The sequence below is a fragment of the Litorisediminivivens sp. KMU-197 genome (genome assembly GCF_056858395.1).
This window is the reverse complement of record NZ_JBXEQG010000001.1, coordinates 225,811-282,752: the sequence shown is the minus strand read 5'-3', so window position 1 is coordinate 282,752 and position 56,942 is coordinate 225,811. Positions and strand designations below refer to the sequence as shown.

The 56,942-nt window shown below is 65.7% G+C and carries 52 protein-coding genes and 1 tRNA gene (2 of these 53 only partly in view); 25 read left to right on the top strand and 28 right to left on the bottom strand.

The window, feature by feature from the left end; all coding sequences use genetic code 11:
• Positions 1-517, top strand: partial view of a DUF1045 domain-containing protein gene (locus tag AC04PT_RS01345; protein ID WP_482871689.1) — the 3' portion only. Its footprint begins 203 nt before the window's first position; 517 of the gene's 720 nt are visible here — the last part of the coding sequence; its start codon lies beyond the left edge, outside the window; it ends in the stop codon at positions 515-517.
• Positions 518-639: 122 nt separating this feature from the next.
• Positions 640-1,644: a hypothetical protein gene (locus AC04PT_RS01340; protein ID WP_482871688.1), complete on the top strand. Its 1,005-nt coding sequence runs from the start codon at positions 640-642 to the stop codon at positions 1,642-1,644.
• Positions 1,645-1,740: 96 nt separating this feature from the next.
• Here AC04PT_RS01340 and AC04PT_RS01335 read toward each other — a convergent pair whose 3' ends face one another.
• Positions 1,741-2,157: a VOC family protein gene (locus AC04PT_RS01335; protein WP_482871687.1), complete on the bottom strand. Its 417-nt coding sequence runs from the start codon at positions 2,155-2,157 to the stop codon at positions 1,741-1,743.
• Positions 2,158-2,377: 220 nt separating this feature from the next.
• Here AC04PT_RS01335 and AC04PT_RS01330 point away from each other — a divergent pair, with 220 nt between their 5' ends.
• Both AC04PT_RS01330 and AC04PT_RS01325 read left to right on the top strand, forming a co-directional pair.
• Positions 2,378-3,670, top strand: coding sequence for an O-acetylhomoserine aminocarboxypropyltransferase/cysteine synthase family protein (locus AC04PT_RS01330; RefSeq protein WP_482871686.1), 1,293 nt, complete (start codon positions 2,378-2,380; stop codon positions 3,668-3,670).
• Positions 3,671-3,771: 101 nt separating this feature from the next.
• On the top strand, positions 3,772-4,521 hold the full coding sequence (locus AC04PT_RS01325; protein WP_482871685.1) for an FkbM family methyltransferase: 750 nt from the start codon (positions 3,772-3,774) through the stop codon (positions 4,519-4,521).
• Between the two features lie 38 nt (positions 4,522-4,559).
• Here the strand turns inward: AC04PT_RS01325 and AC04PT_RS01320 are convergent, their stop codons facing one another.
• The gene (locus AC04PT_RS01320) at positions 4,560-5,270 is read right to left on the bottom strand and encodes an SIMPL domain-containing protein (protein WP_482871684.1); all 711 of its coding nucleotides are present in this window, start codon (positions 5,268-5,270) and stop codon (positions 4,560-4,562) included.
• A 186-nt stretch (positions 5,271-5,456) separates the two neighbouring features.
• Between AC04PT_RS01320 and AC04PT_RS01315 the strand changes: the two genes are divergently transcribed.
• The 5 genes from AC04PT_RS01315 to AC04PT_RS01295 all read left to right on the top strand — a co-directional run bounded on the left by AC04PT_RS01315 (position 5,457) and on the right by AC04PT_RS01295 (position 10,815).
• On the top strand, positions 5,457-8,756 hold the full coding sequence (locus AC04PT_RS01315) for a hypothetical protein (RefSeq protein WP_482871683.1): 3,300 nt from the start codon (positions 5,457-5,459) through the stop codon (positions 8,754-8,756).
• A 301-nt stretch (positions 8,757-9,057) separates the two neighbouring features.
• Positions 9,058-9,414, top strand: coding sequence for a 30S ribosomal protein S6 (gene rpsF / locus AC04PT_RS01310; RefSeq protein ID WP_482871682.1), 357 nt, complete (start codon positions 9,058-9,060; stop codon positions 9,412-9,414).
• A gap of 19 nt (positions 9,415-9,433) precedes the next feature.
• A complete protein-coding gene (gene rpsR / locus AC04PT_RS01305; RefSeq protein ID WP_005982441.1) occupies positions 9,434-9,661 on the top strand; it encodes a 30S ribosomal protein S18 in 228 nt (75 codons plus the stop codon).
• 12 nt (positions 9,662-9,673) lie between these two features.
• Positions 9,674-10,309, top strand: a complete 636-nt coding sequence (gene rplI / locus AC04PT_RS01300; RefSeq protein WP_482871681.1) for a 50S ribosomal protein L9 — start codon at positions 9,674-9,676, stop codon at positions 10,307-10,309.
• A 356-nt stretch (positions 10,310-10,665) separates the two neighbouring features.
• A complete protein-coding gene (locus AC04PT_RS01295) occupies positions 10,666-10,815 on the top strand; it encodes a hypothetical protein (protein ID WP_482871680.1) in 150 nt (49 codons plus the stop codon).
• A gap of 137 nt (positions 10,816-10,952) precedes the next feature.
• Here the strand turns inward: AC04PT_RS01295 and tig are convergent, their stop codons facing one another.
• From tig to AC04PT_RS01280, 3 genes are all read right to left on the bottom strand, one after another.
• Entirely contained in the window at positions 10,953-12,281 is a 1,329-nt protein-coding gene (gene tig / locus AC04PT_RS01290; protein WP_482872426.1) for a trigger factor, read from the bottom strand.
• Between the two features lie 114 nt (positions 12,282-12,395).
• Positions 12,396-14,027, bottom strand: a complete 1,632-nt coding sequence (locus tag AC04PT_RS01285) for an acyl-CoA synthetase (protein WP_482871679.1) — start codon at positions 14,025-14,027, stop codon at positions 12,396-12,398.
• Positions 14,012-14,812 carry an enoyl-CoA hydratase gene (locus tag AC04PT_RS01280; RefSeq protein WP_482871678.1) on the bottom strand — a complete coding sequence of 267 codons (801 nt, stop codon included), beginning with the start codon at positions 14,810-14,812 and terminating at the stop codon, positions 14,012-14,014. Before AC04PT_RS01280 ends, AC04PT_RS01285 begins: the two co-directional genes overlap by 16 nt.
• 377 nt (positions 14,813-15,189) lie before the next feature.
• Here AC04PT_RS01280 and AC04PT_RS01275 point away from each other — a divergent pair, with 377 nt between their 5' ends.
• Positions 15,190-17,748, top strand: coding sequence for a GAF domain-containing protein (locus tag AC04PT_RS01275; RefSeq protein WP_482871677.1), 2,559 nt, complete (start codon positions 15,190-15,192; stop codon positions 17,746-17,748).
• 3 nt (positions 17,749-17,751) lie between these two features.
• Positions 17,752-18,123 carry a response regulator gene (locus AC04PT_RS01270; protein ID WP_482871676.1) on the top strand — a complete coding sequence of 124 codons (372 nt, stop codon included), beginning with the start codon at positions 17,752-17,754 and terminating at the stop codon, positions 18,121-18,123.
• 4 nt (positions 18,124-18,127) lie between these two features.
• Here AC04PT_RS01270 and AC04PT_RS01265 read toward each other — a convergent pair whose 3' ends face one another.
• From AC04PT_RS01265 to AC04PT_RS01200, 14 genes are all read right to left on the bottom strand, one after another.
• Positions 18,128-18,535 (bottom strand): RidA family protein, encoded by a 408-nt coding sequence (locus AC04PT_RS01265; protein WP_482871675.1) that lies wholly within the window; start codon positions 18,533-18,535, stop codon positions 18,128-18,130.
• Positions 18,525-18,941 carry an acyl-CoA thioesterase gene (locus AC04PT_RS01260; RefSeq protein ID WP_482871674.1) on the bottom strand — a complete coding sequence of 139 codons (417 nt, stop codon included), beginning with the start codon at positions 18,939-18,941 and terminating at the stop codon, positions 18,525-18,527. Before AC04PT_RS01260 ends, AC04PT_RS01265 begins: the two co-directional genes overlap by 11 nt.
• 2 nt (positions 18,942-18,943) lie before the next feature.
• The gene (locus tag AC04PT_RS01255) at positions 18,944-19,633 is read right to left on the bottom strand and encodes an ABC transporter ATP-binding protein (RefSeq protein WP_482871673.1); all 690 of its coding nucleotides are present in this window, start codon (positions 19,631-19,633) and stop codon (positions 18,944-18,946) included.
• Positions 19,630-20,385 (bottom strand): ABC transporter ATP-binding protein, encoded by a 756-nt coding sequence (locus tag AC04PT_RS01250; protein ID WP_482871672.1) that lies wholly within the window; start codon positions 20,383-20,385, stop codon positions 19,630-19,632. Before AC04PT_RS01250 ends, AC04PT_RS01255 begins: the two co-directional genes overlap by 4 nt.
• Positions 20,378-21,361 carry a branched-chain amino acid ABC transporter permease gene (locus AC04PT_RS01245; protein WP_482871671.1) on the bottom strand — a complete coding sequence of 328 codons (984 nt, stop codon included), beginning with the start codon at positions 21,359-21,361 and terminating at the stop codon, positions 20,378-20,380. The genes AC04PT_RS01250 and AC04PT_RS01245 overlap by 8 nt, the downstream gene beginning before the upstream one ends.
• A 3-nt stretch (positions 21,362-21,364) precedes the next feature.
• Positions 21,365-22,279: a branched-chain amino acid ABC transporter permease gene (locus tag AC04PT_RS01240; protein WP_482871669.1), complete on the bottom strand. Its 915-nt coding sequence runs from the start codon at positions 22,277-22,279 to the stop codon at positions 21,365-21,367.
• Positions 22,280-22,332: 53 nt separating this feature from the next.
• Positions 22,333-23,469: an ABC transporter substrate-binding protein gene (locus tag AC04PT_RS01235; protein ID WP_482871668.1), complete on the bottom strand. Its 1,137-nt coding sequence runs from the start codon at positions 23,467-23,469 to the stop codon at positions 22,333-22,335.
• Positions 23,470-23,632: 163 nt separating this feature from the next.
• Entirely contained in the window at positions 23,633-25,255 is a 1,623-nt protein-coding gene (locus AC04PT_RS01230; RefSeq protein ID WP_482871666.1) for an AMP-binding protein, read from the bottom strand.
• 5 nt (positions 25,256-25,260) lie between these two features.
• Positions 25,261-26,418 carry an acyl-CoA dehydrogenase family protein gene (locus AC04PT_RS01225; RefSeq protein WP_482871665.1) on the bottom strand — a complete coding sequence of 386 codons (1,158 nt, stop codon included), beginning with the start codon at positions 26,416-26,418 and terminating at the stop codon, positions 25,261-25,263.
• On the bottom strand, positions 26,418-27,230 hold the full coding sequence (locus tag AC04PT_RS01220) for an enoyl-CoA hydratase family protein (RefSeq protein WP_482871664.1): 813 nt from the start codon (positions 27,228-27,230) through the stop codon (positions 26,418-26,420). The genes AC04PT_RS01225 and AC04PT_RS01220 overlap by 1 nt, the downstream gene beginning before the upstream one ends.
• Positions 27,214-27,669, bottom strand: coding sequence for a MarR family winged helix-turn-helix transcriptional regulator (locus AC04PT_RS01215; protein ID WP_482871663.1), 456 nt, complete (start codon positions 27,667-27,669; stop codon positions 27,214-27,216). The genes AC04PT_RS01220 and AC04PT_RS01215 overlap by 17 nt, the downstream gene beginning before the upstream one ends.
• Positions 27,669-28,409 (bottom strand): SDR family NAD(P)-dependent oxidoreductase, encoded by a 741-nt coding sequence (locus tag AC04PT_RS01210; protein ID WP_482871662.1) that lies wholly within the window; start codon positions 28,407-28,409, stop codon positions 27,669-27,671. The genes AC04PT_RS01215 and AC04PT_RS01210 overlap by 1 nt, the downstream gene beginning before the upstream one ends.
• A complete protein-coding gene (locus tag AC04PT_RS01205) occupies positions 28,406-30,700 on the bottom strand; it encodes a bifunctional salicylyl-CoA 5-hydroxylase/oxidoreductase (protein ID WP_482871661.1) in 2,295 nt (764 codons plus the stop codon). The genes AC04PT_RS01210 and AC04PT_RS01205 overlap by 4 nt, the downstream gene beginning before the upstream one ends.
• Positions 30,701-30,942: 242 nt before the next feature.
• A tRNA-Leu gene (locus AC04PT_RS01200) sits at positions 30,943-31,029 on the bottom strand.
• A gap of 167 nt (positions 31,030-31,196) precedes the next feature.
• On the opposite strand from AC04PT_RS01200, the gene lipB reads away from it, so the two are divergent.
• The 5 genes from lipB (at position 31,197) to AC04PT_RS01175 (ending at position 35,883) form a co-directional block, all read left to right on the top strand.
• The gene (lipB, locus tag AC04PT_RS01195; RefSeq protein ID WP_482871660.1) at positions 31,197-31,862 is read left to right on the top strand and encodes a lipoyl(octanoyl) transferase LipB; all 666 of its coding nucleotides are present in this window, start codon (positions 31,197-31,199) and stop codon (positions 31,860-31,862) included.
• Positions 31,863-32,359: 497 nt separating this feature from the next.
• On the top strand, positions 32,360-34,033 hold the full coding sequence (ctaD, locus tag AC04PT_RS01190) for a cytochrome c oxidase subunit I (protein ID WP_482871659.1): 1,674 nt from the start codon (positions 32,360-32,362) through the stop codon (positions 34,031-34,033).
• Between the two features lie 191 nt (positions 34,034-34,224).
• Positions 34,225-34,398 carry a hypothetical protein gene (locus tag AC04PT_RS01185; protein ID WP_482871658.1) on the top strand — a complete coding sequence of 58 codons (174 nt, stop codon included), beginning with the start codon at positions 34,225-34,227 and terminating at the stop codon, positions 34,396-34,398.
• Positions 34,399-34,444: 46 nt separating this feature from the next.
• A complete protein-coding gene (locus tag AC04PT_RS01180; RefSeq protein WP_482871657.1) occupies positions 34,445-34,981 on the top strand; it encodes a DUF2244 domain-containing protein in 537 nt (178 codons plus the stop codon).
• Positions 34,982-34,986: 5 nt separating this feature from the next.
• Complete coding sequence (locus tag AC04PT_RS01175; protein WP_482871656.1) at positions 34,987-35,883, top strand: hypothetical protein; 897 nt, start codon at positions 34,987-34,989, stop codon at positions 35,881-35,883.
• Positions 35,884-35,946: 63 nt separating this feature from the next.
• Here the strand turns inward: AC04PT_RS01175 and AC04PT_RS01170 are convergent, their stop codons facing one another.
• Positions 35,947-36,414, bottom strand: a complete 468-nt coding sequence (locus tag AC04PT_RS01170) for a GatB/YqeY domain-containing protein (RefSeq protein WP_482871655.1) — start codon at positions 36,412-36,414, stop codon at positions 35,947-35,949.
• A gap of 206 nt (positions 36,415-36,620) precedes the next feature.
• Between AC04PT_RS01170 and carA the strand changes: the two genes are divergently transcribed.
• From carA to AC04PT_RS01155, 3 genes are all read left to right on the top strand, one after another.
• Positions 36,621-37,775: a glutamine-hydrolyzing carbamoyl-phosphate synthase small subunit gene (carA, locus tag AC04PT_RS01165; protein WP_482871654.1), complete on the top strand. Its 1,155-nt coding sequence runs from the start codon at positions 36,621-36,623 to the stop codon at positions 37,773-37,775.
• Between the two features lie 107 nt (positions 37,776-37,882).
• Positions 37,883-39,793, top strand: a complete 1,911-nt coding sequence (locus AC04PT_RS01160) for a glycosyltransferase (protein WP_482871653.1) — start codon at positions 37,883-37,885, stop codon at positions 39,791-39,793.
• A 177-nt stretch (positions 39,794-39,970) separates the two neighbouring features.
• The gene (locus AC04PT_RS01155; RefSeq protein WP_482871652.1) at positions 39,971-41,992 is read left to right on the top strand and encodes a protein-disulfide reductase DsbD family protein; all 2,022 of its coding nucleotides are present in this window, start codon (positions 39,971-39,973) and stop codon (positions 41,990-41,992) included.
• Between the two features lie 275 nt (positions 41,993-42,267).
• Here AC04PT_RS01155 and ccmI read toward each other — a convergent pair whose 3' ends face one another.
• The 5 genes from ccmI to bhcR all read right to left on the bottom strand — a co-directional run bounded on the left by ccmI (position 42,268) and on the right by bhcR (position 47,536).
• A complete protein-coding gene (gene ccmI, locus AC04PT_RS01150) occupies positions 42,268-43,413 on the bottom strand; it encodes a c-type cytochrome biogenesis protein CcmI (RefSeq protein ID WP_482871651.1) in 1,146 nt (381 codons plus the stop codon).
• Positions 43,413-43,862, bottom strand: a complete 450-nt coding sequence (locus tag AC04PT_RS01145; protein ID WP_482872425.1) for a cytochrome c-type biogenesis protein — start codon at positions 43,860-43,862, stop codon at positions 43,413-43,415. Before AC04PT_RS01145 ends, ccmI begins: the two co-directional genes overlap by 1 nt.
• Positions 43,863-43,885: 23 nt before the next feature.
• Complete coding sequence (locus AC04PT_RS01140; RefSeq protein ID WP_482871650.1) at positions 43,886-44,440, bottom strand: DsbE family thiol:disulfide interchange protein; 555 nt, start codon at positions 44,438-44,440, stop codon at positions 43,886-43,888.
• 4 nt (positions 44,441-44,444) lie between these two features.
• Positions 44,445-46,436 carry a heme lyase CcmF/NrfE family subunit gene (locus AC04PT_RS01135; RefSeq protein ID WP_482871649.1) on the bottom strand — a complete coding sequence of 664 codons (1,992 nt, stop codon included), beginning with the start codon at positions 46,434-46,436 and terminating at the stop codon, positions 44,445-44,447.
• Between the two features lie 278 nt (positions 46,437-46,714).
• Positions 46,715-47,536, bottom strand: a complete 822-nt coding sequence (gene bhcR, locus AC04PT_RS01130) for an HTH-type transcriptional regulator BhcR (protein ID WP_482871647.1) — start codon at positions 47,534-47,536, stop codon at positions 46,715-46,717.
• Between the two features lie 168 nt (positions 47,537-47,704).
• Here bhcR and bhcA point away from each other — a divergent pair, with 168 nt between their 5' ends.
• From bhcA to AC04PT_RS01100, 6 genes are all read left to right on the top strand, one after another.
• Entirely contained in the window at positions 47,705-48,895 is a 1,191-nt protein-coding gene (bhcA, locus tag AC04PT_RS01125) for an L-aspartate--glyoxylate aminotransferase BhcA (RefSeq protein WP_482871646.1), read from the top strand.
• Positions 48,895-49,863, top strand: a complete 969-nt coding sequence (gene bhcB / locus AC04PT_RS01120) for a beta-hydroxyaspartate dehydratase BhcB (RefSeq protein ID WP_482871645.1) — start codon at positions 48,895-48,897, stop codon at positions 49,861-49,863. The genes bhcA and bhcB overlap by 1 nt, the downstream gene beginning before the upstream one ends.
• A gap of 67 nt (positions 49,864-49,930) precedes the next feature.
• Positions 49,931-51,094, top strand: coding sequence for a 3-hydroxy-D-aspartate aldolase BhcC (bhcC, locus tag AC04PT_RS01115; protein ID WP_482871644.1), 1,164 nt, complete (start codon positions 49,931-49,933; stop codon positions 51,092-51,094).
• 96 nt (positions 51,095-51,190) lie between these two features.
• Positions 51,191-52,174, top strand: coding sequence for an iminosuccinate reductase BhcD (gene bhcD, locus AC04PT_RS01110; RefSeq protein WP_482871643.1), 984 nt, complete (start codon positions 51,191-51,193; stop codon positions 52,172-52,174).
• 85 nt (positions 52,175-52,259) lie between these two features.
• Positions 52,260-52,724, top strand: a complete 465-nt coding sequence (locus tag AC04PT_RS01105) for a hypothetical protein (protein ID WP_482871641.1) — start codon at positions 52,260-52,262, stop codon at positions 52,722-52,724.
• Between the two features lie 142 nt (positions 52,725-52,866).
• Positions 52,867-53,841 (top strand): type I glyceraldehyde-3-phosphate dehydrogenase, encoded by a 975-nt coding sequence (locus AC04PT_RS01100; protein ID WP_482871639.1) that lies wholly within the window; start codon positions 52,867-52,869, stop codon positions 53,839-53,841.
• Between the two features lie 227 nt (positions 53,842-54,068).
• Here AC04PT_RS01100 and AC04PT_RS01095 read toward each other — a convergent pair whose 3' ends face one another.
• The 3 genes from AC04PT_RS01095 to puuE all read right to left on the bottom strand — a co-directional run.
• Positions 54,069-55,484, bottom strand: coding sequence for a uracil-xanthine permease family protein (locus tag AC04PT_RS01095; RefSeq protein ID WP_482871638.1), 1,416 nt, complete (start codon positions 55,482-55,484; stop codon positions 54,069-54,071).
• A 61-nt stretch (positions 55,485-55,545) separates the two neighbouring features.
• Positions 55,546-56,034 (bottom strand): ureidoglycolate lyase, encoded by a 489-nt coding sequence (locus AC04PT_RS01090; RefSeq protein ID WP_482871637.1) that lies wholly within the window; start codon positions 56,032-56,034, stop codon positions 55,546-55,548.
• A protein-coding gene (puuE, locus tag AC04PT_RS01085) for an allantoinase PuuE (RefSeq protein ID WP_482871636.1) crosses the window boundary here: on the bottom strand, positions 56,031-56,942 show its 3' portion. Its footprint extends 504 nt past the window's final position; the window shows 912 of its 1,416 coding nt (coding positions 505-1,416); its start codon lies off the right edge, out of view; the stop codon is at positions 56,031-56,033. The genes AC04PT_RS01090 and puuE overlap by 4 nt, the downstream gene beginning before the upstream one ends.

Below are 56,942 nucleotides of genomic sequence, written 5' to 3'. Positions count from 1 at the left end.
CCACCTTGCCGAAACGCGCACTGCCGCGGCGCTGGACCGCGCCGTTCAGGATTTCGCCGCCACACGACCTCCGGTCGCGCTGGAGGGCCTCGACCTCGCTCGTATCGGCGGCTTCCTCGCCCTTGTCCCGCGCGGAAACACCGACGCCCTTTCCGCCCGCGCGGCCGAAATCGTCCGGTATTTCGATGCCTTCCGCGCGCCACCCGGCCAAGCCGAGATCTACCGCCGGCGCAAATCGACCCTGAGCCCGCGACAGGAGCAGAACCTTGCCCGCTGGGGATATCCCTACGTGTTCGAGGATTTCCGCTTTCACATCACCCTCACCGACCCCTTGCGCCGTGACGAGCTTCCCGTAATGAAAGACAGCCTCGCGGCCCATCTCGCACCGCATCTCTCCGGCCCCTTCACGCTCGACGCGCTGTCTCTGCTGCGCTCCGACCCCGCGACGGGGCGCTTCCACCTGTTGCGTCGCTCGGCATTCGCGGTGCCGGCCGGCGACACGTTCGTCTCACGTTGAGCATGCAGACACGGGCCCTGCGGCACTGCCCGAAAAAGACCACCGAAATGCTTTAGGCACGGACTTTTCCGGCCTATAGTCGGCGAAAAAGACGTCATTACAACACCGGGGGCAGCCAGCCAATGACGGCAGAACCGATAGGCGACACGCCGTTCAACATCCTGATCATCGGCCAGTCCGGGCGTCTGCAATACGAGGCGCTGATCTTCGCCGCCTCGCTGCGCCACCACATGCGCGGCTTTCGTGGCAAGCTGTTTCTGGCCGAGCCGCAGCCAGGCCCGCTCTGGCCCAACGATCCCCGGATCCGTGACGAGGACCTGCGCAACCTTCTGCTGGAACAGGGCGTCGACTTTGTGCCGTTCGAAAGCCGCCACTTCGGCAAGGCCTATCCCTACGGCAACAAGATCGAAGCGCTCTCCGTCCTGCCCGAGGGCGAACCCTTCGTGTTCTTCGATACCGACACGCTGATCACCGGCGACCTGCGCGAGGTGCCCTTCGACTTCGACCGTCCCACCGCCTCGATGCGGCGCGAGGGCACCTGGCCCAAGATCGAGCTTTACGGTCCGGGCTACACCGAGACGTGGAAGGCGCTTTACGACCGCTTCGGGCTGGACTTCGACAGCTCGCTGGATCTGAGCCAGCCCGACGAATACTGGCAGCGCTACCTCTATTTCAACGCCGGGTACTTTTTCTACAAGTGTCCCAAGCTGTTCGGAGACCGTTTCCTCGACTACGCCCTGACCATCCGCGACGACCCGCCGTCCGAACTGGCTTGCCAGCCGATGAACCCCTGGCTCGATCAGGTCGCCCTGCCCTTGGTGATCCATTCGCTCGGCGGCGGCCGCGACACCCTGCCCGCGGGCATGCTCGACGGTACGCACACCTGCCATTACAGGGTGCTGCCGATGCTCTACGCGCGCGAGCCGAAACACGTGATCGACACGCTCGAGACCGTCACCGGCCCCAACAAGATCAAGAAACGCCTAAAGGATCACGAACCGGCGCTTCGGATGATCTATCAGGGCCGCGGCCACAAGGTGCGCGAGATGTTCGACCAGGACAACCTGCCCGGCCGCGAGCAGGCAATCCGCAACCGTATCAAGCGCGAAGGGTTCTGGATGCGGTAGAGAAAGGCTGGACGGGGCGCTTATCACTGGGGCTGAATGTCAGCACAGAGCCCAGACCGCGTGATGCTGAGGCTGGTCCTAATGTCGGCTCCCGCGTTACCTATCGCGCCCGGGTTCGTTAGGATCACTGGAAAACAGCGCGATCTTGTTGCCGTGCGGATCACGAAGATAGCCGACGTAGAAATGGGGACCATAACAGGCCCGAAAACCTGGTTGCCCGTCGTCCGAGCCGCCCGCAGCTAAAGCGGCGTCATGAAGGTCACGGACCTGTTTCTGCGATTGCGCCTGAAATGCGACCATTGCGCCGTTCCCAGCCGATGCAGATTTCCCATTGAAGGGAGATTTGACGTAGAAATCCGGCTGAACGAGGGACTGAGCTGGCTCTGCGGGCAAAATGTAGCTCAAGTCTCCGTGATACGCTTCAAGCCTGTAGCCAAGAGCTGGGAGGAATGCCGAGTAGAAGCGTTCAGCCTTCGCGATGTCGTCTGCTCCTACGGTGACGTAAGCAATCATACTGTAGCGTTCCTCCAAGAGTTTCGGCGACGATCATGGGATCGCCGCTCGGCAGAAGAGTAGCATAACCGGAACCAGCCATTGCAGCAGCCGACGCGAAAGCTCACTTTGTCCGCAAATCCGGTACTCAGCGCAGTGACGTTCGAACCCTGAGGGTCATAACCTCTGGCCTTCCGCTCCCCTCCTGCATAACCTCCGCGGAAATTTGACGGAGGACCCCATGACCGACGCCCCCACCTATGGCTTCGACACGCTACAAATCCACGCAGGCAGCAGGCCCGATCCGGCGACCGGCGCGCGACAGACGCCGATCTACCAGACCACGGCCTATGTATTCCGCGATGCCGAACATGCGGCGGCGCTCTTCAACCTCCAGGAAGTCGGCTACATCTATTCGCGGCTGACCAACCCCACGGTCGCGGTGCTGCAGGAACGTGTCGCCACGCTCGAAGGCGGCGTCGGCGCGGTCTGCTGCTCGTCGGGGCATGCGGCGCAGATCATGGCGCTGTTTCCGCTGATGGGGCCGGGCAAAAACGTGGTGGTGTCGACCCGGCTTTACGGCGGATCCGTCACCCAGTTCAGCCAGACCATCAAGCGGTTCGGCTGGGAGGCGAAGTTCGTCGACATCGACGACACCGACGCGGTCAAGGCGGCCATCGACGATGACACCCGCGCGGTGTTCTGCGAAAGCATTGCCAACCCCGGCGGCCATATCGCCGACCTGGACACCCTTGCGTCGATCGCCGACGGCGCCGGCCTGCCGCTGATTGTCGACAACACCTCGGCCACGCCCTACCTCTGCCGCCCGATCGAGCATGGCGCGACCCTCGTGGTGCATTCCATGACCAAATACCTGACCGGCAACGGCACCGTTACCGGCGGATGCGTGGTGGATTCCGGCAAATTCGACTGGTCCGCGTCGGACAAGTTCCCCTCGCTCAGCCAGCCGGAGCCTGCATACCATGGCCTCAAGTTCGCCGAGACCTTTGGCCCCCTTGCCTTCACCTTCCACGGCATTGCCATCGGGTTGCGCGATCTTGGCATGACGCTGAACCCGCAGGCGGCGCATTACACGCTGATGGGGATCGAGACCCTGTCGCTGCGCATGGAACGCCACGTGCAGAACGCCGAGAAGATCGCGGCATGGCTCGAGGGGCATGACGCCGTCGCGGGCGTGACCTATGCCGGGCTGGACAGTTCGCCCTACAAGGATCGTAAAGCCAGGATCTGCCCCAAGGGCGCCGGCGGCCTGTTCACCGTGGCCTTGAAGGACGGCTATGATGCCTGCGTCAAGTTCGTCGACAGCCTCGAGCTGTTCAGCCATGTCGCCAACCTCGGCGACACCCGCAGCCTTGTGATCCACTCGGCCTCGACCACCCACCGACAGCTGACCGAAGAGCAGCAGAAGGCGGCGGGCGCCAGCCCCGACGTGGTGCGCATCTCGATCGGGACAGAGGACGCCGACGACCTGATCGCCGATCTCGACCAGGCGCTGACCAAGGCCTCTGCCTGAGGCTTGCAACACCTCGCGCCCCGCACATCCTGTGGGGCGCGAAATCACTTGGTGCCGTCAGGCCTGCTGCCTATGCTGTGGAAAAGACAGCGAGGCCCGAGATGCAGACCCGTCCAGTCCCGGCCAAAGGCGCCGAAAACGCCCTTGCAGACCCCCAATTCGCCCGGACCGTCGCGGTCAACGAATACGGGTTCTATTGCATCCCCGACGACTACGCCAAGCGTGAGGTGCCCCGCACGCTGCTGTCCGGCGGCGTCTACGAACCGAACACGCTGAGGTTCCTGCGCCGCTGGGTGCAGGACGGCGACATCGTCACCGGAGGCGCCTTCGTCGGCGATTTCCTTCCCGCGCTGTCGCAGGCCATGGCCCCCGGCGCCACCGTGCACAGCTTTGAGCCGGTGCCGCTCAGCCATGCCGCCGCGCGCGAGACCCTGCGGCTGAACCGGCTGCGGAACGTCGCCCTGCATCCGCTTGCGGTGGGAGAAGCGGCCGGAACGCTCAGCTTCCTCGTGGTGGCCGACAATGGCGAACCGATGGCGGCGCGCGCAAAGGTGGTCGACGCCCCAATCCCCGGTCGCACCGTCGATGTACCGGTGGTGACGATCGATACGCTGATCGACGCCTCGCGCCGGGTGCGGATCCTGCATCTCGACCTCGAAGGTCATGAATGGCCTGCCATGCTGGGTGCGCGCGGCCTGATCCAGCGCTGCCGCCCGTTGATCGTGCTCGAGGTCGACAGACCCCGGGCGCAGCGAAGAACCGAAGAACGTTTGAACGAACTCTTCCCCGATCTCGGCTATCGGATGGCTGGCCTGATGGAGCGCAATGCCTTCTTCCTGCCGACAGAGTGACCGCTGCCCGGCTGTCCGATACCCGGATGGCACCCCGATCAGCGTTGCGGCCCGATCCGGTACACGATGGTCACCTCTGCCGAAAACGTCAGCTCGCCCGGCGCGATGGCCATACCCTCCGCCGATTCCATCCGCGCGAACACCGGGCCCGGCGGCTGCGACGCGCCCGGCTCCGAAATGCTCAGGACCTCTCCCAAACGTACCCCCGCGGCTTGCGCATAGATCCCGGCCTTGCGCCGCGCATCGGCTACAGCGTTTCGGCGAGCGGTATCCAGCAGCGGCTCGGGGTCGCGCAATCCGAAGCTCACGCCCGAGAACCGATTCGCCCCGTCCGCCAGAAGCAGCTCGAGCACGTCGCCCAGTTGATCCATCTCGCGCAGGCGGATGGTCATGTCATTGCGCGCGACGAACCCGACGATCATCGGCGCCTCGGCCGGTTGCGTGTTCGAGCGCGGACGCCACACAGGATCGAGCCTCAGCGTGGTGGTCTGCACGTCGCGCGGCTGCACGCCCTCGGCCTGCAGACGCTCAAACAGCCCGCGGACGTCGGCGGTAACCTGCGCCATCGCTGACCGTGCATCGCGGGCTTCATGGGCCACGCCCAGCGTCACCGTCGCGACATCCGGGCTGGCCTGCACCTCGGCCCGACCGGTGACGACGATCTGCCCCTCAGCGCCGGCGTCCTGCGCCGACGCGGACAGCGTGATCAGCCATACGGCAAAGGCGTTTGCAATCAGTACCCTCAACATTCCCGCGCCCCTTGTGCTATATTGCATTCCATGCGCCCTATTGATGCGTGCCCCACGCCTCCGGCACAAGCCCGGGGTGGCGACAATCCGGCGCAATGGCTTTTTCTCGGCGGGAAGCTGCCCTAAGTTACCCTGACGAGGCGGCCATACTTGATTGGTCACGTAAGGAGTGCGAAAGCCGGACAGATGAAACCAGATTTTGCACTGTTGCTGTCCTTCGACGGGATTGCGCTCTTGCGGCGTGCGTCAGCCTATGGCGGGTCGCCGGACGGCTGGTATCGGCTGGACAAGGTCGCGCCGACCGTCGCCGACCTGCCGGCGGCACTCAAACAGATGCGGGCCATCGCGACCAGGCTGACCGATGAGGGCGATCCCGAGGTCAAGCTCGTCCTTCCGACCGAACAGGTCAAGTTCCTCGACGTCTCGAAACCTGACCGTGGCATATCTGTCGCAGAGACGGTCGAGGCCGCACTGGACGGCGCGACGCCCTATGCCATTGATGAACTGGTCTACGATTTCCACGTCGAGGGCGACGAGGTGCATATCGCCGCCGTCGCCCGTGAAACGCTGGAAGAGGCCGAAAGCTTCGCTGCCGACAATGGCTTCCTGCCGCTGGGGTTTGTCTCGGACATCTCGGATGGGGCCGGGTTCAAGCGTGAGCCGTTCTTCGGCCCGACGCAGAAGGCACTGACAACGCTGACCCCGGGTCTGACCGTGCAGGGCGACGATGTCCCGATCAAGGTTCTCGACGGCCCGCCGCCCGAATCACCGGACGAACCCAAGGCCGAAGCTGCGCCCGAAGACAAGGACGCGGTGCAGGATGCGGCCGGCACCGACGCCAAGGACATGCCCGCGACCGCGCCCGCGTCGGAAGACGCGTCTTCCGCGACGGGCGACACCGAAGCATCGACCGCCCCCAAGCCCGAGATCCCTGCCAAGACGACGTCTCAAGCCAAGGCTCAGGTCGAAAGCCCGCCCCATGCCGACCCTGAGGCTGTGGCCGACGGCAAACCTGCGACGGACGATCAGCCCGACAGCCCCGCCGCAAACGAGGACGACAAGCTCACCGTCGATACCAAGCAGACGGAAGAGGCCGTTTCCGACACAGCAAAGCCGGTCGAGGAGGCTACCTCTGCCGACGCCAAGGCGGCGGCGGACGAACCGAACCTGAAGGCCCCGGTTGCCCAGCCCGACCCAAAGCCGTCCACCACCGAACAGCCTGTCGAAAAGACGCCGGAGGCCACCGCGGCGAAACCCGAAACGTCCGAACCGGTCGTCAAGACAGCTACGGAAGGCCAGCCGCCCCTGCCGCCCCTGTCGCCGGCCCAGAAGGATCCCCTGCCGATCCGTGACAGGCCGTCGGAGACGCCCGGCTTCACAAGCATCCGCGCACGCCGTGACCTGCCCCTGCCGCCGGCCGGACCCGCCTTGAACAGCGACCGACCGGAGCCGCGGTTCGGCAAGGCCGCCAGCCGTGCGCCGGGCCCTGCAAGGAAAAACGCGAAACCCGGACCGTCGACGGCTCCGACCGTCGCATCGCCAGCCTCCGAGACCGACATCAGCGACCAGATCGCAGCCAAGGCCCGCGACAGTTTCGCGAAGCGCCCGAAAAGCGACGATCTGCCCCAGGAAGACGGGCAGGCACCCATCGTGACGGCACCTGCCGCGCCGACGGCGGCCTCCGGGGCGATGACACCGCCCGCCAAGCCGATCGGTTTCGCCAGCCGCCGCAGCAAAAGCGCTACGCCAGACACCGCGCCTGCCTTTGCACATCGAAAGCCGCAAGCTGCCAAGGACCGTGTGGCCAACGCCGCGATGGCCACCGGCGCCGCGCTCGAGGAAAGCGAGCGGATGACGGTTTTCGGCGCGCGCGGCAAGCAGAAGGTCGGCGGCAAGCCCCGCTATCTCGGCGTGATGCTGACGGCGGCGCTCGTGCTGGTGATGCTCGCCGTCGCGGCCTGGGCGACGCTGATGCTGGACGACGGTCTGGCGGGATTGATCGAGCGTGACGCAGGGACCCCGGTGACGGCCTCCGCCGTGATCGTCGAAGCCTCCGAGGTGGACGCAGAGCAAGCCCAGCTCGATCAACCGGCGACCGAGACCACTTCGCAGCCCATGCCCCGCCCAGTCGAGGAGACAGCGCTGGCCCTGCCGGACACCGCCCCGGACATCGACGCCGAGGATCCGACGGCCATCGACGTTGCCGCGCTCAGCCAAGGTGTCCCGGCCATGAGCCGCGATCTGGTCGAGGATCAGGTGGACGGGCTGTCCGTCCCGTCCGAGGCCGAGGCCCTGACCCCGGAACAGGCCGAGGCGCGCTACGCCGCCACCGGCATCTGGCAGCGCGCCCCGGCACCGCCCGCCGAACCCGGCCAGAATGTCGTGGGCGATGTCTATGTCGCCTCGATCGACGGCAACGTCGTGGTGAACGACGCGATTGCCATTCCTGCCGCCCGCGACGCGACAACCGATGTGCCGCCGGTGGCTCAGGGCAATCCCTATCCGCCGGACGCCGGTCTCACCTTCGATGACAACGGGCTGATCGAGGCGACGCCAGAGGGCGTTGTGCACCCCGAGGGTTTCCGGCTCGTTCTGGGGCCGCCGCCGGTCAAGCCGCCGCCGCGGCCCGGCACCGTTGCCGCGCAGTCCGCGGCACAGCCCGTACCCGACGGATCGACAGAGGCATCCGAGGCGCCCGACCCTGCCGCCCAACCCGGCGCGGCAACCGCACCCGACGCCGCGCTGACACCAACGCCGCTGCCCGTGCCCGAAGACGCGCCGCAGCCCGAGGTTGCCGCAAAAGCCGAGACCGACGAAAGCGGCGATGTCGAGACCGCAACCGCCCCGGCAGCCGAGGCAATACCAGCCGAACCGCAGGCTCCGGAAACGGCTGAGACCGCTCCGGTCGTCACCGATCCCACATTGGCCGGCCTGCGGCCCAACCCGCGCCCGGGGGATCTGATCGAACAGAACGAGCGCGCCAATCTGGGCGGGGTCAGCCTCGCGGAACTGCGTCAGAAGCGCCCACTGCCGCGGCCGGACGAGGACCCGGCCAAGACCGAGGCCGAACAGCAGATCGAGGCCAGCGCGCTGGCGGTGGCGGCGTCGGTCCAGCCGAAGACGCGCCCCGCCAACATCGCGGCGCTCGTCACCCGCGCTACCCGCCAGCAACAGTCCGCCGTCGCCGCTACTTCAAGCGCCGGCAACGTCGCGCCGCGCACGGTCACCCCGGCGATCCCGTCGCGTGCCAGCGTCGCCTCCGCCGCGACCGAGAAGAACGCCATCAACCTGCGCCGGGTCAACCTGATCGGCGTATACGGCAAACCGTCAAGCCGCCGCGCGCTGGTCCGGCTGGCCAACGGACGCTACAAGAAGGTCAAGGTCGGCGACCGCATCGACGGCGGCCGGGTCTCGTCGATCGGCGACGGCCAGCTGAGCTACGTCAAGAGTGGCCGCAGCATCGTCCTGAGAATGCCGCGCGGCTGAAACTGCCGCGCAGGCTTGCCCCGGACCTGATCCGGGGCCTCATCGCCAGCCTCGTGCAGAGATCCCGGATCTGGTTCGGGACGTGGCAGGTCCAGCTCAAAGCCGAACTTCCAAATCCCCATCGCGGCAACAACCGGCCACCTGCGATATCCGCCGCGCTCCCCCCTTGCCTTTCCGACCCAGCCCTGTATATCGGGCCATCCTTTCGCAAGACGTATGAACCGCGCAGTCTCTCGTGGGTCCGGGGCGGAAGGACATGGCCCGGCCCTTTGAAATGCGCCTTGATATAAATGGAGTGCACATGCCCCTCTACGAGCATGTTTTCATCTCGCGCCAGGATCTGTCCGGCGCACAGGCCGAAAGCCTTGTCGAACATTTCGGAACCGTCGTCAGCGATAATGGCGGCAAGGTCGTCGACACCGAGTACTGGGGTGTCAAGACCATGGCCTACAAGATCAACAAGAACCGCAAGGGCCACTACGCCTACATGCGCACCGACGCCCCGTCGGAAGCCGTGCAGGAAATGGAACGCCTGATGCGCCTCCACGACGACGTGATGCGCGTGCTGACCATCAAGGTCGAAGAGCATCAGGAAGGTCCGTCCGTCCAGATGCAGAAGCGCGACGAGCGCGAAGATCGTCGCCGCGAACGCCGCTAAGTCAGAGGAGAGCTAAACCATGGCCGCAAAACCATTTTTCCGCCGCCGCAAGGTCTGCCCCTTCTCGGGCGACAACGCACCCAAGATCGACTACAAGGACACCCGTCTGCTGCAACGCTACATCTCCGAGCGTGGCAAGATCGTCCCCAGCCGCATCACCGCCGTCTCGGCCAAGAAGCAACGTGAACTGGCCCGCGCCATCAAACGCGCCCGCTTCCTCGCGCTGCTGCCCTACGCCGTCAAGTAAGGAGTAAAGCACATGCAAGTCATCCTTCTCGAACGCGTGGCCAAGCTTGGCCAGATGGGCGACGTCGTCGACGTCAAGCCCGGCTTCGCCCGCAACTACCTGCTGCTGCAGGGCAAGGCGCTGACCGCGTCCAAAGCCAACATCGAATCCTTCGAGGCCCAGAAGGCGCAGCTTGAAGCGCGCAACCTGGAAACCAAGAAGGAAGCCGAAGACATGGCGTCGCGCCTCGACGGGCAGCAGTTCGTCGTGATTCGTCAGGCCTCCGACGGCGGCTCGCTCTACGGCTCGGTCACCACCCGTGACGCCGCCAACGTGGCCTCGGAAGAGGGCTTCTCGATCGACCGCAAGCAGGTCCTGATCCGTCAGCCGATCAAGGAACTGGGTCTGCACGAAGTCGAGGTGCACCTGCACCCCGAGGTGATGGCCACCATCAACCTCAACGTCGCGCGTTCGCCCGAAGAGGCCGAACTTCAGGCGTCGGGCAAGTCGATCCAGGAACTGGCCGCGGAAGAAGAAGCCGCAGCCGAATTCGAGATCGCGGAACTGTTCGACGATATCGGCTCGGCCGCGTCGGACGACGACGATCTGGCCGAAGTGGTTTCGACCCCCGAGGACGAAGCAGCCGAAGACGACTCGAAAGAGGGCTGATTCCCTCACCATCGACGTTTCAAAGGCCGCGCATCTGCAGATGCGCGGCCTTTTTCGTGTGTCCCGGCCTTCCCCCAAGGCCCTCGTCTGACCGCTCGTAGGGTCCGGTCGCGCTTTTGCTCGGATGACTACCTCAAAGCATATGCCGGGTATGCACCGGATGCTTTGAGACGACAGTTGGGGTCCGCTATCACTACTTCGAGGTCCTTCAACCGTCACCCCTCATGACGACGAAGGATCGGCAGCAAAACGGAAAGCGGCGACGTACGACAATGACCAGACAAATCCTCCCCACCCAAACGACAGCCGCAGAAGGCGCACAGTTGTACTCGCTCGCTTCCGCTCGTCTGCTCCGATTGATCGGAGCCCCCCTGTCCGCCTCGCGACGCACGCAGACCCAGATCGTCGTCGCGCAGGAAGAAGAGGCAGGACATGACGAGCGCGCCCGACGCGTGACCGAAGTCATCGCCCTGATGAAGGCACGTTTCGGCAACGACTGCCGGTAGCTCAGCCCCCACGCCCAGCCGCCGGGAGAGGAAATGGTCGTCCCCAGTGACGGCCATTTCCGCATTTCGGCCCAAGGTGACCGGCAACGAAAAAGGCCGCCCCGAAGGGCGGCCTCTCGATCAACCCGTGGTCAAGATCACTCTTCGTCGAGCTCTTCCACGGCCTTCTGTAGCTCGTCCTTCGAGACCTCTTTCTCGGTCACGTCGGCCAGCTCAAGAATATAGTCGACGACCTTGTCTTCAAAAATCGGCGCCCGCATCTGCTGCTGCATCTGCTGGTTCTGCTGCACGAACTCGAAGAACTGGCGTTCCTGGCCCGGATATTGCCGCGCCTGGTTCATGATCGCCTGGGTCATCTCGGCATCGGACACCTGAACCTCGGCCTTCTGACCCAGCTCGGCCAGCAACAGGCCCAGACGCACGCGGCGCTCGGCCAGCGACTTGTGCTCGTCGGTGGGCTCGATCTCCGGGTGGTCGTGGCCCTCGACGTCGGGGTTTTCCTCGTGCCACAGCTGGTGTGCGATCTGCTTGGCCTCGGCGTCGACCAGTGTCGGGGGCAGGTCGAACTTGACCAAATCGTCCAGCTTGTCCAGCAGCGCCCGCTTGGTCACCTGACGCGCCGCGCCGTTGTACTCGGCTTCCAGACGCTCACGGATTTGCTCTTTCAGCGCATCCAGCGACTCTGCGCCGAACTTCTTGGCCAGTTCGTCGTCCAGCTCGGCCGCAACCGGCTCTTTCACGTCCTTGATGGTGCAGGAAAACACGGCTTCCTTGCCGGCAAGGTGCTCTGCCTGATAATCCTCGGGGAAGGAGACGGTGACGTCCTTCTCTTCACCGGCCTTGACGCCGACAAGCTGCTCTTCGAAGCCCGGAATGAACGAACCCGACCCCAGCACCAGCGGGTAGTCCTCGGCCGAACCGCCCTCGAAGGCTTCGCCGTCGACGCGGCCAACGAAATCGAAAACCACCTGGTCGCCGTCCTGTGCGGCATCGCCATCGCGCGATTTGAAGTCCTGCGCGGTATCGGCGAGGTTCTTCAGCGCCTCGTCGACCTCGTCGTCGCCCGCCTTGGCCACCAGTTTCTCGAGCGAGATCGACTTCAGGTCAACTTCGGGGATCTCGGGCAGTTTTTCATAGGACATCTCGACGTGAACGTCGTCGCCCTCTTTCCAGTCCTCGTTGGTCATCTTGACCTCGGGCTGAAGCGCGGGCTTGTCGCCGGAATCCTCGAAGTGCTTGTTCATCGCACCATCGATGGTTTCCTGCATCGCCTCGCCCAGCAGGCGCTGGCCGAACTGCTTCTTCAGCAGCGGCATCGGCACCTTGCCTTTGCGGAAGCCCTTCATCTCGATTTCGGGCTGCGCCTCGGCCAGCTTTTCGTTGACCTTCTGGTCCAGTTCGTCCGCGCTCACGGTTATCTCGTAACCGCGTTTCAGACCTTCGTTCAGCGTCTCGTTGACCTGCATCTCATTCCCCATGAGTCGAAGGGCGGACCCCTGCCCGCCCGTTTCAAATTTGCGCCCTTCTATGCAACCCGGTCCAAGCGTGCAAGGCGGATCTGCACCGGCCACCCGCTTCGGTCAGCCTCCGCGCAGCCGGTCGCGCAACTCGTTCTTGCGCACCTTGCCGGTCGAGGTCTTCGGCAATTCGTCGAAGACGATCTTTTTCGGCCGCTGGTAGCCCGCCAGTCGAGCGCGGGCATGGGTCAGCAATTCCTCCTCGCTCACCTGCTGGCCGGCCGCGCATTCGACAAAGGCGCAGGGCACCTCGCCCCACTTCTCGTCCGGCATCGCCACCACCGCCACCAGCGATACCGCCGGATGCGTGTAAAGCGCGTTCTCCACCTCAATGGACGAGATATTCTCGCCCCCCGAGATGATGATGTCCTTGGCACGGTCGCGGATCTCCACATAGCCGTCCGGGTGCTGCACCGCGATGTCGCCCGACCAGAACCAGCCGTCTCGGAAACACTTCGCTGTTTCCTCCGGCTGCTTCAGGTAGCCCTTCATCACGATGTTGCCGCGAAACACGATCTCGCCCAGCGTCTCGCCATCCCAAGGCACCGGCGTCCCGGTGTCGCGGTCCAGAACCAGCACGTCCTCCTGCAATTCGTAGGCCACCCCCTGCCGCGCCTTCAGCCGTGCCTGTTCCTCGGGCGGCAGAGCCCGCCAGCCCGGCTTCTCGGCGCAGACGACGGCAGGCCCGTAAACCTCGGTCAGGCCATAGACATGGGTGATCTCGATCCCCATCGCCTCCATGCCCGCAATGACCGTGGCAGGCGGCGGCGCGGCTGCGGTCATCATCTTGACCTTCTGCGGGAACTCCCGCCTTTCCGCTTTCGGTGCGCCCGAAATCATCGACATGATGATCGGCGCGCCGCACAGATGCGTCACCCCGTGGTCCGCGAAGGCATCGTAGATCGCCGCCGCCCGCGGCGCGCGCAGGAAGACGTGGCAACCCGCCAGCAGGGTGATCGTCCAGGGAAAGCACCAGCCGTTGCAGTGAAACAGCGGCAGCGTCCACAGGTACACCGGATGATGCGGCATCTCCCAGGTGACGACGTTGTTCACCGCGTTGGTCCATGCCCCGCGATGGGAATAGACCACCCCCTTGGGCCGCCCCGTCGTGCCCGAGGTGTAGTTCAGCGCCAGCGCGTCCCATTCATCGTCCGGCAGGGCATAGCCGAAGCCCGTATCCCCTTCCGCAAGCAATTCGTCATAGGTGAGCGTTCCGATCCGCTTGCCCCCCGGCCCTTCCGGATCGACGATATCCACGATCAGCACGTCGCGCCCGGAAATCGCCACCGCCTCGCGCGCCATTGCGGAAAACTCGGTGTCGACCAGCACCACCGTCGCCTCGCCATGATCCAGGATATAGCCGATGGTCCCCGCATCCAGCCGCACGTTGTTGGCATTTAGCACCGCCCCCAGCATCGGCACCGCCAGCGCGCACTCCAGAGCCTCGGGGATGTTCGGCGCGATCAGCGCCACCGTATCGCCCTTGCCGACGCCACGCCGCTGCAAGGCCGAGGCCAGCCGCTTGCAGCGCTCCGCGACCTCGCCCCAGTTGCGCCTTATCCGTCCGTGGATCTGCGCCGGCAGTTCCGGATGCACCCGCTCCACCCGCTTGAGGATCGACACCGGCGACAGTGCCGCATGGTTGGCGCCGCATCGCGCCAATTCCGGCCCCTCGTAGATCATTCGCCCGTCCATTCCGGCATCTCCTCCTTACGGGTGAAGGCGCCGATCCCGGCCTCGGCATCGCGCGCCATCATGTTCTCGGCCATCACCCGGCCGGCATAGGCATAAGCCTCTTCCAGCCCCATTTCGGCCTGCTCATAGAACGCCCGCTTGCCAATCTTGACCGCCGCGGCCGACTTGGCAGCGATCGTCTGCGCCATCTCCATGGTTGCCGTCTCCAGTGCGGCGCGCGGCACGACCTTGTTGACCAATCCCATTTCGGCCACCCGCGCCGCCGGCAGGAACTCGCCCAGAAGCAGCATCTCCATCGCCATCTTGCGCGGCACGTTACGCGACAGCGCCACCATCGGCGTCGAGCAGAACAGCCCGATGTTCACCCCCGAAGTGGCGAACCTGGCCTCCTCCGAGGCCACCGCCAAGTCACAGGACGCCACCAGTTGGCAGCCGGCGGCGGTGGCGATTCCCTTGACCTCGGCGATCACTGGCTGCGGCAGGCGCACCACACGCAGCATCATGGCCGAACAGGTCGCGAACAGGTCCTGGAAGTACTGAAACCCGCCATCGTCATCGCCGCGGCGCGCCGTCATCTCCTTCAGGTTATGGCCGGCGCAGAAATGATTGCCGGCGCTGCGCAGGATCACCGCCTTGACACTGCGATCCGCGGCAATGCGGTCGAGCGCGTCGGACAGGGCCGCCAGCATCGCCTCGGACAGCGCATTGATCGATTGCGGCGCATTGAGCGTCAGGATGGCGAAGCCATCCTCATCGCTGCGTATCAAAAGGTCTCCGTTCGCCATCTCGCCTTACCCTTGCTCATTGCCGTACCGCTGCCTGCGGCACCGTTGCGCCCAATTCTCAGCACGGCACGCCGCGACTGTCCATCTTTCGCAAAAGATTGGGGAACCAGAGCCGCGTCTCGGGTGTTATCACACGGTGATCATGTCACGCCCCTGCTGGCGACCGACCAGAGATTGAAGATGCGACAGACGCCATTCCATCCTGAGTCTCCCATTGCTACCACAACGCTGGACAATTGGCCTCACGCGGATTTCACTCGTGATCGACAGACGCCGCCGATAAGGAGCCGCGACCTGCCGGGATCTGGATTCGGCCGCACGGTATCGCAGAGCGCGCCACGATCCGGACACCACCGTCCGACACACAAGGATTGACAATGACATTGACGACCAGCGCCCGTGACGGCGTCGCGGAACAGCAGCCCGAACGGGGGACGGAGGGATTTCAGACGCTTCACAGGCTTCTGCTGGAACTTACCCTGCGCGAGGAGCCGCTGGAGACGATCCTCGACGAGTTGGTCAGGGCAATCCGCACGGCAATGGGCGCGGATGTGGCCTGTTCCATCCTGCTGGCGGAGGGTCACGGCAAGAGCCTGCGCCACGGCGCCGCCGTCGGCCTGTCAAAGACCTATATCGACGCGGTCAACGGGATCGAGATCGGCCCCGCCTCCGGGTCCTGCGGAACCGCCGCATACCGCCGCGAAGCGGTCCATGTCGCCGATATCTCGACCGATCCGCTCTGGGTGGACTACAGGCACCTTGCCATGGCTCAGGGTTTTCGGGCCTGCTGGTCGCATCCCATCGTCGCCAAAGGGGGCGAGGTGCTGGGAACCTTCGCCATCTACAATCCAAGGCCCGGCATTCCCGCCGCAGACGACACGGAACAACTTGAACTCGTCGCCCGCACCACCGCGCTGATCCTCGAACGCTGCGCGGCGCAGGAAAGGCTGATGGCTAACGAACACCTGCTGGAAACCCTCAATCGCACCGGCGCGGCGGTCGCGGCCGAGCTCGATCTCGATACGCTGGTGCAGACCGTGACCGATGCGGGCGTCGAAGTGACCGGAGCGCAATTCGGTGCCTTCTTCTACAATGTCGAGAACGATGCCGGCGAAAGCTACATGCTCTACACGCTCTCGGGCGTTGATCGTTCGGCCTTCGACGGCTTCCCGATGCCGCGCAACACCGAGATATTCTCGCCAACCTTCAGCGGCGAAGGCATCGTCCGCTCGGCCGACATCACCACCGATCCGCGCTATGGGCTCAACGCGCCCAACAAGGGCATGCCCGAGGGCCACCTGCCCGTGCACAGCTACCTCGCCGTGCCGGTCACCTCGCGCTCGGGCGAGGTCATTGGCGGGCTGTTCTTCGGCCATTCCGATACCAACCGCTTTTCGGATCACCATGAGCATCTGATGGACGGCATCGCCGCTCAGGCCGCCATCGCCATCGACAATGCCCGTCTCTACCGTGCCGCCCAGCGCGAACTTGAAACCCGGCGCATTGCCGAACGGGAACTGATCGACACGCAGAAGGATCTTGAGACCGCGCAGGAGCGCGTCGAACTGGCGCTGGCCGCCGGTGCCATCATCGGCACCTGGATCTGGGAAATTCCCACGGACACGATCACCGCCGACGAGCGCTTTGCCATGGCCTTCGGCCTCGACCCGCGCAGATGCCACGATGGCCTGCCGTTGGCCGAGGCGACGCCCTCGATCCACCCGGACGACCTGAAACGCGTCGAAGAGACCATCGCCGCGGCCATGCGACAGGGTGGCGACTACACGTCCGAATACCGCGTCTGCCATGCCGACGGCGATTATCGCTGGGTCCGCGCCAGCGGCTATTGCGAACTGGACGCAGAGGGCAACCCGATGCGCTTTCCCGGCGTGCTGATCGACATCGAGCAGACCCGGCGGACCGAATCCGACCTGAAGCGCCGCGAGGCCGACCTGGCGCTGCTGCTCGACGCCACCGCCGACGGGTTCTATGCCGTCGACGTCGACGGCAACACCACCCGCTGCAATGCGTCGTTCCTGCGCATGCTGGGATTTGCCTCCGAAGATGAGATCCTCGGCAAGAAGCTGCACGACATCATCCATCATACCCACCCAGATGGATCGACATACGCGCACGAGGACTGCCCGATTTACCGTACCGCCCGAACCGGCGAGATGGCGCATGTCGATGACGAGCTGTTCTTTCGCACCGACGGCTCCAGCTTCCACGTCGAATACTGGGTGCGCCCGGTGATCTGGCAGGGCGAACTGCAGGGCGCGGTCTGCAACATCCTCGACATCTCGGAACGCAAGCGCGCCGAGGAAGCCCGCCACCTGCTGCTGCGCGAGTTGAATCACCGGGTCAAGAACCTGTTCTCGATCACCAACGGCATGATCAAGATGACCGCCCGCAACAGCGAGGACGTCAACCAGATGGCCGATGCGCTCAGCGGTCGCCTGATGTCGCTGGCCCGCGCGCATGAACTGATCACCACCTCGATCTCGGCACAGCAGACCGCCGCCGCGCCCGCCACCCTGCACGACCTGATCGAAACCGTGATGTCGCCGCATACCGGCAACACGCCCGGCGCCATGCACCTGAGCGGACCGGAGGTCCGCATCGGCGCGACCGCCACCACCAGCCTTGCGCTGATTTTGCACGAGCTGGCCACCAACGCGGCCAAGTACGGCGCGCTATCCACACCCGAGGGCAATGTCGAAATTTCGTGGACACAAGGTGAGGATGGGCTGTCCCTTGCATGGTCCGAAACCGGCGGACCGGCGGTGACCGAACCGCCTTGCCGCGACGGCTTCGGCAGCCAGCTTGCCCGGCTCAGCGCCAAGGGCCAGCTTGGCGGCACGATCGACTATGACTGGCGGCGTGAGGGCGTGCTCATCCGGCTGACCGCGTCCGCCGAAAGACTTGCAGGTGAATGACAGATGTTGGGTGCAACACAAACCGGCAGCGACGATCTGAACGGCGCAAAGGTGCTGATCGTCGAGGACGAGCCGTTCATCGCTCTCGACATCGCCTTCGGCGTCGAACAGGCCGGCGGCGTGGCCATCGGCCCGGCGTCGACCGTGGCCGAGGCGCTGGACTTGCTGCGCTCGGACTGGCCCGACGGCGCGATTGTCGATGTCGATCTGCCTGACGGCACCATCGGCCCGGTGCTCGACGCGCTGCGCCCCGATGTGCCGGTGGTGGTTCACACGGGTGTCGGGCTGCCCGCTGCTTTGCGCGAAGCCCATGCCGACCTGACGGTCTTCAGCAAGCCGACCTCGCCCGCGGTTCTGGTGCGCAGCCTGGTCTGACCGGTCAGGTCGCCCGGCCCGTGGGCACCGCCGTCGCCTCGATCTCAACCAGCGCCGCGTCCTCGACCAGCGCCGCGACGACGACCATCGTCATCGCCGGGAAATGCCGTCCCAGCACGCGGCGATAGACCTCGCCGACCTCGCGCTGTCGGGCAAGGTATTCCTGCTTGTCCGTGACGTACCACGTCAGACGCACGATATCCTCGACCGTGCCACCGGCCTTTTCCACCACCGTGCGGATGTTGATCAGCGCCTGCTCCATCTGGCCGATGAAATCCTGCGACCGGAACACCTGGTTTTCGTCCCAGCCGATTTGGCCGCCGACATAAAGCGTCCCGTCCGAGGCCAGGACACCGTTGGCGTAGCCCTTCGCAGGCATCCAGTCGTCGGGTTGGATGATCTCATGCTGCATCGTCACTGTCCTCCAGACACGCTTTGGCTTTCTCTCTGACCGGCCCCGGCCAGGGCGCTGGCCTGCCGGCCCCGTCCACCAGCACCAGGGTCGAGCGGGTCTCGAACCGGGTCTCTCCGTCACAGTCGGCCACGAAACGCAGCCCCATCGAGCTTCGGCCAAGCCGCGCGACGCCCAGCCGGATGCACAGCGCGTCGCCATGCCGGCTGGGCGCGGCGAACTCGGTCGAGATCGCGGCAGTGGGCACGCCTCCGTCGCGGTGTATCTCGTGAAAGGGAAACGCCAGCACCTCGCCGAAGAACGCCTCGACGCAGTCGTTCATCATCTCGAAATACCGCGGGTAGAAAACGATCCCGGCCGGGTCGCAATGCTTGAACAGAACCTTTTGGGGATATTCGAACGCCACCCTCACACTCCCAGATACCGGTCGGTCACATCGGGGGTGAGCGCCGCGAAGTCGCCGGCCCAGACCGACGTGCCCTTTTCAAGGATGACCGCCTTGTCGGCCACCGTGCCCAATTCGCGCAGCGATTTGTCAACGACGATCAGCGCCATGCCGGTCTCTGCCTTTAGGCGTGCGATGGCCGCCCAGATCTCCTGCCGGACCACGGGCGCAAGCCCTTCCGTCGCCTCGTCCAGCACCAGCAACCGCGGGTTCGTCATCAGCGCCCGACCGATTGCCAGCATCTGCTGCTCACCCCCCGACAGCGTCGCCGCGGTCTGATCGCGCCGCTCCCTCAGCCGCGGAAACAGCCGCGCCACGGCATCGAAGTCCCACTCGCCCGGACGCGCCGCAGCAATCAGGTTCTCGTGGACCGTCAGATCGCGAAAGCACCGCCGCCCCTCCGGCACCAGACCGATCCCAGCCCGCGCCGCCTTGTACGCCGGCTGATGCGCAAGGTCGGCTCCGTCGAACATGACCGATCCGCCCTGATGCCGAAGCAGCCGACAGATCACCTTGATGGTCGTCGACTTGCCCATGCCGTTGCGCCCCATCAGCGCCACCACCTCGCCGTCGTCGACGCTCAGCCCGACATCGAACAACGCCTGCGACGGTCCGTAGAAGGCGGTTACATTCTCAAGGACCAGAAGGCTCATGCCGCGTCCTCTTCACCCAGATAGGCCGAGCGGACCAGCGCATTCGACCGGATCTCGCCGCCCGTGCCGGTGGCGATGATCGCGCCCGACACCAGCACGCTGATCCTGTCGGCCAGCGCAAATACCGCGTCCATGTCATGCTCGACCAGCAGGATCGGCGCCTGCCGCCGCAATCCGTCCAGAAACCCGATCAACTGCTGCGAGCCCTCGGCCCCCAGCCCTGCCATCGGCTCGTCCATCAAAAAGGCCTTGGGCTCCAGCGTCAGCGCCACTGCCACCTCCAACTGCCGCCGCTGCCCGTGCGACAGGTCCGAGGTGCGGGCAGTCCGCAGGTCGGCCAATCCCACCTGCTCCAGCGCGTGTTCCGCCGCCGCCACCAGACCGGCATCCTTCATCACCGGCCGAAAGAAGCGGAAGATGTCGCCGCGATGGCCCAGCGCGCCCAGAACCGCGTTCTGCAACACCGTGTATTCCATAGCCAGGGAAGAGATCTGGAAGGTCCGCCCCATGCCCAGCCGCGCCCGCGCGGGTGTCGACAGGCGGCTGACCTCCCGCCCGTCGAAGAACACCTGCCCCGCGTCCGGTTTCAGCCCGCCTGCGATCTGCTTGATCAGTGTCGACTTGCCCGCCCCGTTCGGCCCGATCAACGCGTGGATCTCGCCCGGTCGCAGATCGAGGCTGATGTCGTCGCTGGCCTTCAGCCCGCCAAAGCTTTTCGAAATGCCACGCACGTCGAGGATGGGATCAGTCATGCGCCACCTCCCGGCCCGCGATCAGACCGTAAAGCCCGCCCCGCGCAAACAGCACCACTCCCAGCAGGATCGCGCCTAAGTAGATGTGCCAGAACTCGCTCAGCCCGCCGAGGCTGTGTTCCAGCAGGATGAACAGCGCCGCCCCGGCCACCGGTCCGAACACCCGCCCGACCCCGCCGAGGATCACGAAGATCATGATCTCGCCCGAGGTTTGCCAACTCAGCATCGTCGGGCTCACGAAGCGGTTCAGATCGGCAAACAGCGCCCCCGCCAGCCCGGTGATGGCGCCGGAAATCACGAAGGCCGTCAGGTAAAGCCGCGTCGGACCATGCCCCACCGCCTGCACCCGCTCCTCGTTCTGCCGCGCCGCGCGCAGCATCAGGCCAAAGTTCGAATGCACCGCCCTGTAGACCCCGAAAAGCACCAGCGCCAGAAGCCCGTAGCAGATCGCGAAGAACTGGATCGGGTCCATGGTATTCAGCCCGGGAAATCCGTTGCGCACATAGATCGACAGCCCGTCCTCGCCGCCATAGGCCGGCCATGAGATCGCGAAGTAGAAAAACATCTGCCCGAAGGCCAACGTGATCATGATGAAGTAGACCCCGCTGGTGCGCAGCGACAGCGCGCCGATGGCCAGCGCCGCCAGCGCGCTGACCACGATCGCCACCAGCCAGATCACCGGCATCGACTTGGTGCCTTCCAGGACGAACGGCCATTCCACCATCGGCGTGTAGGTCTGGGCATGATAGGCGAGGATGCCCATGGCATAGCCGCCAAGCCCGAAAAACACCGCGTGCCCGAGGCTCACCAGCCCGCCGAAGCCCAGCGCGAAGTTCAGCCCGACCCCGGCAATGGCGAAGATCACCGCGCGGGTGGTCAGCGTGATCAGGAACGGCTCGTCTGTGACCCAGGCCACCAGCGCAACCGCCAGCAGCAGGCCCATCAGGGTGAAGTTGAAAAGGGATTCCCTGCGCACCGGTCAGCCTCCGAACAAGCCCTTGGGACGGAACAGCAGCACGCCGGCCATCAGGATATAAATCGACATCGACGCCAGCGACGATCCCACCGACGTCGCCTGCGACGGGTCGAGGAACAGCGTGAACAGACGTGGCAACAGGAAGCCGCCCAGCGTATCGGTAAGCCCCACCAGCAGCGCGCCGATCAATGCGCCCTTGATCGATCCGATGCCGCCGATCACGATCACCACGAAGGCCAGGATCAGTACCGGCTCGCCCATGCCCACCTGCACCGACTGGATCGCCCCGATCAGCGCCCCCGCCAGCCCGGCCAGCGCCGCGCCCAGTGCGAAGACCACGGTGTAGAGCTTCGAGATATCCACGCCCAGCGCGCCGATCATCTCGCGGTCGTTTTCGCCGGCGCGAATGCGGATGCCGATGCGGGTTTTCGCGATCATCCAGAACAGCCCCGCCGCCACCGCGATGCCGATGACGATCAGCGTCAGGCGGTAAAGCGAATACTGCACCCCGAACGGCAGCGTCACCGTGCCCGAAAGGGCCTCGGGCGTGTCAAGAAACAGCGGGAAGGAGCCGAAGGCCCAGCGCACGCCTTCGCTGAAGATCAGGATCAGCGCGAAGGTCGCCAGCACCTGATCAAGGTGGTCACGGTCATAAAGACGGCGGATCACCGTCATCTCGATCAGTACGCCTGCGATCGCCGCCGCCGCGAGGCTCGCGCCCAGCGCCAGCAGGAACGACCCGGTCGCCGCCGCCGTCGCCGCGGCAGCAAAGGCCCCCACCATGTACAGTGAGCCATGCGCGAGGTTGATCAGCCCCATCACGCCGAAGGTCAGCGTCAGCCCGGCGGCCATCAGGAACAGCATGACGCCGAACTGCAGACCGTTGAGCGTCTGCTCTGCTAAAAGGATCAGGGACATAGTCTATCCGTCGCTGGCTGGACCCGCCCCGCACGGGGCGGGCCCGGTTGCGCTTACATCTTGCACTCGGCCGCATAGGCGTCGGCGTGGTCTTCAAGACCCACGGCCACCAGACGGTTGGTGTAGACGTCACCCTCCTTGATCACCTCGCGGACATGAATGTCCTGAATCGGGTGATGGTTCGGACCGAAGGAGAAATCGCCGCGGGTGGACTCGAAGTTGGCCTCTTTCAGCGCCGCGCGGAACGCGTCCTGGTCACTGATGTCCGCCGCCTCCATGGCCGAGATCAGCAGCCGCGCGGTGTCATACCCCTGCGAGGCATAGAGCGACGGCAGCCGGTCGTACTTGGCCTGGAAGTTCTCGACAAAGGCCTTGTTGGCCGCATTGTCGAGATCCTTGCTCCACTGGCTGGTGTTCTTCACGCCGAGTGCTGCGTCGCCCACCGCTTGCAGAATGCCCTGATCGAAGCTGAATGCCGGTCCCACTACGGGCAGATCGACACCGCTGTCGGCATATTGCTTGAGGAACGAAATCCCCATGCCGCCCGGCAGGAAGAAGAACACGCTGTCCGCCCCCGAGGCCCGGATCTGCGCGATCTCGCTGGCATAGTCGGTCTGGCCCAGCTTGGTGTACAGCTCGCCCGCCAATTCGCCCTCGTAGAAGCGCTTGTAGCCGGTCAGCGCGTCCTTGCCCGCCGGATAGTTGGGCGCGAGGATGAAGCTGTTGGCATAGCCCTCCGAGTTCGCATAGGCACCCGCCGCCTCGTGCAGGTTGTCGTTCTGCCATGCCACGTTGAAATAGTTCTTGTCACAGCCCTTGCCGGCCAGCGCCGACGGCCCGGCGTTGGGCGACAGGTAGAACTTGCCCTGCGCCACCGCGCCCGGCACCACCGCCATGGCGAGGTTGGACCAGATAATGCCGGTCAGCACATCGACCTTCTCGGACTGGATCATCTTGTCGGCCAGCTGCACCGCCACGTCGGGCTTGCGCTGATCGTCCTCGATCACGACTTCCAGATCGTCGCGCCCGGCCTCTTCGACCGCCAGCATGAAGCCGTCGCGGACGTCGATGCCAAGCCCCGCGCCGCCGCCCGACAGCGTGGTGATCATGCCGACCTTTACGCCTTCGGCCTGAACGCCCGCGGCGCAGAGCGCGGTGCAGGCTGCCAGTGCAATGTGTTTCATCTTCATTGTTCTCTCCTGTTGTCTGACCCCGCCTAGGGAAACCACCCGGCAAGGCCCGCCCGATCCCTTCGACACCGGGCGATTATCGTTGCTGCACGCTCCGGCCATTCGGCCCGTCAGCGTGCATCCCGGGCGGCAGGTCGAAGGCGCCGCCCCTGCTCTTTAGAGGTTAACCAGCCCCCTCACGCAACACGAAACGCTGGATCTTGCCCGTGGCCGTCTTCGGCAGCGACGTCCGAAACCGTATGGATCGCGGGTACTTGTAGGGTGCGATGGCGGCCTTCACATGCTCCTGCAAGGCCCGGCACATCTCGTCCGACGCCGCATGGCCCTCCGCCAGCACTACATGCGCCTCGACGATGCAGCCACGCTCTTCGTCCGGCGCGCCGACGACCGCGCATTCCGCCACCGCCTCGTGCGACAGCAGCGCCGCCTCGACCTCGGGCCCAGCGATGTTGTAGCCAGCCGAGATGATCATGTCGTCGTTGCGCGCGGTGAAGTGGAAGTAGCCGGTCTCGTCGCGCATGAAACTGTCGCCGGTGATGTTCCAGCCACCCTGCACGTAGCCCCTCTGCCGGTCATCGCGCAGGTAACGGCACCCGGTCGGCCCACGCACCGCCAGCCGACCGACAGTGCCGTCGGGCACCTCATTGCCTGCCGCGTCCACCACCTTGGCCTCGTATCCGCGCACGGGCTTGCCGGTGCAGGCCGGGCGATGATCGTCGAACCGGTTGGAAATGAAGATGTGCAAGAGCTCCGTCGCCCCGATTCCGTCCAGCATCGGCTTGCCGGTCTTGGCCTGCCACTCGTCATAGACCGGTGCCGGCAGGGTCTCCCCGGCCGAAACCGCCGCGCGCAGGCTCGACAGGTCCGCGCCCTCGTCCATCGCGCGCAGCATCACGCGATACGCGGTGGGCGCGGTAAAGCAGACCGTGGCCTTATACTGTTCGATTATCTCGATCATGTTGGGCGGCGAGGCGGTTTCGAGCAAGGTCGCCGTCGCGCCGAAGCGCAGCGGAAACACCGCCAGCCCACCCAGCCCGAAGGTGAACGCCAAGGGCGGGGACCCCACGAAGACATCCTCCGGAGTGACCCCCAGAACCTCTTTGGCGTAACCGTCCGCGATGATCAGCAGGTCGCGGTGAAAATGCATCGTGGCTTTGGGCTCGCCCGTGGTGCCGGAGGTGAACCCCAAAAGCGCCACGTCATCGCGCCCGGTCTGCACCGCGTCGAAATGAACCGCTTTCTGCAACGCCAGCCGGTCCAGTTCGGCGTCGTGGTTCGACGTGCCGTCGAAGCCCACCACCGTCTTCAGAAACCCGCTGGTCTTCGCGCAGGCGGCCATCTCGTCCATCAGCCGGGTGTCGCAGAGCGCATGGCTGATCTCGGCCTTGTCGACGATCTTGCCCAGTTCCTCGGCGCGCAGCATCGGCATGGTGTTGACCGCCACGCCGCCCGCCTTGGTCACCGCCAGCCAGCAGGCCACCATCGCCGGGTTGTTGGCCGAACGGATCAGCACCCGGTTGCCCGGCTGCACACCGAGATCCTCGACCAGCGCATGCGCCAGCCGGTTGGTCCAGTCCGACAGCTCCTTGTAGGTGCGGTTGCGGCCATTGCCGATCAGCGCGGTATTGTCGCCAAAGCCCCGGTCGACCTGCGCATCGGTCAACTCGACCGCCGCGTTCAGGTACTCGGGATAGTCGAACCCGTCGAGCAGGAACTCCGGCCACTCTTCCGCCGGCGGCAGCCCGTCGCGGGTGAAACTGTCAACATGCGCTGTCGGACCCAGCATCTTCCTCATCCTCCCAGATGTTGGCCCAGGGCCTGCCGGGCGATCACCACCCGCTGGACGTCTGACGCGCCCTCATAGATGCGCAAGGCCCTGATTTCGCGATAGAGTCTCTCGACCACCTCGTCTGATTTCACGCCGTCGCCGCCGTGCAACTGCACCGCCCGGTCGATTACCTTCTGCGCCTGCTCGGTGGCGAAAAGCTTGGCCATCGCCGCCTCGCGCGTCACGCGCGGCGCGCCGGAATCCTTGGTCCAGGCCGCCCGGTAGACCAGCAGCGCCGCCGCATCCACGTCGAGCGCCATGTCAGCGATATGCCCCTGCACCATCTGCAGATCGAACAGCGGCGCCCCCTGCACGTGCCGCGCCGACACCCGGTCCAGCGCCTCGTCCAGCGCCCGCCGCGCGAACCCCAGCGCCGCCGCCGCCACGGTCGAGCGGAACACATCCAGCACCGACATGGCGATCCGGAACCCCTGCCCCGGCGCGCCCAGCATGGTGCTGGCCGGAATGCGGCAGTCGGTGAACCTGAGCCGCGCCAGCGGATGTGGCGCGATGGTCTCCAACCGCTCCACAACGTCCAGCCCGGCCACACCCGCCGGTACGATGAAAGCCGACAATCCCTTCGCGCCCGGCGCCTCTCTGGTGCGGGCAAACAGCGTGTAGACGTCCGCGATCCCGCCGTTGGAAATCCACGTCTTCTCGCCGTTCAGCACGTAATCGTCACCGTCCCGCACCGCGGTCATGGTGGAATTGGCCACGTCCGACCCCGACTGCGGCTCGGTCAGCGCAAAGGCCGAGATCGCTCTGCCCGCCCGTGTCAAAGGCAGCCATTCCCGCTTTTGCGCCTCGGTCCCGAACAGCGAAATCGCCCCTGTCCCCAGCCCCTGCATGGCAAAGGCAAAATCCGCCAGCCCGTCGTGCCGCGCCAATGTCTCGCGGATCAGGCAAAGGCTGCGCACGTCCAGCCCCGCTGCGCCGTCCGGGTCCACCGCCGAATGCTCCAGAAACCCTGTCTCTCCGAGGTCCAGAACCAACCGACGACACGCCGCATCGGTATCGCCATGATCGACCGACAGGTCCGCCGCCCATGCCTCCAGCGCCTCGGACAAGGCCCTGTGGTGCGGCGCGAAGAACGGCCAGTCAAGAAAGCTGCGGTCCGCCATCAGTCGCCCTCGAACACCGGTTTTTCCTTGGCCACGAAGGCCCGGTAGGCGCGTTCGAAGTCGCGCGTCTGCATGCAGATCGCCTGCGCCTGCGCCTCCGCCTCGATCGCCTGCTCCAGCCCCATGTTCCATTCCTGGTTCAGCTGGGTCTTGGTGATCCCGTGGGCAAACACCGGTCCCGCGGCCAGCCGCCCCGCCAGCTTCTGCGCATCCGCCTCCAGCCTGTCCGCCGGATGCAGCGCATTCCAGAAGCCCCAGGCCGCGCCCTCCTCGGCATTCATAGCCCGGCCGGTGTAGAGCAGTTCGGCCGCCCGCCCCTGCCCGATAATCCGGGGCAGCATTGCGCAGGCCCCCATGTCGCAGCCCGCCAGCCCGACCCGGGTAAAGAGGAACGCGCATTTCGCGTCAGGCGTTGCCAGCCGCAGGTCCGAGGCCATGGCGATGATCGCGCCTGCGCCGACGCAGACGCCGTCCACCGCCGCCACGATCGGCTTTCCGCAGCCGATCATCGCCTTGACCAGATCGCCGGTCATCCGGGTGAAGGCCAGCAACTGCTTCATGTCCATGTCGACCAGCGGGCCGATGATGTCGTGCACGTCCCCGCCCGAGCAGAAATTGCCGCCATTCGAGGCAAAGACCACCACGTCCACATCCTCGGCATAGGCCAGCGCGCGAAAGGTGTCGCGCAGCTCGGCATAGCTGTCGAAGGTCAGCGGGTTCTTGCGGTCGGGCCGGTCCAGCCGGATCGTCGCCACGCCGTCCGCGCAGGCCCACTTGAAGTGCGTCGGGCTCAGGTCAGCCATCAATGTCATTGCCGGTCCTTTCGGCTATTCTGATCAGGTCGCGCAATTGGGTCAGCTCGTCATGCCCGAGGCCCGCGAAAATCCGGTTCACCTCGCGCTCATGCGCGGCGGCGATCTCCTGAAACCACGCGCGCCCCTCCGGCGTCAGCTCCACCAGCACCACCCGCTTGTCGGTCTCCTGCGCCACCCGGCCGGCCTTGCCCTCGCGCTCCAGCCGATCGACCACGTTGGTGACATTGCCGTTCGACACCAGCAGCATCTGGCTCAGCTCGCTCATCTTCATCGGCCGGTCGTGACGATAGAGCGCGGCGGCCACGTCGAAGCGCGGCAGCGTGGTGTCATAGGTCACCCGCAGAAACTCGCGCAGCTGGTTCTCGGCGTTGCGGGTCAGCCGCAGAAGACGCAGCCAGGTCCGCAACCGGCGCAGGCTGAGCGGCGCGTCCTCCATCACACCTCGCCCCCGGCAATGGCGATGGCCTGCCCGTTGATCCCGTCCGATCCCGGTCCGCACAGCCAGAGTGCGGCGGCCACCACTTCGTCCGGCCGGATCAGCCGCTTCTGCGGGTTGTGCCGCGTCAGAGACGCCAGCGCCTTGTCTTCGCTCATCCCGGTCTTCTCGACGATATTGGCCACCGACCGCTCGGTCATCTCGGTATCCAGAAACCCCGGGCAGAGCGCATTGGCGGTGATGTCCTTCGTCGCCACCTCCTGCGCGATCGCCCGCGTCAGCCCGACAACGCCATGCTTGGCCGCGGTGTAAGCCGCGACATAGCCGTAACCCTTCAGCCCCGCCGTCGACGCGACGCTTATCAGCCGCCCCCAACCCTGCATCTGCCGCAGCCCCGCGCGCAGCGTCAGGAAGGCCCCGGTCAGGTTGACCGCGATCATCCGATCCCATGCGTCCAGGGAGGTCTTGCCAAGCGGCGCGCTTTCCGATGCCCCGGCATTGGCGATCACGATATCGACCGGTCCCGCCTCCGCGAACATGGCCTCCACCGCGCCCTCGTCCGTCACGTCCGCCGTCACGGCGAGGATGTTCCCGGACCGTGCCGCCAGCACCTCCAGAGGCTCCGCCCGCCGCCCCGAGACCACCACCGAGGCACCTGCCTCGGCAAAACCCAGCGCCAGCGCCGCGCCCACGCCAGAGCCGCCGCCGGTGATCAGAACACTGCGCCCCGCGACACTCATACCCGGATCGCCTCCTGCTGCTTCTCGCGCAGGCGATAGGCCTGATCCCGCCCCGGCAGATAGGGATCGGGCCACTTTACCCGATGGTCGCCAAGCTCCACCCCGGCGTGCAGCGTCCAATAGGGATCGGCCAGATGCGGCCTTGCGAGGCACACCAGATCCGCCCGCCCCGCCAGCAGGATCGAATTCACGTGATCGGTCTCGAAGACATTGCCCACCGCCATCGTCGGCGTGTCCAGCTCATTGCGGATGCGGTTGGAAAACGGCGTCTGGAACATCCGCCCGTAGACCGGCTTTGCCTCGACCGAGGTCTGCCCCGCCGAGACGTCGATGATATCGGCTCCCGCGTCGCGGAACATCCGCGCGATCTCGACCGCCTCGTCCGGCGTCACGCCATCCTCGCCCACCCAGTCATGCGCGCTGATCCGCACCGACATCGGCTGACCGGCGGTCCAGGCCGCGCGCATCGCCCGGAACACCTCCAACGGCCAGCGCATCCGGTTCTCAAGGCTGCCGCCGTATTCATCGTCCCGGACATTCGACATGGGCGAGATGAACGACGAAATCAGGTAGCCGTGCGCCGCGTGCAGCTCGATCATGTCGAACCCCGCCTGCGCCGCCATCTCCACCGAAGCGACGAACTGATCCCGGACTTCATCCATATCCTCGCGGGTCATCGCGCGCGGCGTGGGGTTGCGATCCGACCACGGGATCGCCGAGGCCGACATCACCTCCCAGTTGCCATCCTTCAGCGGCGCGTCCATCTCCTCCCAGCCCAGCTGGGTCGAGCCCTTCCGGCCGGAATGCCCGATCTGACAACAGATCTTCGCGTCGGTTTCGCCATGTACGAAATCGACGATCCGCCGCCACGCCGCCTCGTGCTCGGGCGCATAGAGCCCCGGACAGCCGGGCGAGATTCGCCCCTCGGCACTGACGCAAGTCATTTCGGTATAGACCAGCCCGGCGCCGCCCTTGGCCCGCTCGCCCAGGTGCACCAGGTGCCAGTCCGTCGGGCAGCCGTCCTCGGCCTTGTACTGCGCCATTGGCGACACCACGATGCGGTTCTTCAATTCCATCTGCCCCAAACGGTAAGGCGCGAACATCGGCGCGCGCACCGGCGCGTCCTCGGCCACCCCGGCACGGGTCTGGAACCAGCGCTCGGCACTTTCCAGCCACTCGGGATCGCGCAGCCGCAGGTTTTCATGGCTGATCCGCTGCGACCGGGTCAGCAGGTTGTAGGCAAACTGCACCGGCTCCTGGTCCAGATAGCGCTCGACCTCCTCGAACCACTCCAGCGAATTGCGTGCCGCCGATTGCAGCCGCAGCACCTCGACCCGCCGTTCTTCCTGATACCGCGCGAAGGCCTGCTCCAGCGTCGGCTCCGAATGCAGGTAATCGGCCAGCGCGATCGCACTGTCGAACGCCAGCCGCGTCCCTGACCCAATCGAAAAGTGCCCCGTCGCCGCCGCATCGCCCATCAGCACCACGTTCGCGTGATACCAGGTCTCGCAGATCACCCGTGGGAAGTTCATCCACACCGCCGCGCCCCTCAGGTGCGCCGCGTTCGACATCAGATCGTGCCCGCCCAGATGCCGTTTGAAGATGCGCCGGCAGGTCTCGACCGTCTCTTCCTTGCTCATCTCGGCAAAGCCCCAGGCCTCCCAGGTCGGCTGCAGGCATTCCACGATGAAAGTCGCGGTGTTGTCGTCGAACTGGTAGACATGCGCCCAGACCCAGCCGTGCTCGGTCTTTTCGAAGATGAAGGTGAAGGCATCGTCGAACTTCTGGTGCGTCCCCAGCCAGACGAACTTGCACAGCCGGGTGTCGATGTCGGGTTTGAACACGTCCTCGTATTCCCGCCGCACCGCCGAATTGATCCCGTCCGAGGCCACCACGAGATCGAATTCCTTGCGATACTCTTCGGCGGCCCTGAACTCGGTCTCGAAGCGCAGGTCGATACCCAGCTCGCGTGCCCGCTCCTGCAACAGGATCAGCATCTGCTTGCGACCGATTCCCGCGAACCCATGACCGCCCGAAACCGTACGGACGCCATCATGCTCGACCGCGATATCATCCCAGTAAGCAAAATGATCGCGGATCGCGGCGGTGCTCTTGGGGTCGTTGCCGGCCATCCGTCCCAACGCGTCGTCCGACAGCACCACACCCCAACCGAAGGTGTCATTGGCCTTGTTGCGCTCGATCACGGTCACCTCGTGCGAGGCATCGCGCAGCTTCATGCTGATCGCGAAATACAGACCGGCCGGACCTCCGCCCAGGCAAACCACCTTCATTGCCGCCTCCTCCTCCCAAAGGACTGCTTTCGAGAGGAACCCTACTGCCGCAGTCAATTAACTTCAAGCTTAAAGTTTTAACCTCAAAATTTCAGCCCGTGGCTTTGAACGGACATGACCCAGCCCGCCCCAAGGGCAGGCCGCTATCCGCTATGAACCGGCAATGTAAATGAAATCATGGCAACCCGACCCGCAGTCTGCCCCGGTGGCACACCGGGCATCGCTCCGAATTTTCGGGAAATTGGTGCGGTCGAGAAGACTCGAACTTCCACGGGAGTTACCCCACAGCGACCTCAACGCTGCGCGTCTACCAATTCCGCCACGACCGCACACTTCGAATTGGTGGGCGGGGTTTAGCCCGTCTCCCGAGGCTTGCCAAGAGGAAAATCCGGCCTTTACGCGGAATATTTCGCGACCCGCAAACACCCCGCGCCCCGCCCCCGTTCCGGCGCTTTCCCGGTTCCCCAATCCGCCGCGCCGGTGTATTGCCACCCACATGGTGGAATGGATCACATCCGACGGTCTCACAGATTACGACGCGGCCGTGCGCTTCATGGAGGACCGTGCCGCGGCCATCGCCGAAGGACGCGCGGACGAGGCCGTCTGGCTGGTGGAACACCCTCCGCTCTATACCGCCGGCACCTCGGCACGGCGCGAGGACCTGACCGATCCGGACCGTTTTCCGGTCTACACCAGCAAACGCGGCGGGCAGTATACCTACCACGGCCCGGGCCAGCGCGTCGCCTATGTGATGCTGGACGTGGGCCGACGTGGCCGCGACGTCCGGCGCTTCGTGCAGATGCTCGAGGCATGGGTGATCGCCACGCTGGAGGAATTCAACGTCACCGGCGAAATCCGCGAAGGCCGCGTCGGCGTCTGGGTGCAGCGTCGTGACAAGCCGCTCACCGCCACCGGGCAGCCACCCGAGGACAAGATCGCCGCCATCGGCATCCGCCTGCGCAAGTGGGTCAGCTTCCACGGGGTGTCGATCAACGTCGAGCCCGACCTGAGCCACTTTTCCGGCATCGTCCCCTGCGGCATCACCGAACATGGCGTCACCAGCCTCGTCGACCTCGGCCTGCCGGTGACGATGGCCGATCTCGACGTCGCCCTGCGCCGCCGCTTCGACGACATCTTCGCAGCGCCGCCCCCCGCGACCTAAGGCAGCACCAGCGCCAGCGCGATCACCGGCACCAGCACCACCGCCAGCACGTAGGGTAAGCGCCGGTTCCGCAGGCCGGTCGGCGCGTAACACTTGCCGCAATGCGCGGCACCAAATCGCAGTCTATGTGAGCAGCTGGAACATTTAAACAATCGGGACGCCAACGCGACACACCCCCATCTTAAGCAATAATGACAGCATTCCAATGATTTGACATCTAAACCTGAAGCAATGCCTCAATACATTCGGCAACACCATTGACCCTAGGTTACGTGGCGCTCGCGCGCTCTGCAATACGGCAACCGACGCGCGATGCAATTTTCGGTTGATGCACGCCATACCCCCGGCGCCGCCCCCTGCCGCGACATTTTTTCTCGATCCGCAGGGAACTGAGCCGTTGCCCATCTTCGCGCCACATCTTAGAACCCGTTGAAGATTCCAGATGCACGGTGCGCTTGCGTCCGTGCCTTTTCAAGTTGTCTAGCAGGAGGCACGACATGGCTGACGCCGCCATCCACGGCCACGAACATGAAGATCAGCGCGGCTTCTTCACCCGCTGGTTCATGTCCACCAACCACAAGGACATCGGGATACTCTATCTCGTCGTCTCTGCGCTGGCGGGCTTCATTTCGGTGGCCTTCACCGTCTACATGCGACTGGAGCTCATGGAGCCCGGCGTTCAGTACATGTGCATGGAAGGCGCGCGCCTGATTGCCGCCGCTCCTGGCGAATGTACCCCCAACGGCCACCTGTGGAACGTGCTGATCACCGGCCACGGCATCCTGATGATGTTCTTCGTGGTCATTCCCGCCCTCTTCGGCGGTTTCGGCAACTACTTCATGCCGCTGCAGATCGGCGCGCCGGACATGGCGTTCCCGCGGATGAACAACCTGTCGTTCTGGCTGTATGTCGCGGGCACCACGCTGGCGGTCTGCTCGGTCCTGTCGCCCGGCGGCAACGATCAGCTCGGCTCGGGCGTGGGCTGGGTGCTCTATCCGCCGCTGTCGACCAGCGAAGGCGGGCTGTCCATGGACCTGGCCATCTTCGCGGTGCACGTCTCGGGCGCCTCGTCGATCCTCGGCGCGATCAACATGATCACCACCTTCCTGAACATGCGTGCCCCCGGCATGACGCTCTTCAAGGTGCCGCTGTTCTCCTGGGCGATCTTCGTCACCGCCTGGCTGATCCTGCTGGCGCTGCCGGTGCTCGCCGGCGCGATCACCATGCTGCTGACCGACCGCAACTTCGGCACCACCTTCTTCGATCCCTCGGGCGGCGGTGACCCGATCCTCTACCAGCACATCCTGTGGTTCTTCGGCCACCCGGAAGTCTACATCGTGATCCTGCCGGGCTTCGGCATCATCTCTCACGTGATCGCCACCTTCTCGCGCAAACCGGTCTTCGGCTACCTGCCGATGGTCTGGGCGATCATCGCCATCGGCGCGCTGGGCTTCGTCGTGTGGGCGCACCACATGTACACCGTCGGCATGTCGCTGACCCAGCAGAGCTACTTCATGATGGCCACCATGGTCATCGCGGTGCCCACCGGGGTTAAGATCTTCTCGTGGATCGCGACGATGTGGGGCGGCTCGATCGAGTTCAAGGCGCCGATGCTCTTCGCCATGGGCTTCCTGTTCCTGTTCACCGTGGGCGGCGTGACTGGCATCGTGCTCAGCCAGGCGGCCGTGGACCGGGCCTATCACGACACCTACTACGTCGTGGCGCACTTCCACTACGTGATGAGCTTGGGCGCGGTGTTCTGCATCTTCGCAGGGGTCTACTTCTACTTCGCCAAGATGTCGGGCCGCCAGTACAACGAAACGCTGGCACAGGTGCACTTCTGGATGTTCTTCATCGGTGCCAACCTGACCTTCTTCCCGCAGCACTTCCTGGGCCGTCAGGGCATGCCGCGCCGCTACATCGACTACCCCGAGGCCTTCGCCCTGTGGAACTGGTGGTCGTCGATCGGCGCGTTCATCTCCTTCGCCTCGTTCCTGCTGTTCTTCTACATCGTTGCGCACGCCCTGCTGAAAGGCGCGAAAGAGACCCGCAACAACTACTGGAACGAGTACGCGGACACGCTGGAATGGACCCTGCCCAGCCCGCCGCCGGAGCACACCTTCGAAATCCTGCCCAAGCAGGAAGACTGGGACAAGCACCCGGCGCACTGATCCGGCTCATGCCGAAACCACCGAAAGGCCCGCGCATCGCGCGGGCCTTTTGCTTTCCGATGGGCATGTTTCAGGCCCCCGGAACAGGCCAACTGACACAAATTAGCGCCCCCCCCGTGTGACATACCTCACAAGTTGACGCAGCGTAATGTGAGACACTGCCGGCACGCATTTTTCCGAAAGGACGCATCATGTTTCTGAAGCTTTCCATAGTCCTCGTATTTTCCATCGTTGCCCTGACCGCCGCCGTGCCGGCGCAGGCCTTCGTGATGAACACTTTTCCGGTGATCGAATTCCCGACCGAAACCGATCAGGACACACCGACGCGGGGACGCTGCCTTCTGTGCCCGGCCGATCCCGGCTGATCGCGGCTGACGTACTCTGACACCGGCGTGCGCCCCCCGGTCGCGCTTGCAAATTTCCGTCGACGCCACCGGAGCGGATACCTATATCCAACGTATGCCGTACCGCTGGTCGCACACCGCCGCTCAGATCGAAGAGCTTCAACTCTGGCCGCACCAATCGCTGCCGGCAAAAGGCTATGTCGGCTTTCTCCTTGCATCCTTCGCCTTCGCGGCAATCCCGCTGGCGGCCGTGCTCGGCACCGCGTTGCTCTGGGGCCTGCTGCCCTTCATCGCTGTGGCGCTGGGTGGCGTATGGTACGCGCTCGACCGCAACCGGCGCGACGCGCAACTGCTTGAGATCCTGCGCCTGACCCCGGCCGAGGTGTCGCTGACGCGTCACAATCCGCAGGGCACGGTGCAAAGCTGGTCATGCAATGCCCATTGGGCGCGCCCCAACCTGCACCGGGACGACGGCCCGGTACCCTTCTACGTCACCCTGTCCGGCGCCGGCCGCGAGGTCGAGATCGGCGCCTTCCTGTCCGAGGATGAGCGCAAGGCGCTCTACAGCGACCTCAGCCGCCACCTACCGGCGCGAGGCGTCTAGACGTCATGGCGCAAGTTCCGGCCACTCCGAAACCCGCGCGCCTGCGGCGCCTGACCCAAGCGGCGCTCTCCGGCGCCGCGCCGCTGCTGCGCGACCCCGCGCTCCAGCCCTCGGAAAAGGCGGCGCTGGCGCTGCGGGACTGCGCTCCGCAGGCCCCCGCGTCCGAGGTCGTCTTCCTGATCCCGCTGGTCGGCCGTCACCACGTCGGCGACTGGGACGGCACCTGTGCCCGCCTCAACGCCACCCTGGCGGCCTTCTTGCGCCAGACCGACACGCGCTGGCGCACGGTGATCTGCGGACAGGACCGGCCCGAGGCCCTGCCCGACCATCCGCAAATCAGCTTCCTGCCCTTCACCGACACTGCCCCCGGCAACGACAAATGGCGCAAGCTGGCGCAGCTCTGCGATCATCTGCCCATCGTCGGCACCGGCGGCGGGTATGCCATGACCTTCGACGCCGACGACATCGCGCACGATACGCTGGTGGCCGACATGCTGGCCCGGCAGGCGCCCGGAGGCTACCTTGTCGAGCAGGGCTACATATTCGACAAGGGCGCTGACATGCTGGCGCTGGCCGGCCGGCCGACGCTGACCAAACCGCTCCGCAAACCCTTTTGGAAGCTCTGCGGCTCCTGCGCCGCGCTGCGCTTCGACCTTGCCAATGGGTTGCGGGAAACCGACTTCCTGCGCGAAATGAGCCAGCACGAACACCGCATGTTCCCCTACCTCGCGCGGCTTGCCGGTCGTCGCCTGACGCCGCTTGCGACGCCGCAGGTCCTCTACCTGCTGAACCACGGTGAAAACTTCGGAGCGCGGCGCGGCCGCGTCGGCTTCAAGACGCGCTTCGTGCGCCGGTTCGCGCTTGCCGACGACACGGCGGTAAGAAGCGAATTTCACCTGTAGCAGCGCCGGCGCGGTCGGTATTGGGCAACCCTTGGTCTCTTGGCGCGCCCGGTCGAGACCCGTTCACCCCTGCTGCGCCAGCCTGTCCTTGACCCGCGCCCCGACGGCCCCGAAATCCATCTGGCCCGTGTAGCGGGTCTTGAGCGTGCCCATCACCTTGCCCATGTCGCGTATCGACGACGCGCCCACGTCCTCCACAGCCTTGTCGATCGCGGCCGTGATCTCCTTGTCATTCAGCTTCTTGGGCAGGAATTCCTCGATCACCTCGATCTCGGCCATCTCGCGTTCGGCCAGATCCAGCCGGCCGGCCTCTTCATAGGTGCGCGCGCTTTCGCGGCGTTGCTTGACCATCTTTCCCAGAATACCCAGCACATCGGCCTCGCCGAGGCTCTCGTCCTCGCCGCTGCCCCTGAGGGCGATTTCCCGGTCCTTGATGGCCGCACTGATCAGGCGCAGGGTCGACAGCCGGTCGGCCGCCTTGTCCTTCATCGCCTGTTTCAGCGCGGAATTGATCTCTGCGCGTAAACTCATCTGGTCCCATCCCCATGGGTTGATAAACAGCCTACCACCCTAATCCAACGCCGTCTGAGTGGCAACCGTTCCCGATCAGGCACAACCCCCTGAAAACATGCAATAACTCCACTTCCCAAGCGTCACAAACCGGCTCTTGACCCCACCCCCCGCCCGCTTTAGGTTCGCGCCGATTTGCCCCCAGCCAAAGCCCGAGGAGTCGTCCGATGACCGCCCAGAACCCCACCGCCTGCCTTGCGCTTGCCGACGGCACGGTTTTCTACGGTCAGGGCTTCGGCGCCACCGGCGTTCAGGTGGCCGAGCTGTGCTTCAACACCGCGATGACCGGCTACCAGGAAATCATGACCGATCCCTCCTACGCGGGCCAGATCGTCACCTTCACCTTCCCGCACATCGGCAACGTCGGCGTCAACCCCGATGACGACGAGACCGGCGAACCGGTGGCCGAAGGCATGGTGGTCAAGTGGATGCCGACCGAGGCTTCGAACTGGCGCGCGGTGCAGGAGCTTTCCGATTGGCTGGCCGCACGCGGCCGCATCGCCATCGGCGGCGTCGACACCCGGCGGCTGACCCGCGCCATCCGCCAGCAGGGCGCGCCCCACGCGGCATTGGCGCATGACCCCGACGGCAACTTCGACATCGAGGCGCTGATCGCCAAGGCCCGCGCCTTCAAGGGGCTGATGGGGCTCGATCTCGCCAAGGACGTAACCTGCGCGCAAAGCTATCGCTGGGACGAGATGCGCTGGGCCTGGCCCGAGGGCTACACCCGGCAGGAGGCGCCGAAGCACAAGGTCGTCGCCGTGGATTACGGCGCCAAGCGCAATATCCTGCGCTGCCTCGCCTCGGCCGGCTGCGATGTCACCGTGCTGCCCGCAACGGCCACCGCCGACGAGGTGCTGGCCCACAACCCCGACGGTGTCTTCCTGTCTAACGGACCGGGCGATCCCGCCGCCACCGGCGAATACGCCGTGCCGATGATCAAGTCGCTTCTGGACGACACCGAACTGCCGATCTTCGGCATCTGCCTCGGGCACCAGATGCTGGCGCTGGCGCTCGGCGGGCGCACCATCAAGATGAACCACGGCCACCACGGCGCCAACCACCCCGTGAAGGACATGCAGAGCGGCAAGGTCGAGATCACCTCGATGAACCACGGCTTCGCGGTCGATGCCGCCACCCTGCCCGATCACGTGGTGCAGACCCATGTATCGCTGTTCGACGGGTCGAACTGCGGCATCGCGCTGAAGTCCGACGACCGCAAGGTCTATTCGGTCCAGCACCACCCCGAGGCAAGCCCCGGACCGCAGGACAGCTTCTACCTCTTCGAGCAGTTCGCCGAGGCGATGGCAGCGAGATCTTGACCCGGTGGCCCCTGACGCGGGGCCGTTAACCCTCTGTTAAGATATCGTTTACCACTTGTTAATCTAATTTTCGTCATGATGGCCCTCGCAGCAGGAGGTCCAGTCCCATGACACCGCCGCATGTGCAATTGCGCGGCCCGCAGACGGCACGCCTCAGCGGTCTCTATCAGAAACCGCTGGGCCGTATCCTTGTGGAGCAAGGCGTCATCGGCCCGGCCGATTTGCTGCAGGCGCTGACGCTTCGCAAACAGTGCGACGCCCCGCTCGATCAGGTGCTGTTGGCCGAAGGGTTTGCCAGCGCCGCGCAGATCCTGACCGCACAGGCGGCGCAATGGGCCGCGATCCGCCTGACGCTCGATGAAACGCCGCCCGATCCGACCTGCGCTCCGGCCCTCGACCCGCTGTTCTGCCTGCGCCACGGGGTCATGCCTTGGATGCGGCTGGGCAATACGCTGGTGCTTGCCACCTGCCGCCCCGACCGGTTCGACGAACTTCTGGCCAGCCTGCCCGACGACCTCGGGCAGGTGGTGATGGGCATCGCGACCGAGGCCGATATCCAGGCCGCGATCGCCGCCGCCCATGCCGCGCGGCTCGCCACCCTGGCCGAAACCGTCCTGCCGGCCGAGGACAGCTGCCGCTACATGCGCAAGGTGGCCAGCCGGTCCGACCTGATCTGGATCGGGGGCATCGCCACGGCCATGGCCGGGCTGGTCGTGCTGTTGCCGACGGCGTTCTATGCCATGGCCGCCGCATGGGCGGTCTTCACCTTGTTCTGCATGGCCTTCATGAAGGTCGTCGCCTGCATCGCCTGCCTGCGCAAACCGCCCGCACGCCCGGTGCCGCGCGCCGACGTCCGCCCGCCGCCCAAGGTCTCGATCCTCGTGCCGCTGTTTCACGAAGGCAACATCGCCTCGCGGCTGATCGCCCGGCTCGCGCGGCTCGACTATCCCAAGGCCCGGCTCGAGGTGCTGCTGCTGCTCGAGGCGGAGGACAGCCAGACCCGCGCCGCCCTGTCCGAGGCCGAATTGCCGCCCTGGATGCGCATCGTCACGGTGCCGCCGGGCGACCTGACCACCAAGCCGCGCGCGCTGAACTACGGGCTGCGCTTCGCCGATGGCGACATCGTCGGCATCTATGATGCCGAGGACAATCCCGCCCCCGACCAGATCGGCCTTGTCGCCGCGCATTTCGCCGAGGCCCCGCCCGAGGTCGCCTGCCTTCAGGGCATCCTCGATTATTACAATCCGCACGCCAACTGGCTGGCCCGCTGCTTCACCATCGAATACGCCGCCTGGTTCCGCATCCTGCTGCCCGGCATGTCCCGGATGGGCTTCGCGATTCCGCTGGGCGGCACCACCCTGTTCTGCCGCCGCGACGTGCTCGAGGATATCGGCGGCTGGGACGCCCACAACGTGACCGAGGATGCCGATCTGGGGATGCGCCTCGCGCGCCGCGGCTTCCGGATCGAGATGATCGACAGCGTCACCCTGGAAGAGGCCAACTGCCGCTTTTGGCCGTGGATTCGCCAGCGATCGCGCTGGCTCAAGGGCTACATGGCCACCTACCGCGTTCACATGCGCCGGCCCGCGCGGCTCTGGCGCGACCTTGGCTGGAAGCGTTTCATCGGCTTTCAGGTGCTGTTTCTCGGCGCGCTCAGCCAGTTCATCATGGCGCCGGTGCTGTGGTCGTTCTGGATGGCGATCTTCGGGCTGCCCCATCCGCTGTTATCATGGATGGGGGCCACGGGGCAGACCTTCATGCTGTCTTTCTTCCTGCTGGTCGAATGCATGGGCCTGATCATCGGCGCGGTGGCCGTCGCCAGCCCGCAGCACCGCCGGCTCATTCCCTGGGTGCCGACGCTGATGTTCTATTTCCCGCTGGGCACCGTCGCCGCCTACAAGGCCCTGCTCGAACTGGTCAGTCGCCCGTTTTTCTGGGACAAGACCGAACACGGGCTGAGCCTGACGCAGCGTGTGATCGACCATCTGCCCGGCACCCGACCCACCGCCGGCCGCTGAACCGGCGGGCGTCCCGCAACGCCACACCGTCCCGGCCCCGATCCGGAACTCCGCTGCGAAACGGCCCCGGCCTCGCGGCGCCTCGCGCCAAAGTGACCCCTTGCTCCTCTCGACGTGACCGCGCGTTTGACGCATACCCGGTCCGGGCATGATATACCTGCCGTCGAAGGAGCCTCCATGCGCACGATCCGCCTGCTCAGCGCCCTGCTGCTTGTCATCCTGCCCGGCCTTGCCATGGCCGCGGCCTCGGACCGCCACGACGCCCCGGCCCTGACCGCGCGGCTGATCACGGCCGAAGACGGCGTCGCCCCCGATGCCGGGTCGATATCGGCCGGGCTGATGGTGTCGATGCTGGACGGCTGGAAGACATACTGGCGCAGCCCCGGCGAGGTCGGCCTGCCGCCCGAGCTCGACTGGTCGGGCTCCGATAACGTCGCCGGGGCCGAACTGCTCTATCCCGCGCCCACCCGCTTTACCGCCTTCGATATCGAAAACTTCGGCTACGGCGACGAGGTCACCTTCCCGATCCGCATCACCCTGGACGATCCGGGCCAGGCCGCGACGCTCAGCGCGCAGGTGCAATTGCTGGTCTGCAAGGATATCTGCATCCCCGAGGATTTCGCGCTCACCCTGCCCTTGCCCGAAGGCACCGGCATCGACACCGCGTCGGCCGAAACCCTCTCGCGGGCCCTTGCGCGCGTGCCGCAGGACGGGCCCGCCTCGGGCCTCACGGTCGAGTCCGCGCACCTGTCGGACGACGCGCTCGTCGTGGCCCTCACCCACGCTGCCGGTTTCCGCAGCCCCGACATCTTCCCGGAACTCGACGGCGCGACCTTCGGCAAGCCCGACCTGCGGCTCAGCGCAGACCGCAACCGCCTTTGGGCCGACATCCCGCTGCTCTACCGGCCCGACGCGCCCGGCAAGCTGCAACTGACCGTGACCGACGGCGCCTTCGCCGGCACTACCGCTGCGTCGCTCTCGGCCACGGTGCCGCCACCTCCGGCGGCCGGGCGCGGGTTGCTGGTGATGGCGCTGATTGCGGTGCTGGGCGGGCTGATCCTCAACGTCATGCCCTGTGTGCTGCCGGTACTGTCGATCAAGCTCGCCTCGGCGGTGTCCAAGGCCGACAAGGGTCATGACCGCATCCGCAGCGGCTTTTTGTTGACCGCGGCCGGTGTTCTGGCCTTCTTCTGGGCCCTCGCCGCCGCCACATGGGCGCTGCAATCGGCCGGCCACGCGGTCGGCTGGGGCCTGCAATTCCAGAGCCCGGTGTTCCTGACCACGATGATCGCCATCCTGGTGATCTTCGCCGCCAACCTCTTCGGCCTGTTCGAATTCCGCATCCCCTCCGCCCTCCAGACCCGCATGTCCACCGCCGGCGGCACGGGCTATGCCGGCGACTTCGCCACCGGCGCCTTCGCGGCCGTCCTTGCCACGCCCTGCTCGGCCCCCTTCCTCGGAACCGCCGTGGCCTTTGCGCTGTCCGGAGGAGCCGTGGAGATCGCGGTGATCTTCACCGCCCTCGGCCTCGGCCTCGCGCTGCCCTACCTCTCTGTCGCGGCCTTCCCCGGCGTGGTCTCCGCCCTGCCGAAACCGGGGCGCTGGATGCTCGTCCTCAAGACCGTCATGGGCGTCCTGCTGGCCCTGACCGCCGCCTGGCTGTTCTTCGTGCTGGCCGGTGTCGCCGGCCTTGTCATGACCGCGATCACGGCGGCGCTCATGGCCGCCATCATCGCGGTGCTCTGGCTGCGCCTGCCGTTCAAACTCGCGGCAATCACGGCAATCGCCGCCATCGCCATCGCCCTGCCGCTGGTCCGCGCACCGGCCCCGGCACAGGCATCGCAGTTCGCCACCCGCTGGGTCCCCTTCGACCGCGCCGCCATTGCCGGGCACGTGGCCGAGGGCCGGACCGTCTTCGTCGATGTCACCGCCGACTGGTGCCTGACCTGCAAGGCCAACAAGGCTCTGGTCGTCGACCGCGCGCCGGTCTCCGACCTGCTCGCCTCGGACGCGGTGGTCGCCATGCAGGCCGACTGGACGCGCCCCGACCCCGCGATCTCGGCCTACCTCGAAGAATTCAACCGGTACGGAATTCCCTTCAATGCCGTCTACGGCCCCGCGGCCCCCAACGGCATCCCGCTGCCGGAACTGCTCAGCGATGAGTCCATCTTCGACGCCGTCGACAAGGCCGGCGGCTGACCCGCGCTTCGCCAAGGACCTGAAGCGAATATCTGGGTTTTTAAGGCCAACTTGCCCCGCATTGCCGGACCGAGGCGCGGCGATCCAAGCCTGGCGGGTGCCACTCGACGCTGGCGATTGCCGTGAACCCTCAGGCGTGCGGACGTCCGTCAGCCATATCACCGTGTCAGAGGACGCCCCGGCGATGCGGGGCGGCTTCGCCACTGTCCACCTGATGGATGCGATAATCGACTGTCAGCGCCGGGTGAAAATCAGCACCGCATCGGCGACGCACCTCACCCGCCGTTCGCGGCAATCCCCTGCGCCACGACCGACCGCCGCGGATCATCCTCCGGCACATTCGCCAGCAGTCCCTCGGCCGCACGATACGCCTCCAGCGCCTTCGCGGTCTCGCCCAGCACGCCATAGGCCCGCCCCAGCTGTAACCAGCCGTCCAGATCGTCGGGCTGCTCTTCCAGCCGCTCGGCCAGACGTGCCACCATCGACTGGATGAACTCCGCCCGCTCGCCCTCGGTCAGCGCCTCGGCCGCCTCGACATCCTCCGCCGTGGGTCCGCGCAACTCGACGAAGTCGCTCACCGCCACTGGGTCATCGCCGGTTTCGGCCGAGATACGATTGATCTGCTGAACGAAGACTTCCATCCACGGCTGCGCCCGCTCTTCCTGCGACATGCGCAGCACCAGCAACTCCCGCGCCTCCGCCGCGCGGCCCTCCTGCTCCAACCACTGCGCCTTGTAGTAGCTGGCCGCCGGGTTGAGCACGTCCATCTCCAACGCCCGGTCGATCGCCGCGCCGGCCCGCTCCGTGATCAGCCCGTCATTGGCCGCCACCAGCGCCTCTGCATATTGCGTCAGGTGCCCGGAATGCGCGTCCGGCCGGTCGATGATCCGCGCCAGCGCCTCCGCCGCATCGCCATAGCGCCCCATTTGCAGATAGGTCTGCGCCAGCAGTTCCCAGCCCTGCGTCGGCCCGCCGTTCTCATCCGACACCAGCCGCAGCCGCAGCTTTTCGGTCAGTTCGACGATCTTCTGGTCTTCCTCGCGCTCCACCGCGCGGTCGGCGAAAGGCAGGCTCGTCACCCCCGGCGCACCCGTGGCCAGATAGGTCACGCCCGCCACGACGGGCACCATCAGCGCCAGCGCCACCAGCAGCACGGCCCCACCGGCGCGCATCGGCCTCGAGGCGCCCTGCCGCTTCACCGCCAGCATCCGGCGCTTGATCTCCAGCCGCGCCGCCTCGGCCTCGTCCTTCGAAATCAGCCCGCGCGCATGTTCGGCCTCGACCTCCTGCAACTGGTCCACGAAGATCGCCAACGCGCCCTCGCGGTGCCCCACCTGGGCCCCGCCCCGCCGCATCAGCGGCACCAGCACGAAACCGGCCGCCACCAGCGCCATCACCGCGGCCATGATCAGAAATTCCATCAGCCGTCTTTCCCGTCCGTGTCCTGTCCGTAGCGCGCCATCATCTCGGCCACCTCGGCCTCATCCGCGTCACTCAGCCGCTCCGGCCCCGCCCCCTTGCGCCGCCGCACCGCCGAGACCGCCACCAGCCCGCCGATCCCGAGCAGCACGAAGGGCGCCAGCCAGAGCGCATAGGTCTCGGGTTTGAACGGCGGCTTGAACAGCACATAGTCGCCATAGCGATCCACCAGATACTGCCGCACCTCGGCGTCACTGTCGCCCGCCACCAGCCTTTCGCGGATCAGCAGCCGCAGGTCCCGCGCCACGCCCGCATTCGACGAATCGATCGGTTCGTTCTGGCAGACCACGCAGCGGATATCCTTCGAGATCTCGCGCGCCCGCGCCTCCAGCACCGGGTCGTCCAGAATCTCGTCCGGCTCCACCGCCGCTGCGACGGATGCCAGCACCATAAACAAAGCGGCAAGAATACCCCTCACGATGCCCGCTCCCGCGCTTTGGCCAGCGCATCGCGCAGGTCCTGCTGTGCCTGCTCGGTGGCGATCGGCCCGACATAGCGCCACACGACCGTCCCCGTCGCATCTACTAGAAACGTCTCCGGCACCCCGGATATGCCCCATTCGATCCCGGCGCGCCCGCTCAGGTCTGCGCCGATCCGGTCATAGGGATTGCCCAGTTCCTCCAGCCAGTCGACCGCGGCCTCGGGCTTGTCCTTGTAGTTGATGCCGAACAGCGGAAAACCTTCCTCGCGCATCAGCCGCGTCAGCACCTTGTGCTCGGCCCGGCAGGGCACGCACCACGAGGCGAAGACGTTCACCACCACCGGCTCGCCCTCGGCCACCAGATCGGCGGTCGCCAGCCCCGGCACGTCCAGCCCCGGCACCGGCTCCAGTTCGAACGCCGGCACCGGGCGCGAGATCAGCGCCGAAGGGATGGCGTTGGGGTCGCGATCCGGGTTCAGCCCCCAGAAGAAGAACGCCCCGATCACGGCTACCACCGCGACCGGCAGGAACACCAACACACGTTTCATCGTCTCACTCCGCAGGTTGCGCCATCTCGGGCGCCCGCCGCCGCTTCGGCGCGCCCACCCTCAGCCGCCGGTCCGACAGCGACAGCCCACCGCCGATAACAAGCATGAAGGACCCGAGCCAGATGAAATTCACCAAAGGCTCATACAGCACCCTGAGCGTCCAGGCATTGCCCGCCGTCTCGGCCGCCGGTTCGCTGATCGCCGCATAGAGATCGCCGGCCAGCGTGTGCCTGATGGCGCTTTCGGTGGTCTGCGACCGCGCCACAGGATAGTTGCGCCGCTCCGGGTAAAGGTTCTGCACGAAGGCCCCGTCGCGTTCGACCACCAGCGTCGCGCGCGCCGCCATGTAGTTCGGCCCCGGCACCCGTTCGACCCCCTCGAAGGTAATGTCGAAACCGGCAATCTCGATCTGCGTGCCCGGCTCGGCAAAGGTCACCACCTCTTCCTTCCAGGCCGACGAGCCCACGAAACCGAAGATGCAGACCGCCAGCCCCAGATGCGCCATAGTCATCCCGTGCGAGGCACGCGGCAGGTTGCGCGCCCTCCGCCAGCTTTCCGACAGCGGCGCGCGGCCCAGCTTCACCCGCGCGCCCCACTCCTGCAGCGTGGCGAGGAACAGCCAGATGCCCAGCCCGAAGGCCAGCACCGCCAGGACCGGCCCCTTGGTCACCACGTACCAGACAGCCAGCATCACCAGCCCCGAGATCGCCGCAACCACCCAGAGCCTTTGCATCACGCCCTTCAGGTCGGCCCGCTTCCACGTCAGGAACGGCCCGAAGCCCATGACCAGCACCAGCGGCAGCATGATCGGCACGAAGGACGCGTTGAAGAACGGCGGCCCGACCGAGATCTTGTCGCCGGTGATCGCCTCGAGGAACAGCGGATAAAGCGTGCCGAACAGCACCGTCCCGGTCGCCGAACCCAGCAGCAGGTTGTTGACAAGCAGCCCGCCTTCGCGGCTCACCGGCGCGAACAGCCCGCCGCCTTCCATGGCCGGGGCGCGCACCGCGTAAAGCGTCAGCGACCCGCCGATCGAGATGCCCAGCAACGCCAGAATATAGATCCCCCGTTCGGGATCGACCGCGAAGGCATGGACAGAGGTCAGCAGCCCCGAGCGCACGATAAACGTCCCCAGCAGCGACAGCGAAAATGTCAGGATCGCCAAGAGGATGGTCCAGCTTTTGAACGCGCCGCGCTTTTCGGTCACGATGGCCGAATGCAGCAGCGCCGTCCCCAGCAGCCACGGCATGAAGCTGACGTTCTCGACCGGGTCCCAGAACCACCAGCCGCCCCAGCCAAGCTCGTAATAGGCCCACCAAGATCCCAGCGCGATGCCCGCGGTCAAGCTCATCCACGCCGCCAGCGTCCAGGGCCGCACCCATCGCGCCCAGGCCGCATCCACCCGGCCCTCGATCAGCGCCGCCACGGCGAAGCTGAACACGATCGAAAAGCCCACGTAGCCCACGTAAAGCAGCGGCGGATGCATCGCGAGGCCCACGTCCTGCAACAGCGGGTTCAGGTCATTGCCGTCCGCCGGTGCCGGCACGGCCCGCGCGAAGGGGTTCGACGTGAAAAGCAAAAAGCTGAGAAACCCCACCGAAATCCACGCCTGCACCGCCAGCGTCCGCGCCCGCAGGCTCAGCGGAATGTTCGTCCCAAACACCGCCACACCCGCGCCGAACAGCGCCAGGATCAGCGTCCAGAGCAAGAGCGACCCCTCGTGCGACCCCCATGTCGCCGCCACCTTGTAGAGCATCGGCTTCAGCGAATTAGAGTTCTGCACCACGTTCATCACGGTGAAATCGCTGACCACGAAGGCCCACATCAGCGCCCCGAAGGCGCCCGCGACGAACACAAGCTGCCCCACCGCCGTCGACTGGGCCGATCGCATCCAGGCCAGGTTGCCCCGTGCCGTACCGAACATGGGCACCACCGATTGCACCAGCGCAATGGCCAGCGCCAGCGCCAGCGCGAATTGTCCAAGTTCCGGGATCATGGCACCCTCCCCGCGGTTTGCCGATGTTGTCCACAGTCCTAGCGCTTTGGGGCCGAAGATTTAAGTCACCTTTTCGTCGGCTGCCCCGTCAAACCGACGCACCCGCGCTGGAAGCTTCCCGGTTTCGTCGCGCCTTGCGCGCGCCGGCCAACTGGGGGCCAGCCCTCAGACCCCCGGAGTTTAACGGCAAGATGAAGGACAAGAGCGCTCCCGTGTTCATCTTGCCGGATAAACTCCGGGGTGAGGCCGAAGGCCGAGGGGCAGCGCCCCTTTCAGCCTCACGCGGGCACCGCGCCGCCGACGGCCTCCGACAGGGCCTGCGCCGCCCGCGTCACATGCCCGCCGATCTCGTCGATGCGGTCAACCGGCAACCGCACCGACGGCCCGGAAATCGAGATCCCCGCCACCGCTTCGCCGTAGACGTTGAACACCGGCGCCGCCACGCAGCGCATGCCCACGGCCTTTTCCTCGCCGTCCACCGCATAGCCGCGCCTGGCGGCCGCCGACAGGTCGGCGCGCAGATCCTCCGCCGCCACCAGCGTATGCTCGGTAAACGCCTGCCGCTCGGTGCGCCCGAGATAGGCCTCGAGCCGGTTCGCCGGCCAGCGCGACAGCAGCGCCTTACCGATCCCGCTGGCGTGCAGCGGCGACAGCGTGCCGGGCGGAAAGAAGGCCCGGATCGTCTCGTGCGTCTCGACCTGGCTGAGAAACATCACCTCGTCGCCGCGCACGACGCCCAGGTTCGCCGTCTCTCCCGTCGCCTCCATCAGCGTCCGCATGATCGGCCGCGCCCGCTCGGCCAGCGAGGTACGGCGCAAGAAGGCCGCGCCGGCCAGAAACGCCCCCGGCCCCACCGCCCAGCTCTGCCCGGCCTCGTCGAACTCCGCGAATCCGCGCCCCTGCAAGGTCACCAGCACCCGATAGACCGTCGCCGGCGAGCCGCCCAATTCCTCGGCCAATGCGCTCAGCGTCACACCCTCATGCGCGCCCAGCGCGATCAGCACCTCCAGCGCGCGGTCGAGGGACTTGATGGTGTTCTGCTCGGTCTTGTCGTGCCATCCACGCGGCCTGCCGCGCTTGCGAGGAGTGTCATCGGCCATGCTGTTTCTCATTTTGAAATGCGCATTCACCATATGAAAAATCGCAACCCGTTGGCAAGATTGAATTTACGCCCTTAACGCCGTTTCTGAAAATACATTTCAAAAAAATTGAGCCGTCGCGGCAGGAGGCGTAGAACCAACCCAAGCCCAGATCAGAGGAGACCCGCCATGAGCTTCCAGAACCCCGTTTTCATTCCCGGCCCGACCAACATGCCCGAGCACCTGCGCCGCGCCTGCGACATGCCGACGCTCGACCACCGCTCGGCGCTCTTCGGCGAGATCCTGCATCCCGCCAAGGCCGCCGTCCGCCAGATCCTGAAATCCGACGCCGCCGAGATTTTCATCTTCCCCTCGACCGGCACAGGTGGTTGGGAAACCGCGCTGACCAACACGCTGTCGCCCGGCGACAAGATCCTCGCCGCCCGCAACGGCATGTTCTCGCACCGCTGGATCGACATGTGCCAGCGCCACGGGCTCGACGTCCAGATCATCGAAACCCCCTGGGGCGAAGGCATCCCCGCCGACAAGTTCGAGGCCGCGCTGACGGCCGACAAAGACCACCAGATCAAGGCCGTCCTCGCCACCCATAACGAGACCGCCACCGGCGTGCGCTCCGACATCGCTGCGGTCCGCTCCGCCATGGATGCCGCCAGCCACCCGGCGCTGCTCTTTGTCGATGGTGTCAGCTCCATCGCCTCGATGGATTTCCGCTTCGACGAATGGGGCGTGGATATCGCCGTCACCGGCTCCCAGAAGGGCTTCATGCTGCCCCCCGGTCTGGCCATCACCGGCTTCTCGGCCAAGGCCATGGCCGCTGTCGAGATTGCGCAGCTGCCGCGCACCTTCTTCGACATCCGCGACATGGGCAAGGCCAACGCCGCCGGCGGCTTCCCCTACACGCCCCCCGTGGGCCTGATCAACGGGCTGAACCTCGCCTGCGAGATGCTGCTCGACGAAGGGCTCGAGAACGTCTTCGCCCGCCACCACCGCATCGCCGAGGGCGTCCGACAGGCGATCCACGCCTGGGGCCTTGACCTCTGCGCCGCGCGCGCCGACCTTTACAGTGACAGTGTCAGTGCCATCCGCACGCCCGACGGCTTCAACGCCACCGACATCGTCAGCCACGCTGCCGACACCTACGGCGTCGCCTTCGGCACCGGTCTGGGCGAGGTCGCGGGCAAGGTGTTCCGCATCGGCCACCTGGGATCGCTCACCGACGTGATGGCGCTGTCGGGCATCGCCACCGCCGAGATGTGCATGAAGGACCTCGGCCTGAACATCGAACTTGGCTCCGGCGTCGCCGCCGCGCAGGATTACTACCGCTCGCACCGCGCTGCACAGACCAAGGCCGCCGCGTGATGAAGGACAACGCCATGCATATCCCCACCTATCAGGACATGCTCGACGCGCATGAGCGCATCAAGCCGCACATCCGCGAAACCCCGGTCCGCACCTCGGACTACCTCAACGAACTGACCGGGGCCGAGCTGTTCTTCAAGTGCGAAAACTTCCAGGAGCCGGGCGCCTTCAAGGTGCGCGGCGCCTGCAACGCGGTCTTCGGGCTGGACGACGCGCAGGCCGCCAAGGGCGTGGCGACGCATTCGTCCGGCAATCACGCCTCCTGCCTCAGCTACGCCGCCATGCGGCGCGGCATCCCCTGCAACGTGGTCATGCCTCACAGCGCCCCGCAGGCCAAGAAGGACACCGTCCGCCGCTACGGCGGCAAGATCACCGAATGCGAGCCTTCGACCTCCTCGCGTGAGGCGACCTTCGCCAAGGTGCAGGAGGAAACGGGCGGCGATTTCGTCCACCCCTACAACGATCCGCGCGTCATCGCGGGCCAGGGCACCTGCGCGAAGGAACTGGTCGAACAGACCGGCGGTCTCGACATGGTCGTGGCCCCCATCGGCGGCGGTGGCATGATTTCCGGCACCTGCCTGACACTTTCGACGCTGGCCCCGGAAACGCAGATCATCGCCGCCGAGCCGGAACAGGCCGACGACGCCTACCGCAGCTTCAAGGCCGGCCACATCATCGCCGACGACGCCCCCAAAACGGTGGCCGACGGGTTGCTGGTGCCGCTCAAGGACCTGACGTGGCACTTCGTATCGAACCACGTGACCGACATTCTCACCGCATCGGAGCAAGAGATCATCGACGCGATGAAACTGACCTGGAAACACCTGCGCGTGGTGATGGAGCCGTCTTCGGCGGTGCCGCTGGCCACCATCCTGAAGAACCGGGAACGCTTCACAGGCAAACGCGTCGGCGTGATCGTCACCGGCGGCAACGTCGATCTGGACAGACTTCCGTGGATGGTCGCCTGACCCTCCACCCCGCCCTTCAATCCGTAGGCCGGGCTTCAGCCCGGCCCCCTCTCAGGGAGCATGAAAGATGAAAGACATGACCAATCTCGACCAATTCGAAGTCGGTTTCGATATCCCCGCCAAGCCCGGCATGGACGCCGCCGACATCCAGACCCCGGCGCTGGTACTCGACCTCGACGCGCTTGAGCGCAACATCAAGAAGATGGGCGACTACGCCAAGGATCATGGCATGCGCCACCGCGTCCACGGCAAGATGCACAAGTCCGTCGACGTGGCCAAGCTGCAGGAAGAACTCGGCGGCGCGGTCGGCGTCTGCTGCCAGAAGGTGTCCGAGGCCGAGGTCTTCGCCCGTGGCGGCATCAAGGACATCCTCGTTTCGAACCAGGTCCGCGACCCGCAAAAGATCGACCGCCTCGCGCAACTGCCCAAGACCGGCGCCCGCACCATCGTCTGCGTCGACGACGTCGACAACGTGGCCGAACTGTCAGAGGCCGCACAAAGGCACGGCACCGAAATCGAATGCCTCGTGGAAATCGACTGCGGCGCCGGCCGTTGCGGCGTCACCACCACCGAAGCCGTCGTGGAGATCGCCAAGGCGATCAATGCGGCCGAAAACCTGACCTTCACCGGCATTCAGGCCTACCAGGGCGCCATGCAGCACCTCGACAGCTACGAGGCCCGCAAGGAAAAACTCGACACCGCCATCGCCCAGGTGAAGGACGCGGTCGAAGGTCTCAAGGCCGATGGCATCGAATGCGAACTGGTCTCCGGCGGCGGCACCGGGTCGTATTATTTCGAGTCCAACTCCGGCGTCTACAACGAGCTGCAATGCGGCTCCTACGCCTTCATGGACGCCGATTACGGCCGCATCCTCGACAAGGACGGCAACCGCATCGACCAGGGCGAATGGGAAAACGCCTTCTTCATCCTGACCCAGGTGATGAGCCACGCCAAGGCGGACAAGGCGATCTGCGATGCCGGTCTCAAGGCGCAATCGGTCGACAGCGGCCTGCCGTTCATCTTCGGCCGCGACGATGTGGAATACGTCAAATGCTCGGATGAGCACGGCGTGATCGCGGACCCGCAAGGCGTGCTGAAAGTCGGCGAAAAGCTGAAACTCGTCCCCGGCCACTGCGATCCCACCGCCAACGTCCACGACTGGTACGTCGGTGTCCGAGACGGCAAGGTCGAAACCGTCTGGCCGGTCTCGGCACGCGGCCGCGCCTACTGACGGTGGGCCCCAAGGTCACACCCTTCCCCTAACCGCAGGGTGCGCATCCGCTGCGCACCCTATGCTCGTACAAAGGACACCCCAATGGGCCTCGACATGACCAAGACAACCACCCTCACCATCGTCCCCGAAGCCGAAATCGCAGGTCTCATAACGCCCGAGGCCGCCTTCATCGCCGTCGAGCAGGTCTTCGCCGCCATGGCCCGCGAAGACGCCTACAACTTCCCCGTGGTCCGCGAAGCCATAGGCCACGCCGACGCGCTCTACGGCTTTAAGGGCGGCTTCGACCGCTCCGGCCTGACGCTGGGCCTGAAGGCGGGCGGCTACTGGCCCAACAACCTTGCCACCCACGGCATCATCAACCACCAGTCGACGGTGTTCCTGTTCGACCCCGATACCGGCAAACCCACAGCCATGGTCGGCGGCAACCTGCTGACCGCACTCAGGACTGCCGCCGCCTCGTCGGTCTCGATCGCCCACCTCGCCCGCAAGGACGCCCGCGTCATCGGCATGGTCGGCGCCGGCCACCAGGCGACGTTCCAGCTGCGCGCCGCCCTCGCGCAGCGCGACTTCGAAAAGGTGATTGGCTGGAACCTCCACCCCGAGATGCTGCCGAACATCGAGAAGGTCGCCCAAGAGGCCGGCCTGCCCTTCGAAGCGGTCGAATTGGAGGGCCTTACCGAAGCCGACGTCATCATCTCGATCACCTCGAGCTTCGACGCCATCGTCCAAACTGCCCACGTCAGCCCCGGCACCCACATCGCCTGCATGGGCACCGACACCAAGGGCAAGCAGGAGGTCGCGCCGGAACTGTTGCAGGCCGCCACCGTCTTCACCGACGAGGTCGCCCAGTCCACCACGATCGGCGAGGCGCAGCACGCCGTCGCACAGGGCCTGATAAAGGCGAGCGACGTCCACCAGCTTGGCGCGGTCATCAACGGAACCCACCCCGGCCGCACCTCGCCGGAAGAGATCACGCTGTTCGACGGCACCGGCGTCGGCCTGCAGGATCTCGCCGTTGCCAAGGCCGCCGTGCAGCTGGCGCTCGACAAGGGCGTGGCGCAACAAATCGAGATCTGAGACCGAAAGACCCAATCAGCGCCTTACCTTCAACACTTTGTCAGGGTTAATGGCCCTCGAATAATACCGATTGAGGAGTCCATTAGTGAACAAAACGATACACGCTCTCTACACGATCGTGCTGAGGACCTCGGGCCTCTACGTTCTCGCGGTGGCACTGGCTTTCATCGTCGGAGTTCCAGAGGCGGCAGCGCGGGGGACATCCCTGCTCATGCCGTTGGTGATGCTGGCGCTGGTGGCCTATCCGGCGCTGGCAACCGCCCGGATCTGCAGATCGCCGCGGATCGTGGCCGCACCTGACAAGCCCGCCGACCTGCTGGTTCTGGTGCCGTTCTTCCTGTTGCTGACGGTGCTTTACGCCGTGTTCGTCCATCTGGCGCTGACCAGCATTGACCTGCAATTCGGCGCACAAGACAGCGAACAGACGGCCCGCCAGGCGGCAGATTTTGCCATGTACCACGTGCAGGTCCTGCTGATGCTGGCCGCGGTGCTCTGCATCCTGCCGAACCGCGCGAAGGCCCCGGACGACGGCGCAGCCGTCCCCGCCTGAGCCGCGACCCACAAACCTCCTGTCCGCCGCCGGCCCGGCCCGCGGCGGACAGACCCTTGTCGGAAAACACCGCGCCGCCACTGGCCATCGCGCGGCAGACCGGTTCTAATCCCGCGCAAACAACTGCCGCGCCAGGACGTTCATGACCCTCCGCATCTTCATCAACGGCTTCGGCCGCATCGGCCGCACCATCACCCGCATGGTGCTGACCCAGCACCCGGATATCGAGATAGCCGGCATCAACGATATCGCCGACCTCGACACCTGCGCCTATCTCTTTGCCTACGACAGCGTCTTCGGCCCGCTTCCAGGCGGCGCCACCGGCACCGATGGCGCGCTGCATGCCGCCGGCAGGCAGATCCCGGTCACCCACGCGCCCGACATCTCGTCCCTCGACCTGTCGGGCATCGACATCGTCATGGAATGTACCGGCAAGGCCCAGACCCGCGCCATCGCCGAACGCGGCCTCACCGCCGGCGCCACCCGCATCCTGATCTCCGGCCCGTCCGAGGCCGCCTGCGACACCATCGTGCTGGGCGCAAATCATGAATTGCTGGCCGGTCAGAAGATCATCTCGAACGCGTCCTGCACCACCAACGCCCTCGCCCCCCTGCTGCGCCTCGTTGATGAGGCCGCGGGCGTGGAATCGGGCCACATGACCACCATCCACTGCTACACCGGCAGCCAGCCCACCGTCGACGCGCCACGCGGCGATCTGGTCCGCTCGCGCGCGGCGGCCCTGTCGATGGTGCCCACCACCACCAGCGCCGGACGGTTGATCGGCGTGGTGCTGCCGCATCTCGCGCATCGGATCGAGGCCCGCGCCATCCGGGTGCCCACCGCCTCGGTCTCGGCCATCGACCTGACAGTGCAGACCCGTGACGGCGTCACCGCCGAAACCCTCAACACCCTGATCCGGACCGCCGACCCGGTGCTGTTCGGGTTCACCGATCAGCCGCTGGTCTCGACCGACCTGCGCTGCAGACCGGAATCCCTGGTGGTCGCGGGCCGCGAAACCTCGGTCTCCAAGGGCGGCGTGCTGCGCATCTTCGGCTGGTACGACAACGAATGGGGCTTCTCGGCCCGGATGCTCGACATGGCCCGCCGCATGGCCTGAGGCCCGGTCAGCGCAAAGGGGGCCAGCCCCCTCGCCCTGCGGGCTCACCCCCGAAGTTTACCGGCAAGATGAAGCAGCAACACGGCGCCAGGTCTTTATCTTGCCCGCTGAACTCCGGCCGGAGGCTAGAAAGCTTTCCACGGCGTGCAACGAATAAACCCCGGGCGTCCGTCAGAACACCCGGGGCCACTTTCGGTAGGATGGGTGCTCAGCACCCATCCTGCGCCTCACTCGCCCGGCAGCGATCCGGTGCCGTGGCCCGCCATGCCGCCCGAGACTTCCTCGGTCGCCTCTTCCGCCAGATCGTCCGGCAGCACCAGATTCAGCACGATGGCGATCAGCGCCGCGGGCAGGATGCCGGAGGTCGCCAGCACCTTCAGCGTCGCCGGCAGGTGCTGCAGCGCCCCCGGCTCAAGCTGAAGCCCCAGCCCCAGCGACAGGGCGATGGCGAAGATCACCATGTTGCGGCGGTTCCAGTTCACGTCCGACAGCATCGAGATACCCGCCGAGACGACCATCCCGAACATTACGATCACGCCGCCGCCCAGCACCTCGATCGGCACCGTCGAGATGATCGCGCCGATCTTCGGCACCAGCCCGCAGACGATCAGGAAGAGGCCGCCAATGGTGACCACGTGCCGGCTCATCAGCCCGGTCATCGCGATCAGCCCGACGTTCTGCGAGAACGAGGTGTTGGGCAGCGCCCCGAACAGACCCGACACCGCAGTGCCGAGACCATCGGCAAAGGTCGCGCCCTGGATTTCCTTGTCCGTGGCCTCACGGCCCGCACCACCCTTGGTGATCCCCGACACGTCGCCCACGGTCTCGACCGCCGAGACGAAGGACATCAGGCAGAAGCCCACCACCGCGGCGACCGAAAACTCGAGCCCGAAGTGCAGCGGGTTGGGCAGCGCGAAGCTCGCGGCATTCCCGACCGCGCCAAAGCTCACCATGCCCATCGCCCAGGCCACGACGTAGCCCACCAGCAGCCCCAGCAGCACCGCCGAAACCGACAGCATGCCGCGGGTGAAGAACTTCAGCCCCAGCGTCACCAGGATCACCACTGAAGCGACAAACCAGTTCTGCGCCGACCCGTATTCCTCGGTGCCGATCGCGGGCACGCCGCCGGCGGCATACTGGATGCCCACCTTGACCAGCGCCAGCCCGATCATCGTCACCACGAGCCCGGTCACCAGCGGCGGCAGCGCAAAGCGGATCTTGCCGATAAACAGCCCCAGCGTGGCATGGAACAACCCGCCCACGAGGATGCCGCCCATCAGAATGGCCACCGCGTCGACACCCTTGCCCGCCACCAGCGGGATCATGATCGGGATAAAGGCAAACGAAGTCCCCTGCACGATCGGCAGCTTCGCCCCCACCGGGCCGATGCCGATGGTCTGGATCAGCGTCGCCAGCCCGGCAAAGAACATCGACATCTGGATCATGTAGATCATCTGCGGGAAGTCCGGCGAATTCGACCCGAAACCGAAGCCCGCCGCCCCGCAGACGATGATCGCAGGCGTCACGTTCGACACGAACATGGCCAACACGTGCTGGATGCCCAACGGCACCGCCTTCGCAAGCGGCGGTGTGTAATTGGGATCGCGCATCTCTGCCGGTGTCCCGATGGAAGTATCAGCCATAGTATCTCTCCCCATATAGCTGCGTGGTTCGGGCCACCTCTCCTCCCGGCGGCCCTGGTCGTCAGTCCCTCACCACCTCATAGGCCGTGTCGAACCAATGCTCTTCCAGGTTTGCGCCCTCGCCGATCCGGTCGACCACGGCAAACAGCCCCGATCCGCCCAGCGGCGTCAGCACACCGTGCCACGTGCCCCGATGAAAGTTGATCGCCTGGCCGGGCTCGGTCAGGAAAGCGCACGGTCTGCCCGGACGATTGCCTGCATCTTCGGCACAGACGACCAGAAAGGCGTCATGCGACATCGGAATGAAGGCCTGCGACCCCAGCGGATGCCGCTCCATCATCTCCAGCTTCAGGGGCAGGCTGCACAGCTCGGACTTGAACAGGCTGATCCCGGCGCTCCCGTCGACGAAATCAAGCCCCGCGCGGTCGTGAAACCGGCCGCACCTGCCCTGGTTGATCCATTTCTCCGGCTCGCCAGTGGCCTCCAGCAGATCGCCAAACGGCGCGAACGCCTTAACCGACATCGGCGCGACACGGATCGTCCCGCTCATGGCAACAGGTCCTTCAGCCGGAACTCGGCGATGCGCTCCACCTGACGGCAGGCCTCGGCGAACTCGGTCTCGCGGTCGTTGCCGATCCGCCGGTCGAAGGCCGCCATGATCGAAGCCTTGTCGTGGTCGCGCACCGCGATGATGAAGGGAAACCCGTGTTTCTCGACGTACGCGCTGTTGCGCCGCGTGAACGCCGCGCGCTCTTCGTCCGTCAGCATGTCCAGCCCGGCGCCGGCCTGCTCAGAGGTGCTCTCGACCGTCAGCCGCCCCGCCGCCGCCAGCTTGCCCGCAAGGTCCGGGTGCGCGGTCAACACGGCCAGCCGCTTGTCGTCATCCGCGGTGCGGAACACCCGGCACAGCGCGTTGTGCAGCCCCGCCGCGGTGTCATGCGCCGGCCCCAGTTCCAGATCATGCGCGCCCTCGGCGATCCATGCGGAGTGTTCGAAGATGCCACCGAACTTCGCGACGAAATCCTCGCGCGTCATTTCAGAGGGCCTGTCCCGCCGCTCATGCGGGTGGGTCTCGGCCCAATGCTCGGCAATCTCCAGCCGCGTCGGGCACCACACACCCTCAAAGCTCTGGATATAGTCGATAAACCGCTTCAGGGCCGCGATCTTGCCGGGCCGTCCGATCAGCCGGCAATGCAGGCCGATCGACATCATCTTCGGACGCCCCTCCTGCCCCTCGGCATAAAGCGTGTCGAACGCATCGCGCAGGTAAGATCCGAAATCCTCTCCCGTCACCCAGCCGGGCGCGGTCGCGAAGCGCATGTCATTGGCCTCGAGCGTATACGGAATGATCAGCTGATCGCGGTCGCCATATTCCCGCCAGTAGGGCAGATCGTCGTCGTAGGTGTCGGAAATGTAGTCGAACTTGCCCGTCTCGGCCACCAGCCGCACGGTGTTCTC

Excerpts from the sequence above, each read along its gene's own strand:
- AC04PT_RS01340 (WP_482871688.1), top strand. The coding sequence starts at position 640 with ATGACGGCAGAACCGATAGGCGACACGCCGTTCAACATCCTGATCATC.
- AC04PT_RS01335 (WP_482871687.1), bottom strand. The coding sequence starts at position 2,157 with ATGATTGCTTACGTCACCGTAGGAGCAGACGACATCGCGAAGGCTGAA.
- AC04PT_RS01330 (WP_482871686.1), top strand. The coding sequence starts at position 2,378 with ATGACCGACGCCCCCACCTATGGCTTCGACACGCTACAAATCCACGCA.
- AC04PT_RS01325 (WP_482871685.1), top strand. The coding sequence starts at position 3,772 with ATGCAGACCCGTCCAGTCCCGGCCAAAGGCGCCGAAAACGCCCTTGCA.
- AC04PT_RS01320 (WP_482871684.1), bottom strand. The coding sequence starts at position 5,270 with ATGTTGAGGGTACTGATTGCAAACGCCTTTGCCGTATGGCTGATCACG.
- AC04PT_RS01315 (WP_482871683.1), top strand. The coding sequence starts at position 5,457 with ATGAAACCAGATTTTGCACTGTTGCTGTCCTTCGACGGGATTGCGCTC.
- rpsF (WP_482871682.1), top strand. The coding sequence starts at position 9,058 with ATGCCCCTCTACGAGCATGTTTTCATCTCGCGCCAGGATCTGTCCGGC.
- rpsR (WP_005982441.1), top strand. The coding sequence starts at position 9,434 with ATGGCCGCAAAACCATTTTTCCGCCGCCGCAAGGTCTGCCCCTTCTCG.
- rplI (WP_482871681.1), top strand. The coding sequence starts at position 9,674 with ATGCAAGTCATCCTTCTCGAACGCGTGGCCAAGCTTGGCCAGATGGGC.
- tig (WP_482872426.1), bottom strand. The coding sequence starts at position 12,281 with ATGCAGGTCAACGAGACGCTGAACGAAGGTCTGAAACGCGGTTACGAG.
- AC04PT_RS01285 (WP_482871679.1), bottom strand. The coding sequence starts at position 14,027 with ATGGACGGGCGAATGATCTACGAGGGGCCGGAATTGGCGCGATGCGGC.
- AC04PT_RS01280 (WP_482871678.1), bottom strand. The coding sequence starts at position 14,812 with ATGGCGAACGGAGACCTTTTGATACGCAGCGATGAGGATGGCTTCGCC.
- AC04PT_RS01275 (WP_482871677.1), top strand. The coding sequence starts at position 15,190 with ATGACATTGACGACCAGCGCCCGTGACGGCGTCGCGGAACAGCAGCCC.
- AC04PT_RS01270 (WP_482871676.1), top strand. The coding sequence starts at position 17,752 with ATGTTGGGTGCAACACAAACCGGCAGCGACGATCTGAACGGCGCAAAG.
- AC04PT_RS01265 (WP_482871675.1), bottom strand. The coding sequence starts at position 18,535 with ATGCAGCATGAGATCATCCAACCCGACGACTGGATGCCTGCGAAGGGC.
- AC04PT_RS01255 (WP_482871673.1), bottom strand. The coding sequence starts at position 19,633 with ATGAGCCTTCTGGTCCTTGAGAATGTAACCGCCTTCTACGGACCGTCG.
- AC04PT_RS01250 (WP_482871672.1), bottom strand. The coding sequence starts at position 20,385 with ATGACTGATCCCATCCTCGACGTGCGTGGCATTTCGAAAAGCTTTGGC.
- AC04PT_RS01240 (WP_482871669.1), bottom strand. The coding sequence starts at position 22,279 with ATGTCCCTGATCCTTTTAGCAGAGCAGACGCTCAACGGTCTGCAGTTC.
- AC04PT_RS01235 (WP_482871668.1), bottom strand. The coding sequence starts at position 23,469 with ATGAAGATGAAACACATTGCACTGGCAGCCTGCACCGCGCTCTGCGCC.
- AC04PT_RS01230 (WP_482871666.1), bottom strand. The coding sequence starts at position 25,255 with ATGCTGGGTCCGACAGCGCATGTTGACAGTTTCACCCGCGACGGGCTG.
- AC04PT_RS01225 (WP_482871665.1), bottom strand. The coding sequence starts at position 26,418 with ATGGCGGACCGCAGCTTTCTTGACTGGCCGTTCTTCGCGCCGCACCAC.
- AC04PT_RS01220 (WP_482871664.1), bottom strand. The coding sequence starts at position 27,230 with ATGACATTGATGGCTGACCTGAGCCCGACGCACTTCAAGTGGGCCTGC.
- AC04PT_RS01215 (WP_482871663.1), bottom strand. The coding sequence starts at position 27,669 with ATGGAGGACGCGCCGCTCAGCCTGCGCCGGTTGCGGACCTGGCTGCGT.
- AC04PT_RS01210 (WP_482871662.1), bottom strand. The coding sequence starts at position 28,409 with ATGAGTGTCGCGGGGCGCAGTGTTCTGATCACCGGCGGCGGCTCTGGC.
- AC04PT_RS01205 (WP_482871661.1), bottom strand. The coding sequence starts at position 30,700 with ATGAAGGTGGTTTGCCTGGGCGGAGGTCCGGCCGGTCTGTATTTCGCG.
- lipB (WP_482871660.1), top strand. The coding sequence starts at position 31,197 with ATGGTGGAATGGATCACATCCGACGGTCTCACAGATTACGACGCGGCC.
- ctaD (WP_482871659.1), top strand. The coding sequence starts at position 32,360 with ATGGCTGACGCCGCCATCCACGGCCACGAACATGAAGATCAGCGCGGC.
- AC04PT_RS01185 (WP_482871658.1), top strand. The coding sequence starts at position 34,225 with ATGTTTCTGAAGCTTTCCATAGTCCTCGTATTTTCCATCGTTGCCCTG.
- AC04PT_RS01175 (WP_482871656.1), top strand. The coding sequence starts at position 34,987 with ATGGCGCAAGTTCCGGCCACTCCGAAACCCGCGCGCCTGCGGCGCCTG.
- AC04PT_RS01170 (WP_482871655.1), bottom strand. The coding sequence starts at position 36,414 with ATGAGTTTACGCGCAGAGATCAATTCCGCGCTGAAACAGGCGATGAAG.
- carA (WP_482871654.1), top strand. The coding sequence starts at position 36,621 with ATGACCGCCCAGAACCCCACCGCCTGCCTTGCGCTTGCCGACGGCACG.
- AC04PT_RS01160 (WP_482871653.1), top strand. The coding sequence starts at position 37,883 with ATGACACCGCCGCATGTGCAATTGCGCGGCCCGCAGACGGCACGCCTC.
- AC04PT_RS01155 (WP_482871652.1), top strand. The coding sequence starts at position 39,971 with ATGCGCACGATCCGCCTGCTCAGCGCCCTGCTGCTTGTCATCCTGCCC.
- ccmI (WP_482871651.1), bottom strand. The coding sequence starts at position 43,413 with ATGGAATTTCTGATCATGGCCGCGGTGATGGCGCTGGTGGCGGCCGGT.
- AC04PT_RS01145 (WP_482872425.1), bottom strand. The coding sequence starts at position 43,862 with ATGGTGCTGGCATCCGTCGCAGCGGCGGTGGAGCCGGACGAGATTCTG.
- AC04PT_RS01140 (WP_482871650.1), bottom strand. The coding sequence starts at position 44,440 with ATGAAACGTGTGTTGGTGTTCCTGCCGGTCGCGGTGGTAGCCGTGATC.
- AC04PT_RS01135 (WP_482871649.1), bottom strand. The coding sequence starts at position 46,436 with ATGATCCCGGAACTTGGACAATTCGCGCTGGCGCTGGCGCTGGCCATT.
- bhcR (WP_482871647.1), bottom strand. The coding sequence starts at position 47,536 with ATGGCCGATGACACTCCTCGCAAGCGCGGCAGGCCGCGTGGATGGCAC.
- bhcA (WP_482871646.1), top strand. The coding sequence starts at position 47,705 with ATGAGCTTCCAGAACCCCGTTTTCATTCCCGGCCCGACCAACATGCCC.
- bhcB (WP_482871645.1), top strand. The coding sequence starts at position 48,895 with ATGAAGGACAACGCCATGCATATCCCCACCTATCAGGACATGCTCGAC.
- bhcC (WP_482871644.1), top strand. The coding sequence starts at position 49,931 with ATGAAAGACATGACCAATCTCGACCAATTCGAAGTCGGTTTCGATATC.
- bhcD (WP_482871643.1), top strand. The coding sequence starts at position 51,191 with ATGACCAAGACAACCACCCTCACCATCGTCCCCGAAGCCGAAATCGCA.
- AC04PT_RS01100 (WP_482871639.1), top strand. The coding sequence starts at position 52,867 with ATGACCCTCCGCATCTTCATCAACGGCTTCGGCCGCATCGGCCGCACC.
- AC04PT_RS01095 (WP_482871638.1), bottom strand. The coding sequence starts at position 55,484 with ATGGCTGATACTTCCATCGGGACACCGGCAGAGATGCGCGATCCCAAT.
- AC04PT_RS01090 (WP_482871637.1), bottom strand. The coding sequence starts at position 56,034 with ATGAGCGGGACGATCCGTGTCGCGCCGATGTCGGTTAAGGCGTTCGCG.